Origin of the sequence: Streptomyces sp. NPDC093591 (genome assembly GCF_044764885.1) — a bacterium.
Lineage (GTDB): Bacteria > Actinomycetota > Actinomycetes > Streptomycetales > Streptomycetaceae > Streptomyces.
In genome coordinates, this window is sequence record NZ_JBIWIY010000026.1 from 91,362 (window position 1) to 132,774 (window position 41,413).

A 41,413-nucleotide genomic window follows, 5' to 3' on the forward strand; every position below is an offset into this window, starting at 1 on the left:
CGCACTTCCGGCCAAGCCCAAGCTCCCGGCCAAGCCCGCACTCCCCGCCAAGCCGGCCCTCCCGGCCAAGCCCGCCCTCCCCGCCAAGCCCAAGCTCCCGGCCAAGCCCGCACTCCCCGCCAAGCCGGCCCTCCCGGCCAAGCCCGCACTCCCCGCCAAGCCCGCAATCCCGGCCAAGCCCAAGCTCCCGGCCAAGCCCGCCTACCCCGACAAGCCCAAGCTCCCGGCCAAGCCTCACTACCCCTCCCACCCCAAGAAGCCCGACCACCCCAAGCACTCGAAGCCCGAGCACTCGAAGCCCGAGCACTCGAAGCACTCCGAGCACTCCGAGCACTCGAACGAGCAGCAGAGGTGACAAGGACAGGGAGAAGCTGAGCTCAGGGGCAGTCACGATGCCGGGCCCGGGAGTATCCGGGCCCGGCACGTCTGCGTGTCAGCCGTGGAACGCCCGGTGGAGGGCTCGCGGCAGGCCAGGTGGCTCCGGCTGAGGCGTGAGCAGCCTGGGATGGGCGAGCAGCTCCATCCACCGCGTGGATGGGGCGGATACGGGATTCGGATCGCCCGGAGGATGGCGGCGGGGACCCCGACCGCTCATAGTCGTCCTACCCGCACGCCGCTGTCCGGACCAGCCGCCACGTGCGGCCCTCCCCAGCATGCCGTGCACCGTAGGCGCCCGTGACTGGCATGCCCGCTCCCCTGTCCTCCACCCCTGCCTGGAGTCGCCATGCCCGGTTCCGCCCCGCCTCCCACCACGGCCGACGTCGAGGACGCCGCCGCGTCGCCCGTGTCCGTCTCCGGCCCCGCGCATCTGTTGCGGGTGACCCTGCTGATGGCGGGCAGCTGTCTGCCGATCCTGGGGGCGGTACTGATCGCCCCCGTGCTGCCGAAGATGCAGGACCACTTCGCCTCGACCCCGGGCGCCAAGGCGCTCGTGCCGCTCGCGCTGACCGTTCCGGCGCTGTCGCTGGCGCTGCTGGCGCCGTTCGCCGGGGTGATCGTGGACCGGCTGGGCCGCAAGCGCCTGCTGATCGTCACGACCGTGCTGTACGCCGTGTTCGGCACGGCACCGCTCTGGCTGGACTCGCTGGGCGCCATCATCGCGAGCCGCGCCCTGGTCGGCGTCGCCGAGGCCGCGATCATGACCTGCTGCACCACCCTGATCGGCGACTACTACTCCGGCCACCGGCGGGTGAAGTATCTCGCCCTGCAGACCATGTGCGCCTCGGCCTCGGCCACCGTCTTCTTCGTGCTCGGCGGTGCCGTGGGCGCGGCGGGCTGGAAGGTGCCTTTCTGGATCTACGCCGTGAGTCTGCTCCTCGCCCCACTGATGGCGTCCGCCCTGCCCAGCCCGGCCGTCCGCACGACCACTGACGCGGCCCCGGCCGAGGCCTCGGGCCCCGGGGCCCACCGGTCCTTCCCCTGGCGGCGGTTGGCGGGCATCTGCGCCCTCACCTTCTTCGGCGCGATGGTGTTCTACACCGTCCCGGTGGAGATGGCGTACCTGCTCGACGACCTCGGCGTGGAGAGCTCCGGCGTGATCGGCCTGGCCACCGCGATCGCGAGTGCCGCGACCGTGGGCGGTGCGATCGCGTTCGCCCGGCTGAAGCGGGCCCCCGACCCCATGCTGCCCGCCGTCTTCGCGGTCTGCGCCGCCGGTTTCGGGGTGATGTTCCTGGCGGATGACGCGCCGCTGCTGGTCGTCGGAGCGGTGATCAACTGCCTGGGTACGGGGATGCTGCTGCCGGCCCTCCTCACCAGTGCCATGTCCCGGCTGTCCTTCGAGGACCGCGGCCGCGGCACGGGACTGTGGATGGCGGCCTTCTTCGGCGGCGAGTTCGTCTGCCCGCTGGTGCTGCTCGCCGGGGAGTCGGCGGTGGGGAGCCTCGCGGGGGCGGTGGGGGTGCTGGGGGTGGCCGCTGCGCTGGTGGCGGTGGTGTTGTGGGCGGCCGCGAGGCGTAGGGCGGGGGCCGTTGATCCCCGGCCCTTGCCGGAACAACTGGTCTGACGGCCCGGCAACGCCCTGGGGGCGCGGGCGGCGTCGATCTGCGGCTCCGCCCCGTGGGCGCGACCAGCCACGCCGCAGCCGCAGCCGCGGCCTGAGGACGGCTGGTCGCGGCACTCCCGCAACAGGTCACTTCAGCCACCCTCCGCCAACGACGCCCCCACCTCCGCCGCCTTCTGCCGCAGCCAGATATGCGCCGCGTCCTGCGCGTGCAGCGGATGCCACCACAGTGCCACCTGCACCGGCACGGCCTCGAAGGGACAGGGCAGCACCCGCACCCCCGCCGAACGCACCGCCCGGCGGGCCAGCCGCTCCTGGATCATCGCGACCCGGCGGGTGCCCTCGATCATGTGAGGCAGCAGCTGGAAGGTCTGGACGGAGACCTCCACATGAGGGCTGATGCCGAGCATGCTCAGCTGACGGGCGGCCGGGGCGTCGTAGGGCCGCTGGTAGACGGCCCAGGGCAGGCGGGCCAGGTGATCGAGGGTGAGTGCGTCGCCCACCTCGGGGTGGTCATCGGCGATCATGCACAGCCAGCGGTCCTGGTAGAGGTCGACGGCGGGGAAGCCGTCGATGACGCCGTGCGGCATCAGCAGTCCGTCGACGGTGCTCAGCAGGGCCCCGGTGTTCTCCTGGACGGAGGGCGCCGGGTGTTGGAAGGTGAGCCGGATGCCGGGCGCCTCGTGGTGCACGGCGCGGGCGAGCGCGGCGCCGAACACGGCCGCGCCGTAGTCCGAGGCGAGCAGCGTGAACTCGCGGGCCTCGGCGGTCGGGTCGAACTCGGCCTGGCTGGCGAAGACGCGCTCCAGCAGGTCGCACGCGGTGGCGCTGCGGTCCCGCAACGCGACGCCGAGCGGCGTCAGTTCGTAGGAGTTCCCGGTCCGGGCGAGCAATTCGTCGTCGAAATGGCGGCGCAGCCGCGACAGCGCCGCGCTCATCGCCGGCTGGCTCAGTCCGATGCGCTCGCCGGCTCTGGTGACGTTGCGCTCCTCCAGTAGCGCGCGCAGGGCGACGACCAGGTTGAGGTCGAGTCGGGAGAGGTTCACCGGGCACCACCTAGCAAGCGAAAGCCATCCATGTCGTGGATTCGGCGTATCCAAAAGATTGATTTCCGTGATTCGTCGATCGAGGTCAGAGTAGACCGCAACCCAGCAGGAGGAAATCTGATGGCAACGCTCGCGCTACCTGCCGGCCCGTTCGCGCTCGGCACGTTCTCCACCCCGGACGGGGTGCCGTTCCCCGGTCTCCTGGCCCAGGGCCGGGTGCTCGACCTGAGCGGCGCCCTGGACTCGGCACCCGCCGATGTGCGTGCCGTACTGGAACGGTGGGAGGAGACGCTCCCCCTGCTGCGCGCCCTGGCGGACGACGATGCGCGGGAGTGGCAGGCGCTGGAGGGGCTGCGGGTGCACGCCCCCGTCGAGCCCCGGCAGATCTTCCAGTCCGGCGCCAACTACCGGCAGCACGTGATCGACCTGGAGGTCGCTCACCGCTCCCCCGACGACCCGCGCACGGTCGAGGAGGCGCGGGCCGAGATCGCCGCGGTCATGGACCGGCGGGCCGCCGAGGACCTGCCGTACGTGTTCATCGGGCTGCCCACCACCGTCGCGGGGCCCTACGACGACGTCGTGCTCCCTTCATGGGCCGAACAGCCGGACTGGGAGCTGGAGTTGGCGGCCGTCATCGCCAAGCCCGCCCACCGGGTCCGCGTCGAGGAGGCCATGGAGTACGTCGCCGGGTACACGATCGCCAACGACCTGACCGATCGCGCCACCGTCTTCCGCCGGGACATGAAGGCCATCGGCACCGACTGGCTGCGCTGCAAGAACGCGCCGGGCTTCACTCCGCTCGGGCCGTGGCTGGTGCCGGCCGAGTCGATCGCCGATCCCGGTGATCTGCGGGTCACCCTGAGGCTCAACGGCGACACCATGCAGGACGAGTCCACCAAGGACATGCTCTTCGGCATCGCGCGGCTGGTGTCGTACATCTCGCAGACCGCCCGACTCCTGCCCGGCGACCTGGTGTTGACGGGCAGCCCGGCCGGCAACGGCATCCACTGGGGACGGCTGCTGCGCGACGGCGACGTCATGGAGGGCTCGATCACCGGCCTGGGCGTGCAGCGCACGCGGTGCGTGGAGGAGACGTCATGAGCCTGGACCGGCACGACCCCGAGGGCGCGATCGCCGAGGCCGCCAAGGCGTACTCCAACTGGGGCCGCTGGGGCGAGGACGACGTGCTCGGCACCCTCAACTTCCTCGACGAGGCCAAGCGCCGGGAGGGCGCCGCCCTCGTACGGCGGGGCGTGAGCTTCTCGCTGTCGCAGCGGTTCGACATGAACGGGCCGCAGAAGGGCTGGCGCCGGCGCACCAACCCCGTGCACACGATGCTCGACACCGGCACCGACGCGGCCCTCGGCAACCAGGGCTTCCCGCACGGCATCGGCGGCGCCGACGACGTGATCGCGATGCCGCTGCAGTGCTCCACGCAGTGGGACGGGCTCGGGCACATCTTCGACCACGGCAACGCCTGGAACGGGCGGCCGGCCGAGAAGGTGGTCACCTCCGACGGCGACCTCGTCACCGGCATCGAGCACATGGCGCCGTACGTCGCCGGGCGTGGCGTGCTGCTGGACGTGGGCCGGGCGGCCGGGGAGGGCGGCGAGCTGCCCGACGGGTTCGCGATCAGCGAGGAGCACCTCGCCGCGACCGCCGAAGCCCACGGTGTGACCGTCGGACGCGGTGACATCGTCGTCGTACGGACCGGGCAGCTGGCCCGGGTGCGCCGTGACGGGTGGGGCGAGTACGCGGGTGGGCCCGCGCCGGGGCTGTCGTTCACCACGGCCGGCTGGCTGCACCGCACCGAGATCGCCGCGATCGCCACCGACACCTGGGGTTTCGAGGTGCGGCCCAACGAATTCGAGAACGCCTTCCAGCCGCTGCACCAGGTCGTCATCCCCAACATGGGGCTGCTGATCGGCGAGATGTGGGACCTGGAGGCGCTCGCCGAGGACTGCGCGGCGGACGGCGTGTACGAGTTCTGGCTGACCGCCGCGCCGCTGCCCATCACCGGAGCCGTCGGCTCCCCCGTCAACCCCGTAGCCGTCAAGTAGCCACTGGGCCGCCGGACGCGCCGGTCTCCCCGGACAGCAGCGGCGCATCCGGCCCGCACCCCCGTCCCCACCCCTGGCCCGCACTCCAGCGGGCGAGCCGCACCCCCGCCGCCCGAAGCCGCGCGGCCCGATATCGGGAGGTATCCCCGACATGGCTGACCGCCCCACCAGATCCGTCCTCGTCATCGGCGGGGGCGCCGCCGGCAACGCCGTCACCATCCTGCTGCGCCGCTCCGGCATCACCGTCGACCTGATCGAGGCCAGGCCCGACTGGAACGCCACCACCGGCTCCGGCATCACCCTCCAGGGCAACGCGCTGCGGGTGCTGCGCGAACTGGGCCTGTGGGAACAGGCGGAGGCCTGCGGATACTCCTTCGGCACGCTCGGTATCACCGCCCCCGACGGCACGGTGCTGCACATCGCCGAGGACATCAGGACCGGCGGCGAGGATCTGCCCGCCACTTTGGGCATGCAGCGCCCCCAGCTCCAGCGGATCCTCATCGACGCGGTCCGCGCCTCCGGCGCCACGGTGCGCCTGGGGACCACCGCCGAGTCCCTGGAACAGGACGCCGACGGCGTCCGCGTCCGCTTCAGCGACGGCACTGAGGGCCGCTACGACCTGGTCGTCGCCGCCGACGGCCTCAACTCCGCCACCCGCGCCGCGATCGGCATCACCGACAGGCCGGAACCGACCGGCATGGGCATCTGGCGCATCGCCGCTCCGCGGCCAAAGAGCGTGACGCGCTCCGACCTCGCCTACGGCGGGCCCGCCTACATCGCGGGCTACACCCCCACCGGCGAGGACACCCTCTACGCGTTCCTCGTCGAAGGGTGCCGTGACCGCGCTTCCGTCGACACGGCCGACCATGCCGACGAGATGCGCCGCCTGGCGCAGTCGTACGGCGGGGCCTGGCCGGAGATCACCCGGCACATCACCGACCCGAAGCAGGTCAACTACACCTGGTTCACCCGGATGCTGGTCGAGGGCGCCTGGCACCGCGGCCGGGTCGTCCTCGTGGGCGACGCCGCCCACTGCTGCCCGCCCACGCTCGCCCAGGGCGCGGCCATGTCCCTGGAGGACGCGCTCGTGCTCGCCGAGCTGCTCACGAGCGGACGGGACTGGGACGACGAGCTGTTCCAGGCCTACTACGAGCGCCGCATCCCCCGCGTCCGGGCCGTCGTCGAGGCGTCCGTGCAGCTCGGCCAGTGGCAGCTGGACTGCGTGCGCGACGCCGATGTCCCCGGGCTGATGGGCCGCACCATGAACCTCCTCAAGGAGACGCCGTGACGGCACCCACCGTCGACGTGCACGCGCACGTCCTGCTGCCCGAGGTCGAGGAGGCCGTCGCCGGTCACCCCGCCCTCGCCAAGGCCCGCGCCCTCGACGCCCGGCGCAACGGGCCGGCCGCCCTCGCGGTGAACGGGCCCATGGTGGGCGCCCGGGTACCGAAGCTGACGGACGTCGACGTGCGCCTGGCGGCGATGGACGAGGCCGGCGTGGACGTGCAGCTGGTGAGCCCCTCGCCGGGTCACTACCACTACTGGGCCGACGGCCGACTGGCCGACCGGATCTGCCGGTCGGCCAACGAGGGCACCGCCGCGCACTGCGCCAAGGCCCCCGACCGGCTGCACGGGCTCGGCATGGTCCCGCTCCAGCACCCCGACCTCGCCGTCACGCTGCTCGACCACGCGCTGGACCAGGGACTGAGGGGCGTGGAGATCTCCTCGCACGCCCCGGGACCGGGCGGCGCACGGGAAGTGGAGCTGTCCGACCCGCGGCTCGCGCCCTTGTGGGCACGCGCGGAGGAGACCGGCGCCGTCGTCTTCCTGCACCCGTTCGGCTGCACACTCGACGAGCGCCTGGACCAGTGGTACCTGTCCAACACGGTCGGCCAGCCCACCGAGAACGCCGTCGCCCTCTCCCACCTGATCTTCTCCGGCGTCCTGGACCGCCATCCCGACCTGAAGCTGCTGGCCGCGCACGGGGGCGGCTACCTCCCCACCCACCTCGGCCGCTCCGACCACGCCTGGCGGGTGCGCCCCGACGCCCGGGCCTGCTCCCGGCAGCCGAGCAGCTATCTCAAGCGGCTGTACTTCGACTCCCTCGTCCACGACCCGCACGTCCTGCGGGAGTTGATCCGCGCCGTCGGCGCCGACCGTGTCCTGCTCGGCTCCGACTTCCCCTTCGACATGGGCACCGACGACCCACTGGACGCCCTGCGCGCGGCCGGCCTGCCCGACCACGACTTCCACGCGGTGCGGGGCGGCAACGCCGCCGCTCTGCTCGACCTCACCTGAGGAGGATCCCCCCATGGCCCCCCTGAGCAACCGCCTGCTCACCCACCTGCGCCACGTAGACCTCGCCGTACCCGACTACGACAAACAACTCGACTTCTACGCCGGCGTCTGGGGCCTGACCAAGGTCGCCGAGGACTCCGGCATCTCCTTCCTGGCCGCCGAGGGCAGCCCCGAGCAGTACGTCGTACGGCTGCGCAAGGCCGACGAGAAGCGCCTCGACCTCGTCTCCTACGGGGCGGGCAGCCCGGCCGACGTCGACACCCTCGCCGAGCAACTGCTCGCGGGCGGCGTGCAGTTGGTCTCCCAGCCGGGCAAGGTCGACACCCCCGGAGGCGGTTACGGCTTCCGTTTCTTCGACGTGGACGGGCGCACCATCGAGGTCTCGGCCGACGTCGAGGTGCGGCAGCACCGCAAGATCGAGGAGAAGGAGTCGATCCCGGTCAAGCTGTCGCACGTCGTGCTCAACTCGCCGGACCTCGACAAGACCCGCGAGTGGTACGAGACCCACCTCGGCTTCCGTCTCTCGGACACCCTGAGCTCGCCGCACATGGGCGAGGTCATGCACTTCATGCGGATCAGCAACCAGCACCATTCCATGGCCCTGGCGAAGGGCCCGCACACCTCCCTGCACCACGTCTCCTTCGAGATGCGCGGCCTCGACGAGTACATGCGCGGCTCCGGCCGGGTGATGCGGGCCGGCTTCAAGAAGGTCTGGGGTCCGGGCCGGCACATGGCGGGCGACAACACCTTCACGTACTTCCTCGACCCGCACGGCAACACCGTGGAGTACACCACCGAGCTGGAGGAACTGGACGAGGACACCTGGCACCCCCACGTCTACGACTTCTCCCAGCCCGAGGTCACCGACCAGTGGGGCACGGCGAACCCGATGAACGAACTGATCGCCAAGGAGTCGTTCAACGACGTCGACCGCGGCGTCTTCGTCGCCCCGCCGGTCTGATCCCTCCGCGCCCGTTCCGGCGCGACCGATCCCCACAGCCCCGGGGGCGCGGCGACTCCCTGTCACTGCCCTGACTGCCCGCCGCGCTCCCGGCCCCGCCGTACCCGCCCATCCGCCGACAGGACCGGACCCCTCCCATGCGCTTCGCCACGTACGAGTACCGCGACCGAACCCAGGTGGCCGTCGTCGACGAGGACGGCACGCTCCGCCCGCTGCCCGCGGTCCGCTCCCTGACCGGCCTGCTGGCCGAGGGCGGTGGTCTGCCCGCCCTGCTCGAAGCGGGCGCCACGGCGCTCGACGTGCCGGCCGGTCCGCATGTCTCCGACGTACGGCTGCTGCCGCCGCTCCAACCGCCCACCGTGCGGGACTTCGTCACCTTCGAGGAGCACGTGGAGGGCGTACGACGCTCGGTGGACGGGGCCGCCGGAGTGCCGGAGCGGTGGTACTCGGCCCCGACGTTCTACTTCACCAACCCCTACGCGGTGTACGGCCCGCACGACGACATCCCCGTGCCGCCGGGGTCGGCCGTGCTCGACTTCGAGCTCGAGGTGGCCTGCGTGATCGGCCGCGAGGGCCGCGACCTCACCCCCGAGCAGGCCCGCGACCACATCGTCGGCTACACGGTCTTCAACGACTGGTCCGCCCGTGACCTGCAGTCGGCGGAGATGAAGGTGGGCCTGGGCCCCTGCAAGGGCAAGGACACCGCCACCACCCTCGGGCCGTACCTCGTCACCGCCGACGAGCTGGAGCCGTACCGGGACGCCGGCGGTTTCCTGCGTCTGGCGCTCACCGCCGCGGTGAACGGCGAGGCGGTCGGCAAGGACCTGCTGTCCAACATGAGCTGGACCTTCGAGGAGATGGTCGCCTACGCCTCGCGCGGGACGTGGGTGCGTCCCGGGGACGTGCTCGGCTCCGGCACCTGCGGCAACGGCGGCTGTCTGGCCGAGCTGTGGGGCGTGCGCGGCCGGCAGGATCCGCCGCCGCTGAAGCCCGGTGACACGGTGACGCTCACTGTGGAGGGCATCGGTTCCGTGTCCAACACCGTGGTGGGCGGCCCCGATCCGGTGCCGGTGCCGACCGCTCGGCGTCGGCCCCGGGAGCGGCCGTGAGCGACCTGCACGCCAAGAGGCTCCTGGGCAAGGTCGTCGTGGTGACGGGAGCCGCCCGCGGCCAGGGCGCCGCCGAGGCCGAGGCACTGACCCGCGAGGGCGCCCGGGTGATCGCCACCGACGTGACGGATACCCCCGGCTGCCGCCGTCTCGACGTCACCAGCGACCAGGAGTGGGCCGAACTCGCCGCCGGACTAAGGGAGTCGTACGGCTGTGTCCACGGGCTGGTCAACAACGCGGGCATCACCTGGCGCGCCCGCCTCGGCGATGTCACCCCGGAGGACTTCGACCGTGTCCACGCCGTCAACGTCACCGGCCCGCTGCTCGGGATCCAGCACCTCGCCCCGCTGATGCGGCCGGGCTCGTCCATCGTCAACGTCGGCTCGACGGCCGCGCTCACCGGCCACTACCCGGTCGCCTACACGGCCAGCAAGTGGGCCCTGCGGGGCCTGTCGAAGGCGGCGGCGACCGAGCTCGGCCCGCGCGGTATCCGCGTCAACACCATCCACCCCGGTTACATCGAGACCGAGATGACCGCCTCCGCGGCCCCCGCCTTCCGCGAGGCGAACATCCGCGAGACACCGCTCGGCCGCACCGGCACCGTGGACGAGATCACCCCGCTCGTGGTGTTCCTGCTCTCCGACGAGGCGTCCTTCATCACCGGCGCCGAGATCCCCGTGGACGGAGGGCTCACCGCACACGGCGGCGTCAAGTCCCTCTCGGACGCGCTGCGTTCATGAGCCTCACCTCAGAAAGGTCCCTGTGTGAACAAGGTCTGTGAGAGCGCCGCCGACGCGGTCGCCGACATCCCCGACGGCGCGTCGCTGGCCGTCGGCGGCTTCGGACTCAGCGGCATCCCGGCGGTCCTCGTCGAGGCCTTGCACGCACAGGGCGCGAGCGGCCTGAAGGTCGTGTCGAACAACTGCGGCGTGGACGGGCGGGGTCTGGGCGTGCTGCTCGCGGCCGGCCGGATCGCCCGGGTCACCGGCTCCTACGTGGGCGAGAACAAGGAGTTCGCCCGCCAGTACCTGTCCGGGGAACTGGAGGTGGAACTCGTGCCGCAGGGCACGCTGGCCGAGCGGCTGCGCGCGGGCGGCGCGGGCATCCCCGCGTTCTTCACGCCGGCCGGGGTCGGCACGCAGGTCGCGCACGGGGGCCTGCCGTGGCGGTACGCGCCCGACGGTTCGGTGGCGGTGGCGTCCCCGGCCAAGGAGATCCGCGCCTTCGACGGCCGCCCGCACGTCCTGGAGCACGCCATCACCGCCGACTTCGCACTCGTCCGCGCCTGGCGCGGCGACCGGCACGGCAACCTGGTCTTCCGCCGGGCCGCCGCCAACTTCAACCCGCTCGCGGCGATGGCCGGACGCGTCACCGTCGCCGAGGTGGAGGAGCTGGTGGAGCCGGGCGAACTCGGCCCCGACGAGGTCCATCTGCCGGGGATCTTCGTCCAGCGCGTGGTGCGGCTGACGCGCGAAGAAGCAGCCGACAAGCACATCGAGAGCCTGCGCATTGCCGCGTCTCCGACACGAGGAACGGTACGTCCCTGATGGCCTGGACCCGCGACCAGATGGCCGCCCGCGCCGCCGCCGAACTCACCGACGGCTCCTACGTCAACCTCGGCATCGGCCTGCCCACCCTCATCCCGGACCACCTCCCGCCCGGCGTGCACGTCGTCCTGCACTCCGAGAACGGCATCCTCGGCACCGGCCCCTACCCCACCGCCGACCAGGTCGACCCGGACCTCATCAACGCCGGCAAGGAGACCGTCACCGTCCTGCCGGGGGCCTCCTTCTTCGACTCGGCGCTGTCCTTCGGCATGATCCGCGGCGGGCACATCGACACCGCCGTGCTCGGCGCCATGCAGGTGTCGGCACGCGGTGACCTGGCCAACTGGATGATCCCCGGGAAGATGGTCAAGGGCATGGGCGGGGCGATGGACCTGGTGCACGGCGCCCGTCGCGTCATCGTGCTGATGGAGCACACCGCCAAGGACGGCTCACCCAAGCTGGTCGAGGAGTGCGCCCTGCCCCTCACCGGCGAGCGCTGCGTGCACCGCGTCATCACCGACCTCGGTGTCCTCGACGTCACGCCCGACGGTCTGGCGCTGGCCGAGACGGCTCCCGGGGTCACGGTGGACGAGATCGCGGCACGTACGGGGGCTCCGCTCCTGCTGAACCAGAATTAGCTCCTTTGACATAGGTATCTCCGCATACCTATATTGAGGACATGCCCGAGCACAGCGCGTCCGCCCAGGACATCGACCACGTGGCGGCCGCGCTCGTGGCATGCCTGCCCGCGCTGCACCGGGCCCTCGACCGGCAGGCCGGCCAGGAGTTCCCGCACCCCAAGCCCCCCGAGGCCCAGCTCGCGCTGCTGCGGTACGTGGACGCCCATGACGGGGTCACCGTGCGGGACGCGGCCGAGGCGCTGCGGATGAAGCCGAACAACGTCAGCGCGCTGGTCACTCAGATGACCGAGCAGGGGATGCTGGAACGCCGGCAGGACTCCGCCGACAAGCGGATCGCGCATCTGCACCTCACCCCGGTCGCCCGGCAGCGCCACGCCGAGGTCTCGGAACTGATGGGCGCCCATCTCGCGCAGGCGCTGCGTGCCCTGACCGAGGGCGAACTTGACGCCCTCGGCTCCGCGTTGGGCGCGCTCGGATCGCTCACCGAGCAGCTTCACCGCCCCGCTCGCTGAGCCGCCCGCCCGGCATCCGAGACGTTCCGACAAGACAGGCACCGTCATGTCCTCCGCGACCACCAACTCCCCTTCCCTGCCCGCCTCTTCCCCACCCGCCGACCGGCCGCGCGGCCCGCGGGCCAACCCCTGGCTGACGCTGATCGCCGTCGCCTTCGGCCTGTTCATGGTCGGTCTCGACGGCTCGGTCGTCTCGATCGCCAACCCCGAGATCGGCCGGGACCTGAACGCCTCCACGGCCGACCTCCAGTGGGTGACCAACTCCTATCTGCTGGCCCTCGCCGCCGCCCTGATCCTCGGCGGCAAGCTCGGCGACCGGTTCGGGCGCCGTACCTTCTACCTGGTCGGCGTCGCGGGCTTCACCGCCGCGTCCATCGCCATCGGGCTGTCCGGCTCCATCACGGGCGTGATCGTCTTCCGCGCGCTCCAGGGCTTCTTCGGTGCCCTGCTGATGCCCAACACGCTCGGCATGCTGCGTGCCGTGTTCCCGCCGCGGAAGTTCGGCATGGCGGTCGGCATCTGGGCCATGGTCTCCTCGGTGTCCACCGCCCTCGGCCCCATCGTCGGCGGCCTGCTGGTGCAGCACGTCAACTGGGAGTCCGTCTTCTACATCAACGCCCCCATCGGTGTCCTGGCGCTCGTCTTCAGCGCGGCCGTCCTGCCGCAGAGCAGGAACACCGGCGCCGCGAACGAGAAGTTCGACCTCGTCGGCGTCGTCCTGCTGGCGCTGGGTCTGCTCGCCGTCGTGTTCGGCGTCGTCAAGGGCGAGACGTGGGGCTGGACGTCGGGCGGCACGCTGGGCGCGATGGCGGCGGGCGTGCTGATCCTGCTGCTCTTCGGCCTCCACGAGACGCGGATCGCCGCGCCCCTGCTGCCCATGCGGCTGTTCCGCAACCCGGCGCTGACCATCGGCACGGTCATCACCGCGCTGAACTTCTTCGTGCTGCTCGGCGTGATCTTCTTCGTCATGCTGTATCTGCAGAACGTGCGCGGCTTCAGCCCCGTCGAGGCCGGTGTGCGCACCCTGCCGCTGAGCCTCGCCTCGGTCGTGGCCTCTCCGCTGGGCGCGGCGCTCACGGACCGGTTCGGGCCGCGCCTCACCATGCCGCTGGGCATGGCACTCCAGGCCGTCGCCTGCTTCACGATGCTCAGTTGGAGCGCGGACTCGTCGTACGCCACCATGTGGCCGCCGTTCATCGCGCTCGGCCTGGGTGTCGGCATGGTGATGTCGTCCTCGTCCGACGCGATCGTCGGCAACGCGCCGGTGCAGGACGGCGGTGTGGCGGGCGGCCTGCAGGCGACCGCGCTGCAGATCGGCGGCGCGCTCGGCACCTCCGTGCTGGTGTCCCTCATCAGCGGCCGGGTCGGCTCCACCCTGACCGGCGAACTGACCTCCGCCGGGGTGCCCGCCCAGACGGCACAGGGCCTGAGCGAGGCGAAGGACGCGGTGGCGATGGGCGTCGCCCCGGTCTCCGGTGAGATGCCCGCGCAGCTCGAGGCAGCCGTGATCGAGGGCAGCCACGAGGCTTTCATGAACGGCGTCCACACCTCGGTCCTGGTGGCCGGCGTGCTGTGCGTGACCGGCGCACTGGTGGCGGCGGCAGGCGTACGACGCACCGGGGCGGCCCGTCACTGACGCACCTGGGCACAGCCGACCTGAAGGGGCGCCGGGCTGCCCAACCCCCGAGCTCAGGCGATCTCCTGCTCCGCCCAGATGATCTTCCCGTCGGCCGTGTAGCGGGCGCCCCACCGATGGGAAACCTGGGCCACCAGGAACAGCCCACGCCCACCCTCATCCATGCTCCGAGCGTGCCGCAATCGCGGAGCGGTATGGCTCGCGTCGAAGACCTCGCAGGTCAGGCGCGAGTCACGGAGCAGCCGTAGGCGAATGGGCGGTTCGGCGTAGCGGATCGCGTTGGTGACCAGCTCGCTCACGATCAGCTCCGTCGTCATGGCCAGTTCCTCGAAGCCCCACGCCTCCACCTGCCGGGTCGCCCGGGCCCGGATGTCGGCGACGGCGGCCGGGTCCACGGGCACGTCCCAGGAGACGACGTGCTCGGCACCCAGGGCGTGGGTGCGTGCCAGGAGCAGGGCGATGTCGTCGGGTTGCGGCCCTGGCACGATCCCGCGCACCGCGGACGAGCACAGGGTGCCGAGGTCGAGGTCGCGCCGGGACAGCAGGTCGCCGAGCCGGGACATGCCCCGCTCCATGTCGCGGTCGGCCGCCTGGACGAGGCCGTCGGTGTAGAGGCCGAGGAGGCTGTTCTCGGCGAGCTCGATCTCGCAGGACTCGAACGCGATGCCGCCCAGCCCGAGCGGCGGCCCGGCAGGGGGTTCGGGGAAGGTGACCTGACCGTCGGGGGCGACGACGACCGGGGGCGGATGCCCGGCGCGGGCCATCGTGCAGCGTCGGTTGACCGGGTCGTAGACGGCGTACAGACAGGTCGCGCCGAGGAAGGCGGTCGTACTCCGCTGGGCCGCCTCGGCCGCACCGGCCGTCTCGGCGGTACCCCCGTCGGGGTGCTCCTCGCTCAGGCGCAGCACGAGGTCGTCGAGGTGGGCCAGCAGTTCGTCGGGCGGCATCTCCATGTCGGCGAGGGTCTGTACGGCGGTGCGCAGCCGGCCCATGGTCGCGGCCGCGGTGATGCCGTGGCCGACGACGTCGCCGACGACGAGGCCCACCCGGGCGCCGGACAGCGGGATCACGTCGAACCAGTCGCCGCCGACTCCGCCCGACGGGTCCGCCGGGAGATAGGAGGAGGCCACCTCCAGCGCCGTGCCGCCCGTCAGGACCTGTGGCAGCAGACTGCGTTGCAGGGTGACCGCCGCCGTGTGTTCCCGGGTGTAGCGGCGGGCGTTGTCGACGCACAGCGCCGCCCGGGCCACCAGCTCCCGGGCGACCAGGACATCGTCGGGCTGGAAGGAGACGGGATTGAGCGACCGTATGAACGTGGTGAGACCGAGGGCGGTGTTCCGCGCCCGCATCGGCACGGAGATGAGGGAGTGCAGACCGAACTCGCGCATGCCGGCCGCCCGCTCGGGCTGTTCGGTGGTCCACAACTCGTCGGACGGGTCGAGGACCGGGATGAGGATCGGATCGCCGTCGACGAGCAGACGCGCGTCGTGCGGCGGGGGCACGAAGTCGACCCGGTCCCCGATCTGCGCCACCGCCTCGGGGCAGCCCTCGCGCACCGACTGCATCCCGGCCCGCCGCATCACCGGCTTGGCGGGTGCCGGTCCCGCGTCGGTCAGCCAGGCTCCGTGCCCCTCGGAGCTGAACACGGGCTCCAGCAGGTCGACGACGACGAAGTCCGCGAACCGGGGAACGGCGAAGTCGGCGAGTTCCTGAGCCGTCCGCAGCACGTCCAACGTCGTACCGATGCACGTGCCGGCCTCGTTCACCAGCGCCAGCAGCTGGCGGGCGGCCCACCGCTCGGTGACGTCCGAGACCATGTAGCAGACCCCGGTGACCGAGTCGTCGGCGTCCACGAGGGGGAAGAAGGACGTCGAGTAGGCGCGCCGGCGGTGCGGATCGGCCCAACTCCAGCCCACGTACTCGTAGTCAGTGACCGGGACGCCGGTGTCGAGGACCTTGCGCATCAGGCCCTCGATGGTCTCCGCCTGCAGCCCGGGCAGCAGGTCGCTCAGCCGGCGGCCGAGCCGTTGCTCACGGGGCACACCGCCGAAGCGTTCCAGGGTGTCGTTCAGCCAGACGTAGCGCAGCTGCGTGTCCATCACGGCCATGCCGACCGGCGAGCGGGTCAGGAATCCGTCGAGGACGGACTGGCCCACCTCCCACTGCTGCCGCCGCTCCCGCGCCGAGAGCAGGAAGCACTCGTCCGCGCCGATCCGGAAGGACGCGGAGACCCGCAGGTCCACGTCGATCCGGCGGCCGTCACGGTGCCGTACCCGGATGAGTCCGCTCCATCCCATGCCGGCCCGGCAGCGCTCCACGACACCGGCCACCCGCGCCGGATCGCCGGGCATCGCCAGCAGCCGTGCGGCGGGGCCGCCGACGATCTTCGCCGCCGGGTGGCCGAGGAGTTCCTCGGCGGCCCGGGTCCAGCCGAGCACCACACCGCGTCCGGACACCACCGCCGCCGCGTCGGAGGACGCGTCGAGGAGGGCGCGCGCTCCCGTGGGCGTGCGCGCGTCGGGCTCTTCACGCGGAGCATCCATGGGTCCTCACGCCGCGTCCATGGGTCCCGTCCTCACACGACCATGTTCCTGCTTGTCCGCCGGATGCGCACGGGCCGACGGCACCGGGCCCGGCCCATGGGGCCTGTCCGGCGGATCGTGCCCGGGGTTGCGGGGCCTGAGGCGCGCTCCCTCGCGCTCGAACCGGCCTCGCCCGATCCGCCCGACCGGCCCCGGAGCCGGCCGGCGCGCCCGGACTGGGCAAGGCTCGCGGGGTGGAGGGAGCATGGAGGTGCCGGTCGTCTCAGCCGTGGTACCCGGCGGGGACGGAGGCCGGCAGTCTCTGCCGGCCGGTGGCCGAGGAGCTGGGATGAGAGGCGAATCCTTCGAGTCCGACGGTGGCGGGTACGGCCCCGAGCCACCCCGGCCGACCGGCCTGCTGGACGTCCTGAGCGTGGCCGCCGTGGTGGTCGACGCCGAGGGGCGCATCGTGTTCTGGACCCCGCAGGCCGAGGATCTCTTCGGCTACACCTCCGAGGAGGCTCTCGGCACGCACGCGGCGCGGCTGTTCATCCACCCCGAGCACCTGCCGGCCGTCGCGAAGCTGTTCGCCGAGGTGCTGGAGACCGGCCGGAGCTGGGCCGGCGCCTTCCCCGTGCGGCACAAGGACGGCAGCACCGTCCTCACCGAGTTCCGCAACATGCGGCTGCTGGACGACCTCGGGGACGTGTACGCGCTGGGCATAGCGGCCGACCACTCGCTGCTCCAGCGCGTCGAGACCGACCTGGCGCTGTGCGAGCGGCTGATCAACCAGTCGCCGATCGGCATCGCCCTCCTCGACCCCGGCCTGCGCTATCTGCTGGTCAACCCGGCACTGGAGCGCATCGACGCCACACCGGCCGAGGACCACATCGGCCGGCGGCTGCGGGAGACCCTGCCGCTGCCCGACATCGACACCATCGAGTCCGCCCTGCGTCAGGTGCTCACCACGGGCACCCCGCTGCTCGACCAGTACCACGTGGGCCGGCCGCCGGCCGACCCCGACCACGAGCACGCCTGGTCCCTGTCCTTCTACCGGCTGGACGACTCCGGCGGGCGGGTGCTGGGCGCGGCCATCTCGTTCGTCGACGTCACCGAGCGGCACCGCGCGGCCGCCGAGGCCGACCGGGCCCGGCGGCGCCTGGCACTGGTCGCCGACGCCTCCACCCGGGTCGGCACCACGCTGGAGGTCGAGCAGACCGCCCGCGAGCTGGCCGACATCGCCGCCCCCGAGCTGGCCGACGTGGTCGCCGTGGACGTCCTGGACTCCGCCCTGGCCTGCCGCCGGATGCGCAAACCGGACAACGGCCCCGAGCTGTTCCGCGCCCTCGCGCTGAAGGCGGCCTACCCCAGCGTGGCCCTGCGTGCCGCCGACCCGCCCGGTGACCTCGCCGCCTACGACGGCGACCGCCTCGTCACCCTGTGCGTCCACACCGCTCGCCCAGTGCTGGTGCGCCATGTCGGCGAGCACGATCTGCGGCGCATCGCCCGGGACGAGGAGGCCACCTCCCTGCTGGCCCGCGCCGGTGTGCACTCCTATCTCGCCGTGCCGTTGATCGCCCACGGCGAGGTGCTGGGCGCCCTCGACCTCAAACGCACCCGCAATCCGGTGCCGTTCGACGAGGACGACGTCGTCCTCGCCGGTGAGCTGGCCAGCCGTGCCGCCGTGGCCATCGACAACGCCCGCTGGTTCCAGAGCGTGCGCAACACCGCCCTCACCCTCCAGCGCAGCCTGCTGCCCGACCACCCGCCGCACCACCCCGGTCTGGAGCTGGCCTCCCGCTACCAGCCCGCCCAGGCCACCAGCGAGGTCGGCGGGGACTGGTACGACGTCCTGCCGCTGACCGGGGACAGGACCGCCCTGGTCGTCGGCGACGTCATGGGCAACGGCATCGACGCCGCCGCCACCATGGGCCGGCTGCGCACCGCCACCGTCGCCTACGCGGACCTCGACCTCGATCCCGGCGCCGTGCTCCAGCACCTGGACAAGATCACCTGCGATCTGGAGCACTACATCGTGACCTGCCTGTACGCGGTGTACGACCCCGGCACGAGGCAGTGCCACATCGCCAACGCCGGGCACATGCCGCCCGCGCTGACCCGCCCCGGCCACACCCCCGAACTGCTCGACCTGCCCCCGGGCGCCCCGCTCGGCGTCGGCGGCATCCCCTTCGGCACCACCACGGTCGACCTCGGCCCCGGCGATCTGCTGGTCCTGTACACCGACGGCCTCGTCGAGACCCGGCTCCACCCCATCGACGAGCGCCTGGACGTCCTGCTCGGCTTCCTCGACGAACCTCACCGGCCCCTCGAGGAGACCTGCGATCTCTTGCTGTACGGCCTGCGCCATCCCGACGACCACGACGACGTGGCCCTGCTGGTCGCGCGGGTACTGTAGGCCCCGGCACCCCGGCGCCCCGTCCCTGCGGTCACGCCCGCCTTGCCCGCCCGGTGCGCCCGGCGCACGCTGTTCGTATGGGTGCTCGTGACGGCCCGACGCTGATCAACTCCGTCCAGCGCGCCTTCCGCCTGCTGGAGGCGGTCAGCGCGCACGAGAACGGCGCGCCGGCGAAGCAGCTGGCACGCGAGACGGGCCTGCCCCTGGCCACCGCGTACCACCTGCTGCGGACCCTGGTCCACGACGGATACGTGCGCAAGCTCGACGACGGCGGGTTCATCCTGGGCGAGCGGCTCCAGACGCTGCACACGACGGGCCGGGCGCAGGCGCTGCTCAGCCGGATCCGCCCCACGCTCGCCGCGCTGCGGGACGAGTTGTCGACCGCCGCCTACCTCACCTTCTACGAGGACGGGGAGATCCGGGTCGCCGAGATCGTCGACGGTCCGCGCACTCCTCGCGTCGATCTGTGGGTGGGGTTCGAGGACGCCGGGCACGCCACGGCGCTGGGCAAGTCCGTACTGCGCGAGCTGGACGACGAGTCACGCAAGGACTACCTGTCCCGGCACACGCTCGCCGACCTCACCCCCCGGACGATCACGGACACCCCGGAACTGCTGCGGCGGCTCGACTCCTCGCCCATGGCCCCGGCCGTGACGGACCTGGAGGAGTACGCCCTCGGCACGGTCTGCGTCGCGGTGCCCGTGTACAGCGGGAACACCCTCGGCTCGCTCGGCGTCTCGCTGCGGGCCGACCGGCGCTCCCGTCTGGAGGAGATCACGCAGCGGCTGCTCCCGGCCGCGAGCCGGGTGACGAGAGGGCTCTCGCTCACTATCTGAAAATGCTGTCCTTGTCCCGCCCGCGTCGAACCTATTTCCTAGACGAAAGGGACATTTCATGGGCGTATGCCTCCGCACCCGGGGGCAGGCCCGCGCACACAGGTGAGGACAGCCGACAAGACATGAGCCAGGCCCCACACCACGGTCGTGACCACTGGCCGAGGCGATTGGTCGCCGCTACGCCCGTACTGCCCATCGTGATCGTCTTCGCCATCGTCCTCGTCGAGTTCATCTGCGGGTCGGGGATGACCTGGGTGCCGCTGCTCGCAGTGGGCCCCGCGCTCGCGGCGACCACGAACGGGCCGCGCGGAGTCCTCTGGGTGGGGCTGCTCGCCGCCGCCCTGGGCGCGACCCTCGGGATCCGTGACGGCGGGCAGGGCCGCGAGCTGGCGGTCGTGCTGGCCGCCCTGATGGCCGTCACCCTGGCGAGCGGCCTGGCCAGTGCGCTGCGCGGGCGGCGCGAGCGGGTGCTGGCCGCCGTCCGCTCCGTCGCCGAGGCCGCCCAGCACGCGCTGCTGCAGCCCGTACCGGCGCGGGTGGGACCGTTCCAGGTGGCCGTCCGCTACAGCGCCGCCGCGGCGGAGGCCCGGATCGGCGGTGACCTGTACGCGCTGGTGTCCACGCCCCACGGGGTCAGGCTGATCGTCGGCGATGTGCGCGGCAAGGGGCTGCCGGCCGTGGGGACGGCCGCTCTGGTGCTCGGTGTCTTCCGCGAGGCCGCCTACGACGAGCCCGATCTCCTCGCCGTCGTCGCGCGGATCGAGCGGAGCCTGGCCCGCAACCTGGGAAGCGACGACTTCGTCACCGCCGTGGTCGCCGGGTACCCGCGGCCCGGGCAGTTGGAGGTGGTCAACTGCGGTCACGCGCCGCCGCTGCTGGTCCGCGACCGCGTCGTCGTACCGATCGAGCCGGACCTGCCGGCACCGCCCCTCGGGCTGCGCACCCTCTCCGGCGAGACCCCCGCACTGCAGGTGCTGCCCTTCGCCGACGGGGACCAACTGCTGCTCTACACCGACGGCGTCACCGAGGCCCGCAACCACGCCCGTGAGTTCTACCCGCTCGCCGATGGCCTGGCGCGGCACACGGCCGAGGACCCGGCCGACACGGTCACCGCCCTCCACGACGAACTGCTGTCCCACGTGGGCGGCCGCCTCCACGACGACGCGGCCCTCCTCCTGCTCCGCAAACCGGCCGGCACCGTAGCGCCCCAAAGGGGCGCGAGGAACTACGCGACCAGCCACAACAAGCCCGCAGGCAACCGACGGCCTGTCGCGGCACCCCCTCAGGGCTCTGCCGGCGGAGCGCCCCCGTGCTAGAAAAGAGGCATGGCCGGATTCCTCGGCCGTCTGCGCTCCCTGTTGAGCGCGCGCACCGTCGCCCGGCAGGTCTTCGTGCTGCAGGCGGCGATCGTGCTGCTCCTCGTCGCCGCCGCGGTGACCGCCCTGGTGCTGCAGGTCCGCAACGACAGCGAGCGGGAGGCCCGCAACCGGTCCCTCGCCGTGGCCGAGGCCTTCGCGAACGCGCCGGGCGTCGTCGAGGCCCTGGCCGCCCCGGACCCGACGGCGCTGCTCCAGCCGCGTGCCGAGGCGGCGCGCGTGGCGACGGACGTGGACTTCGTCGTCGTGATGACCAGGGACGGCATCCGCTACACGCACCCGAACCCCGACCGGATCGGCGAGCACTTCGTCGGCACCATCGCCCCGGCCGCGGCGGGCGGGGTCGTACGGGAGACATACACCGGAACCCTGGGCCCGTCCGTACGGGCCGTGGTCCCGGTGACCGACGACGACGGCAAGGTCGTCGGTCTGGTGGCCGCCGGGGTGACGCTGGCCAGCGTCGGCGGGATCGTGGACCACCAGCTGCCGGTGCTGCTCGTCTCGGCGGCGGCCGCGTTCGCCCTCGCCACCGGCGGAACCGCGCTGGTCAGCCGGCGGCTGCTGCGCCAGACGCACGGGCTGGGGCCGAGCGAGATGACGCGGATGTACGAGCATCACGACGCCGTCCTGCACGCCGTACGGGAAGGTGTGCTGATCCTGGACGGCCGGCGGCGGCTGGCGCTGGCGAACGACGAGGCGCGGCGGCTGCTCGGGCTGGCCGCGGACGCGGAGGGGCGGCCCTGCCGCGACCTCGGTCTCGGGCGCGACCTGGCCGGGCTGTTCGCGTCCGGGCGGGACGCCACCGACGAGGTGCACCTGGCGCGGGGCCGGCTGCTGGCCGTCAGCCAGCGTTCGACCGACCGGGCCGGCGGGCCGCCGGGCAGCGTGGCCACGCTGCGGGACACCACCGAGCTGCGGACGATGACCGGCAGGGCGGACGTGGCGCAGGAGCGGCTGAAGCTGCTGTACGACGCGGGGCTGGAGATCGGCACCACCCTCGATGTCACGCGCACCTCGCAGGAGCTGGCCGACTTCGCGGTGCCGCGGTTCGCCGACTTCGTGAGCATCGACCTGGCGGATCCGGTGCTGCGCGGCGGGGAGCCGAAGCTGGGCCGCACCGACATGCGCCGGGTCGCGTTCCGGGGCGTGCGGGACGGCGCCCCGCTGTACCCGATCGGCAAGCTGATCCACTTCGCCCCGAGCACCCCGCAGGCCTTCGGCTTCGGCACGGGCCAGACCGTGCTGGAGGCGGACATGCCCGCCTTCTCCGGCTGGCAGGAGCAGGACCCCGAGAACGCCCGCAGGCTCGTCGACTTCGGGATCCACACGATGCTCACGGTCCCGCTGCGCGCCCGCGGCGTGATCATGGGCATGGCCACCTTCTGGCGCGCCGACCGGCCCGAGCCGTTCGAGCGGGACGACGTCTCGCTGGCCGAGGAGCTGGTGGCCCGCGCCGCCGTCAGCATCGACAACGCCCGCCGCTACACCCGCGAGCACACCCTGTCGGTCACGCTCCAGCGCAGCCTGCTGCCCCGGGCCCTGCCCGCGCAGAGCGGCCTCGACGTCGCCTACCGCTATCTGCCCGCGCACGCGGCGCAGGGCGGGGTCGGCGGGGACTGGTTCGACGTCATCCCGCTGCCGGGCGCGCGGGTGGCGCTGGTCGTCGGGGACGTCGTGGGGCACGGGCTGCACGCGGCGGCCACGATGGGACGGCTGCGCACCGCGGTCCACAACTTCTCCACCCTGGACCTGCCGCCCGACGAACTCCTCGGCCATCTCGACGAGCTGGTGGTCCGTATCGACCAGGACGAGGGCGACGGCGAGGCCGCGCCGGTCACCGGGGCCACCTGCCTGTACGCCGTGTACGACCCGTCCTCCGGGCTGTGCACCCTCGCCCGCGCCGGCCACCTCGAACCGGCCCTCGTCCACCCCGACGGCCGCGTCGAGTTCCCCGCCGTCCCCGGCGGCCCCCCGCTGGGCCTGGGCGGCAGCCTGCCCTTCGAGGCGACCGAGCTGCGGCTGCCCGAGGGCAGCGGTCTCGTGCTGTACACGGACGGGCTGGTGGAGCAGCAGGGGCGGGACATCGACGAGGGCCTTGAGCTGCTGCGCGGGGCGCTCGCCGCGTCTCCTCCGACGCACGGCCGCACGCCGGAGGAGACGTGCAAGGCGGTACTGGAGACCCTGCTGCCCGAGCGTCCGCGCGACGACGTCGCCCTCGTCGTCGCCCGGACCCGGATGCTCCCCGCCGACCGCACGGCGGCCTGGGACGTCCCGGCCGACCCCTCGGCCGTGGCCCGGGTCCGGGCGGCGGCCACCAGGACGCTGGACGAGTGGGGGCTGGCGGAGGAGGCGTTCACGACCGAGCTGATCCTCAGTGAACTGGTCACGAACGCCCTGCGCCACGCCACCGGCCCCATCCACGTCCGCCTGATCCGCGACCGCGCCCTGATCTGCGAGGTCTCCGACGCCAGCAGCACCGCCCCGCATCTGCGCAGCGCGGCCACGACGGACGAGGGCGGGCGGGGCCTGTTCCTCGTGGCGCAGTTCGCCGAGCGGTGGGGGACCCGCTACACGCCTCACGGCAAGGTCATCTGGACGGAACAGGCCCTGGCGCAGAGCGACTGAGCGGTACGGCGTCTCAGTCGCCGTGCGCCTCCAGCGCCGCCCTCACCCCCGATTCGAGGGCCCCCTCGATCCACGACGGCTTGACCGAGGTGTGGTCCCCGGCGAAGTACAGCGGGCCTTCGGGGGTGCGGATGGCTTCCAGCAGCTCCGTGTGCTGACCGGGGAGGAGCACGGACGCCTCGCCGTACGCGTACGGGTCGCGCAGCCAGCTCTGCGTCCGTCCGGCGCCGGTGTAGAAGACCTCGACGCGCTGGCCGTAGACCTGCTGCAGCCCCCGTAGCGCGTGCGGGTAGCGGGCGTCCTCGTCGAGGGAGTCCCAGCGGGAGGCGTCGTCGGCCCAGCTGTAGGAGGCGAGGACGACGCCGCCCTTGCTGCCCTCGACCGGGTGGGAGGGGTTGATCATGAAGCGGTTGGAGTTGTCGGAGACCGAGCCACCGCCGATGATGTGCGCCGCCTCGGGCTGATCGCGGGTGCCCCAGCGGTTGGCGGCGTAGTGGGCGCGCTGCGCGTCGCTGATGTGGCCGTCCGGGACGGAGGGGTGGGCGCCGAGGAGGCTGCCGTCGGCGGGGGCCTTGCCCTTGCGGTAGTCGTCGTAGAGCCCGGGCCGTACGGCGTCCAGTTCCCGCTTCCAGTCGGCCTCGGTGAACTCCCACCAGCGCAGGCCGAATTCGAGCAGCACCTTGGTCGCGCTGTCGTAGTGCAGCTCGGCCACCGCGCGCCGCTTCTTGTACGACATCAGCGGGCTGACCTGCACCTGCCGCAGCCCCGAGAAGGGCACGGTGACGATCGCGAGGTCACCGGTGAACTGCTCGCGCACGACCTTGCCGTCGCGGCCCTCGGAGACCGTGTCGATCCAGACGTGCGGACCCTTGGCGCCGACGTGGGAGGTGTCGTCGGCGCCGGGCCGGCCGGGGGCCCAGTACTCGATGTGGGTGGCTCGGCGGTCCAGGCGCAGGACGTCGGCGACCTCCTTCAGCAGCGCGTCCGGCAGGGTCGCCGTGCCGCCGACCAGCTCCCAGAACGCGGTGTCGGGGCTGATCAGGGACTGACTGATGAAGCTGTGAATGAAGGAGAGCGGCAGCCGTGAGGTGAGGTTCTCCAGGGTGCCGATCAGGTCGATGGTCCGCTCGTCGAAGCCCGCCTCCTCGGTGAGGAACCGGTACATCGACCAGTCGCCGTACTTCTGCACGACCCGCGCCCAGCCCTTGACCCGCTCCGGCATCGGCTTGTCGACGCGCTTGCCGTCCGCCCCGACAGTGCTGAACTCGTCGCGTACCGGGTCCAGGGCGCGGCGCAGGATGGTCGAGGAGGGCGTGTCCCAGTACTCCCGCGGGACGCCGAAGGAGCGGTTGATCCGGCGGGGCGCCTTCGCGTACTCGGAGCGGCGCACGCGGACGCCGTTGACGTGCAGCCAGGCGTTGTTGACGGGTTTGCCCTCGCCGTCGACGTCGACGAGGTGGAACCGGCGGCGTTCGACGCCGAGTCGGTCGATGAGGCTCATCACCAGGGGATGGCTGCCGGGGATGCGCATGGCGCCGGCCTCAGCGTACTGGGCCGGGTCGGCGAAGGCCTGCGCCGCCTGCTCGTGGCCGCCGGTGCGGAAGGTCTTGATCCGGCCGCCGACGCGGTTGCCGTTGGCCTCGATGAGCGTGACGCGGTGCCCGGCCCGCTTCAGCAGCCAGGCGGCGAGCAGGCCGGCGGGTCCGGCGCCGACGACGAGGACTCTCTTCGCGGTCTTCGTCTTCGCACGCGGCAGCCCGGAGTCGAGGATCTTCCGGTACGCCGGCACGAGCGGCCGGTCGTGCTCGTCGACCACCAGCAGGGCGCGGGCGACCGCCAGGCAGGTGTCCCAGTCGGCGGTGGAGCGAGGTCGTCGGGGGGCCTGTCGGGGAGCGGCGGGTGCGGCCGCCGATGCGGGAGTCATCGCGGCCAGGGCGGCCGTCGTGGCGGATACGGTCGTGAACTGCCGCCGGGAGAAGGAAGTGGGGCCGACAGGAGCGCGGTGATTGTCCATGTGCCCTGGATACGGGGGCAGTTGGGAGTCCGGTGGCGCATCGGGCGGTTCATCACCTGAACGGGCAAGCGCATCATCACGCACCCGCGCCGGGCGTGCGTCCGCACGCGGGTTTGTAAAGCACGTATGACGAAACCGTTGACGGGGGCATGTCCCACTTTTATCTTCTGTCCCACATCACGATCGGAATCACGAACTCCGTTCGAAATTACGGACAGGGACGGTCTCGTATGCCCCGGATGTCTCACCCACCGCTGAGGAAGCGCCGCAGATCACTGATCCTCTGCGTACTCGCGGCCCTCCTCGCCCTGGTGGCGACCACGCAACCGGCGTCCGCGGCGGACGGCCGCCCGTACACGAACCCGCTGAAGTCGTTCAAGGGCGCCGACCCCTGGCTGCAGTACCACGACGGCAACTACTACCTGATCACCACGACGTTCACCGGCATCCTCGGCATCCGCAAGTCGCCGACCCTCGCGGGCCTGGCCACCGCGCCCAACGTGCAGGTGTACGCGGACACCACGTCGACCCGCAACACCAACTTCTGGGCGCCGGAGATGCACTTCCTGGGCGGCAAGTGGTACGTGTACTACTCGGCCGGCCAGAGCGGTGTCGCCTGCTGCGACTCGCAGCGGACCCATGTCCTGGAGAGCGCCGGCACCGACCCCATGGGGCCGTACACCTACAAGGGCTCGCTCACCGGCTCCAACCTCACACCGGGCGGCTGGCTGATCGACGCCAGTGTGCTGCAGGCCAACAACAAGCTGTACCTGCTGGGCAGCGGGTTCATCAACGGCAGTACACAGAGCCTGGTCATCGCGCCGATGAGCAATCCCTACACCCTCGCCAGCAACACCTTCACGATCATCTCCAGCCCGACGCTGGACTGGGAACGCTCCGGCAGCCCGGTCAACGAAGGCCCCGAGCCGCTCTACCGCAACGGCCGCACCTTCCTCACCTACTCCGCGAGCTCCTGCCAGACCGCCGACTACAAGCTCGGGCAGCTGGAGTTGACCGGCTCCGACCCGCTGAACCCGGCGTCCTGGACCAAGAAGCAGACGCCGGTCTTCCAGCGCAGTGACGCGGGCGGCGTCTACGGCCCCGGCCACAACGGCTTCTTCACCTCGCCCGACGGCACCGAGAACTGGATCGTCTACCACGCCAACTCCGCCTCCAACGGCGGCTGCGGCAACGGACGCACCACCCGCGCCCAGGAGTTCACCTGGAACGCCGACGGCACCCCGAACTTCGGCACCCCCGTCGCCCTCGGCACCACGCTGCCCGGCCCGTCCGGCGAGACGGCGGCGACGCCGACGTCGTACACCCTCGTCAACCGCAACAGCGGCAAGTGCCTCGACGTGAACGGCGGGAACACCGCCGACGGCACCAACATCTTCCAGTGGACCTGCACCGGCGGCGCCAACCAGAAGTGGAAGCTGGAGGACCTGGGCGACGACACCAACCGGCTGGTCAACGTGGCGACCGGCAAGGTGATGGACACCGCCGAGTGCTCCGCGACCGACGGCGCCGACATCCGGCAGTGGTCCTGGCTGAACAACAAGTGCCAGCGCTACCGCCTCGTCCTCACCGCGACCGGCGACTACGTCCGCATCGTCAACGAGTCCACCGGCAAGGTCGCCGACGTCGCCGACTGCGGCACCGCGAACGGCACCGACGTACGGCAGTGGACGTGGCTGAACAACAACTGCCAGCAGTGGAAGCTCGTCCCCACCACGTGATCCGCCCCCGCTGATCACCCGCTCCGATCACCCTCGGACACCCCCTCTGATCACCCTTTCCGATCCGGAGAACTCCCTTGAGACGCATAGCCGTACGGCTGCTCATGGCCGTCCTGGTCGCCCTCGCGGCCTGCCTCGTCGGCCCGTCCCCCGCCGCCCAGGCCGCCGTGCCCGCCTCCCCCGCCGTGACCTACACCAACCCGATCGCCGAGAAGCGGGCCGACCCCCACATCTTCAAACACACCGACGGCTACTACTACTTCACCGCGACCGTCCCCGAGTACGACCGCATCGTGCTGCGCCGGGCGACCACCATCCAGGGCCTGTCCACGGCCCAGGAGGTCACCATCTGGACCAAGCACACCAGCGGCGTGATGGGCGCGCACATCTGGGCGCCCGAGATCCACTTCATCGACGGCAAGTGGTACGTCTACTTCGCCGCCGGCGCCACCAACGACATATGGGCGATCCGCATGTACGTCCTGGAGGGCACCGGCGCCAACCCGCTGACCGCCACCTGGACGGAGAAGGGGCAGATCAAGACCCAGTGGGAGAGCTTCTCGCTGGACGCCACCACCTTCGTCGTGAACGGCGTGCGCTACCTGTCCTGGGCGCAGCGCGACCCGTCCGTGAACAACAACACGGACATCTACCTCGCGAAGATGGCCAACCCCTGGACCATCACCGGCACTCCGGTGATGCTGTCGCGGCCCACCTACTCCTGGGAGACGGTCGGCTACAAGGTCAACGAGGGGCCGGCGGTGATCCAGCGCGGCGGCAAGGTGTTCATGTCGTACTCGGCGAGCGCCACCGACAGCAACTACTGCCTGGGACTGCTGTCCGCCTCCGCGAGCGCCGACCTGCTCAACGCGGCGAACTGGACCAAGAGTGCCACGCCGGTGTTCACCAGCAACGCCGCCACCGGCCAGTACGGTCCGGGCCACAACTCCTTCACCGTCTCCGAGGACGGCAAGAGCGACATCCTCGTCTACCACGACCGCAGCTACAAGGACATCAGCGGCGACCCGCTCAACGACCCCAACCGCCGCACCCGCGTCCAGAAGCTGTACTGGAAGGCTGACGGCACCCCCGACTTCGGCATCCCGGTGGCCGACGGAGTCACGCCGCAGCGCTTCTCGTCGTACAACTTCCCGGACCGGTTCATGCGCCACTGGGAGTACCGCGCCCGCATCGAGGCCAACGTCTCCCCGCTCGCCGACTCGCAGTTCCGCGTGGTCACCGGCCTGGCGGGCAGCGGCACGGTCTCCCTGGAGTCCACCAACTTCCCCGGCTACTACCTCCGGCACAAGAACTTCGAGGTGTGGGTGGAGAAGAACGACGGGACGGCGACGTTCGCGTCCGACGCGAGCTTCTACAAGCGAGCCGGGCTGTCCGACTCGGCAGGCGTCTCGTACGAGTCGTACAACTACGCCGGGCGCTACATCCGGCACTTCGAGTACCTGTTGCAGGTGCAGGCACTGAGCACGGCGACGGACAGGGCGGACGCCACGTTCTACGCCCAGTGAGGCGCAGCCGGTACGGGGAGCGGTGGATCACCGCCGGTCCCCGTACCGGCCGGCGCCGCCACCCCGCCGCCACCCCGCAGCCACAGCCCGATTCCCTAAGATCGCTCCGTGGTCACCTTCCTCCTCGAACGCACGGTTCCGCTCTCCCTCGACGAGGCGTGGCGCCGTCTGACGGAGTGGCCCCGGCACGGCGAGGTGGTCCCACTGACCCGTGTCACGGTCACCACTCCCCCGCCGACCCACGTGGGCTCCCGTTTCGTGGCCCGCTCGGGAGTCGGCCCGCTCTCGTTCGGCGACCCGATGGAGGTCACGGTGTGGGAGCCGCCGGGTGAGGAGACTCCTGGTCTGTGCCGGCTGGAGAAGCGGGGCAGGGTGGTGACGGGCTGGGCCGAGATCGAGGTGCGGCCGGGACCGGGCGGGCGGGCGCGCGTGGTGTGGCGCGAGGAGCTGGGGGTACGCCCGCTGCCGGCGCTGTTCGACGGCGTACTGGAGCGGACGGCGCGGTATGTGTTCGGGCGCGCGGTGAACCGGCTGCTGAGGCAGCCATGACGCGGGTCGCGCGGGCGCGCTGGGAGGACCACTTCGCCCGGGGACGGGGCTTTCGGAGCGTCAGGGAGCGGGAACTGCGGCTGCTGGGCCAGGCGGTACGGCCACGCGCCGGCGCCCGGGCCCTGGACATCGGCTGCGGACTCGGCACGTACGCCGCCGCACTCGCGGGGCTCGGCTACGACACGCTCGCCGTCGACTGGGCGGACGCTGCGGTGGCGGCGGCCCGCGACCGGTACGCGGATCTGGAGCCTCGCCTGCGCGTACGCCGCCTGGACTTCGAGGACGCCACCGAGGTCGCGGCGCGCCTGCCCCGGGCCGGCTTCGACCTCGTGACGATGCGGCTGGTCCTCGCCTTCATGACGGACAAGGGGGCGGTCGCGGAACGGGTGCGGGGGCTGCTGGCGCCGGGCGGGGCGTGGGTGGTGACGACGCCGCTGGCGGAGCGGTTGCCCGAGGAGCGGCGGTACATCGGGGTGACGGCCGAGGACGTGGCGGCCGTGACGGAGGGGTGGGGGCGTGGGGAGTCCTACGACCTCGACGGGGGCGGGGTGCGGTGCTTCGTGCTGCGGGTCTGAGTCCCGGGCGGCGAGCGTGACAGAGTGGCGCCATGATCGAGACAGGGGCAACGAGCTTGGCGCCGGACGAAGTCGAGGCCTTGGCGGTGGACGGTCTGCGGTGGCTGCTGTCCGTCGCACGTGACAGCGGGGGCGACGGCCTCGTATGGCCGAAGAGGCCCTCCGACGACGAGCCCGATCCCCTGCTCTACGGCGGTACGGCGGGCGTCGTCCCGGTCCTCCTGGAAGCATGGCGGCACTTCGGCGACGACTCCTACGCGGACGCCGCCCGTCGAGCGGCCCGCGGTCTGGCGGACTCCGTCGAGAGCTACGACCACGACTCCCTCTACTTCGGCCGCACCGGAATGGCCCTCGCACTGCGGGCCGTCCACGACGCCCTGGGTGACACCGCCGCCGGCGCCGCCGCCGACCGGGCTCTGGAGTTGGTGCGGTCACGCTTCGACGGGACACGGTGGGGCGAGCTGTTCGAGCTGATGGGCGGCAACGCGGGCATCGGCCTCGGTGCGCTCCTCACCGGCCAGGAGGACCTGGCCGTCCAGGCAATGGAGCCCTATGCCCGCACAGCCGAACGGACCCCGGCCGGGGTCCAGTGGCAGCATCGGCCCGGCGCGCCCGCGCGCATGCACCACATCTCGCACGGCACGCTCGGCATCGTGTACGGGCTGGCCACGGTGGGCCACGTGACCGGCCGAAAGGACTTGGTCGAACTCGCCCTGGCCGGTGCCGCGGACGTCGTGTCGCGCAACGAGGACGGGCCCGACGGCTTCCTCGTCCCCCACTCCGACCCGCACCACCGCCCCGACGTGGTCGAGCGGTACAACTACGGCTGGTGCCATGGCCCGACCGGTGACGCCCAGGTCTTCCGCCTGCTGCGGGACATCACCGCCGACCCCGCCTGGGCTGCCCTGGCCGACCGCTGCTGGCACACCGTCACGCACTGCGGCCTGCCGCGCCGGGAGCACCCCGGCTTCTGGGACAACCACGGCCGCTGCTGCGGCACGGCGGGCGTGCTGGCGCTGGCCTGCGACCGGATCGCCGAGCAGGGCGACGGCCACGATTTCGCCCAGATCCTCGTCGTCGACCTCGCCGCCCACGCCACCCGCGACGCCGACGGCGCCCGCTGGTCCAACGTCGAGCACCGGGCCACCCCGAGCGACCTGGAAGCGGAGACAGGGTGGGCCATGGGCAACGCGGGCATCGTCCGCGAGCTCCTTCGTCACGTCAGGATCGGCCGGGGCGGCGACCCGGCCTACGCCTTCGCCTGGCCCGACCAGCCGGTACCCCGGGCTCAGGCCACCGACCCGATACGCCCCGCCGGCGACGACACCGCGTCGTGATGGATCGGCGTGTGCGCTCCCGTCAGTGAGGCCCCGCTCCCGCCACGCCGGTCGGCGACGATCTCCGCGGCGATCGACAGGGCCGTCTCCTCGGGCGTACGGGCGCCGAGGTCCAGCCCGATCGGAGACCGCAGCCTTGCCAACTCCAGGTCGGTGACGCCGACTTCGCGCAGTCTCTCGTTGCGGTCCAGGTGGGTGCGGCGGGAGCCCATCGCGCCCACGTACGCCACCGGCAGGCGCAGTGCCAGCCGCAGCAGCGGTACGTCGAACTTGGCGTCGTGGGTGAGGACGCACAGGACGGTACGGGCGTCCACGGAGGTCCGTTCCAGGTACTGGTGCGGCCACTCCACGACGATCTCGTCGGCCTCCGGGAAGCGGGCCCTCGTCGCGAAGACGGGGCGGGCGTCGCACACCGTCACGTGGTAGTTCAGGAACTTGCCGATCCTTACCAGCGCCGACGCGAAGTCGATGGCGCCGAAGACGATCATCCGGGGCGGCGGGACCGAGGACTCGACCAGCACCGTGAGCGGGGCGCCGCAACGCGAGCCCTGCTCGCCGATCTCCAGGGTGCCGGTGCGGCCCGCGTCGAGGAACGCGCCCGCCTCCGCCGCGACCGTGCGGTCCAGCTCGGGGTGGGCGCCGAAGCCGCCCTCGCGGGAGCCGTCGGGCCGGATCAGCAGCGCCCGGCCCATCAGCTCGCCCGGCCCCGACACGATCCGTGCCACCGCCGCCGCCTCCCCGCCCGCGGCCGCCCGCAGCGCGGCCGCGAGCACCGGGCGGGCCGGATCCTGGGCCCGTACCGGCGTGACGAGGATGTCGATGACGCCCCCGCACGTCAGGCCGACGGCGAAGGCGTCCTCGTCGCTGTAGCCGAAGCGCTCCAGGACCGTCTCGCCGTCCTGCAGCGCCTGTTGGCACAGCTCGTACACCGCGCCCTCCACACAGCCGCCGGAGACCGAGCCGATGGCCGTACCGTCGGCGTCCACCGCGAGCGCGGCGCCGGGCTGGCGGGGTGCGCTGCCGCCGACCGCCACCACGGTGGCCACGGCGAAGTCGCGTCCCTGCTCGACCCACCGGTGCAGCTCTTCGGCGATGTCCAACATCTCTCGGTCTCCTTGACAGCGGTTGTGCGGAGGGCGGTTCACTGACCTGCTAGTGCACGCCCATCCAGCTCTCAATGGGATTGAGGGCGAAATAGACCAGGAAGATGCCTGTCAGGGCCCACATGAACGCCCCGATCTCCCGTGCCTTGCCCTGCGCGCCCTTGATGGCGACGTACGAGATGACACCGGCGGCGACACCGGCCGTGATCGAGTACGTGAACGGCATGATCACGACGGTGAGGAACACCGGGATCGCCGTGGCCCGGTCGGACCAGTCCACGTGCCGCGCGTTCATCATCATCATGGCGCCGATGACCACCAGGGCCGCCGCCGCGACCTCGCCCGGCACGATGGCCGTCAGCGGGGTGAAGAAGAGGCAGGCCGCGAAGAACAGGCCGGTGACGACCGAGGACAGGCCCGTACGGGCGCCCTCGCCCACGCCGGTCGCCGACTCGACGAACACCGTCTGGCCGGATGCGCCGGACACGCCGCCGATAGCACCGCCAGCGCCGTCGATGAACAGCGCCTTGGACAGGCCCGGCATCCGGCCCTTGTCGTCGGCGAGCTTGGCCTCGGTGCCGACGCCGATGATCGTCGCCATCGCGTCGAAGAACCCGGCGAGCACCAGGGTGAAGACGATCATGCCGACCGTCATCGCGCCGACCTCGCCCCAGCCGCCGAACTCGACGTTGCCGAAGATCGAGAAGTCCGGCATGGAGACGGCGCTGCCGTGCAGTTCGGGTGCGCCGCTGGCCCACTGCTTGGGATCGATGACGTTCAGCGCGTTGAGGACGACCGCGAGGACGGTGCCGCCGACGATGCCGATCAGGATCGCGCCGGGGATGCCCCGCGCCTGGAGCATGAAGATCGCGAGCAGCGTGACGGCGAAGAGCAGGACGGGCCAGCCGGCCAGTTCGCCGGCGGGGCCGAGGGTGACCGGGGTGGCCTCGCCCTGGTGCACGAAGCCGGCCTTGAAGAAGCCGATCAGGGCGACGAACAGGCCGATGCCCATGGTGATCGCGTGCTTCAGCGCGAGCGGGATCGCGTTCATGATCATCTCGCGCAGGCCGGTGACGACCAGGAGCATGATGACCACGCCGTACATCACACACATGCCCATGGCCTGCGGCCAGGTCATCTGCGGGGCGACCTGCGAAGCGAGGACGCCGGAGACGGAGAGGCCGGCGGCGAGGGCGAGCGGCACCTTGCCGAAGAAGCCCATCAGCAGCGTGGTGAGGGCCGCCGCGAACGCGGTCGCGGTGATCAGGGCCTTCTGGGCGAGGGTGTCCCCCGCCGCGTCCTTGCCGGACAGGATCAGAGGGTTGAGCAGGAGGATGTACGCCATCGCCATGAAGGTGGTGATGCCGCCGCGCACCTCGCGCGCGATCGTGGACTCTCTCTTGGATATGTGGAAGTACCGGTCGAGCCAGGACCTGCCGGCCGGGACGCGGGTGCCTTCTCCCGCGTCTTCGGCTGTGGTCCTGGGCTCCATTGACTGCTGGGTCATGTGGGCCTACTCCCAAGGTTCACAGGGGCCCCCGTCAACCGCCTTTGCGGCCACGGGATTTGGGAAGGTGCTTCGGCCGCACGACCCGGGGGACGGCCCGAGACGAACGATCTGAGTACTCCGGGCGGCGCGGCGAAGTGTGACGTTCCCGGCGCCGCCCGGAGAGTTTCTGGGGGGTTCCTTACGCCGTGCCGGTGAGGTGCTCCGGCCGTACCGGCGTCCGGTCCAGCTCCAGCCCGGTCGCGTTCCGGATCGCCGCGAGGACGGCCGGGGTCGACGACAGGGTGGGGGCCTCGCCGATGCCGCGCAGCCCGTACGGGGCGTGCTCGTCGGCGAGTTCGAGCACGTCGACCGGGATGATCGGCGTGTCGAGGATGGTCGGGAGCAGGTAGTCCGTGAAGGACGGGTTCCTGACCTTCGCGGTCTTGGGATCGACGACGATCTCCTCCATCACCGCGATGCCCATGCCCTGGAGGGTGCCGCCCTGGATCTGGCCGAGGACGGACAGCGGGTTGAGGGCCTTGCCGACGTCCTGGGCGCAGGCCAGCTCGATGACCTTGACCAGGCCGAGCTCGGTGTCGACCTCGACGACGGCGCGGTGCGCGGCGAAGGAGTACTGGACGTGGCCGTTGCCCTGGCCGGTGCGCAGGTCGAAGGCCTCGGTGGGGCGGTGCCGCCACTCGGCCTCGACCTCGACGGCCTCGCCCTCCAGGACGTCCACCAGGTCGGCGAGGACCTCGCCGCCGTCGGTGACGACCTTGCCGCCCTCCAGCAGCAGCTCCGCCGTCGCCCAGGCCGGGTGGTAGGAGCCGAACTTGCGGCGCCCGATCTCCAGGACCTTCTCGCGGACGAGCTCGCAGGAGTTCTTCACGGCGCCGCCCGTGACGTACGTCTGCCGCGAGGCCGACGTCGAACCGGCGCTGCCCACCTGCGTGTCCGCCGGGTGGATCGTCACCTGGGTGACGCCCAGCTCGGTGCGGGCGATCTGCGCGTGGACGGTGACGCCGCCCTGGCCAACCTCCGCCATGGCGGTGTGCACGGTCGCGACGGGCTCGCCGCCGATGACCTCCATGCGCACCTTGGCGGTGGAGTAGTCGTCGAAGCCCTCGGAGAAGCCGACGTTCTTGATACCGACCGCGTAACCGACACCGCGTACGACGCCTTCACCGTGCGTGGTGTTGGACAGGCCGCCCGGCAGCTGCCGTACGTCCGCGCCCTCGCTGCTCTCCCACTGGCGCTCCGGCGGCATCGGCATCGTCTTGACGCGGCGCAGGAGTTCGGCGACCGGGGCCGGGGAGTCGACCGGCTGCCCGGTCGGCATGATCGTCCCCTGCTCCATCGCGTTCAGCTGCCGGAACTCCACCGGGTCCATGCCCAGCTTCTTCGCCACCTTGTCCATCTGCGCCTCGTAAGCGAAGCACGCCTGGACCGCGCCGAAGCCGCGCATGGCGCCGCAGGGCGGGTTGTTGGTGTAGAGGGCGATGGCCTCGATGTCGACGTCGTCGACCACGTACGGGCCGATGCTGAGCGAGGAGGCGTTACCGACGACCGCGGGCGACGCGGAGGCGTACGCGCCGCCGTCGAGCACGATCCGGCACTTCACATGGGTGAGCTTGCCGTCCTTCGTGGCGCCGTGCTCGTAGTAGAGCTTGGCGGGGTGACGGTGGACGTGCCCGAAGAAGGACTCGAACCGGTTGTAGACGATCTTTACGGGCTTTCCGGTCCGCAGCGCCAGCAGACAGGCGTGGATCTGCATCGACAGGTCCTCGCGACCGCCGAAGGCGCCGCCGACGCCGGCCAGCGTCATCCGCACCTTCTTCTCGGGCAGGCCGAGCACGGGCGCGATCTGGCGCAGGTCGGAGTGCAGCCACTGGGTGGCGATGTAGAGGTGGACGCCGCCGTCCTCGTCCGGCACGGCGAGGCCGGACTCCGGGCCGAGGAAGGCCTGGTCCTGCATGCCGAAGGTGTACTCGCCCTTGACGATCACGTCCGCCTTCTTGGCGGCCTCCTCGGCGTTGCCGCGGAGGATCGGCTGGCGGTGGACGATGTTCGGGTGCGGGACGTGGCCGCTGTGGTGGTCGTCGCGGTTCTCGTGGATGAGGATCGCGTCCGGGGCGGTCGCGGAGGCCTCGTCGGTGATGACGGGCAGCTCGCGGTACTCGACCTTGATCTTCGCGGCGGCCCGGCGCGCGGTCTCCGGGTGGTCGGCGGCGACGATCGCGACCGGCTCACCGTGGTGGCGTACCCTGCCGTGCGCGAGGACCGGGGTGTCCTGGATCTCCAGGCCGTAGTTCTTCACCTCGGTCGGCAGGTCGTCGTACGTCATGACGGCGTAGACACCCGCCATGGCCAGCGCCTCGCTCGTGTCGATGGACACGATCTCGGCATGCGCGACGGTCGACCGCAGGATCTGACCCCAGAGCATGTCCTCGTGCCACATGTCGGACGAGTACGCGAACTCGCCGGTGACCTTGAGGGTGCCGTCCGGGCGGAGCGTCGACTCACCGATGCCGCCCTTGGTCTGGGAGCCCTGCGTGATCTTCGTGGGAGCGCCGTTGGTGGGCATGCTCAGACCGCCTCTCCCTGCCGGGCGGCCGCCAGGCGGACCGCGTCCATGATCTTCTCGTAGCCCGTGCAGCGGCACAGGTTGCCCGACAGGGCCTCGCGGATGTCCGCGTCGGTCGGGTTCGGGTTGCGCTCCAGCATCTCGTCGGCGGCGACCAGCAGACCCGGCGTGCAGAAGCCGCACTGGACGGCGCCGGCGTCGATGAACGCCTGCTGGATCGGGGAGAGTTCGGTGCCCTCGCCGGTCTGCGAGTCCTGCCCCTTGGCCGCCCACTGCTGGGCGTCCTGCAGCGAGGTCCCCGCTTTCCCGTCCGTACCGCAGGCACCGGTCGCACATCCACCGTGCTCGGCACGCTGCTTGGCGAACTCGGCGAGCCCCTCGACGGTGACGACCTCACGGCCCTCGACCTGCCCGGCGGCGACCAGGCACGAACACACCGGCACACCGTCCAGCCGGACGGTGCAGGAACCGCACTCGCCCTGCTCACAGGCGTTCTTCGACCCCGGCAGACCGAGCCGCTCGCGCAGCACGTACAGAAGGCTCTCGCCCTCCCAGACGTCGTCGGCTTCCTGCGGACGTCCATTGACAGTGAAGTTGACGCGCATCAGGCGACACTCCCCTTCTGATTGGTACGGCCGTCAGTGCCGCGGTACGACTCCCAGGTCCAGGTCAGCGTGCGGCGGGCCATGATGCCGACCGCGTGGCGGCGGTAGCTCGCCGTGCCCCGGACGTCGTCGATCGGGTTGCAGGCGCCGGAGCACAGCTCCGCGAACTGCTTGGCGACCGACGGGGTGATGATCTTGCCGTTGTCCCAGAAGCCGCCCTCTTCGAGCGCCGCGTTCAGGAACTCCTCGGCGGCCTTGGCCCGCACCGGCGTAGGGGCGGCCGAGCCGATCCCCGTACGCACGGTCCGCGTCTCGGGATGCAGGGCCAGCCCGAAGGCACACACGGCGATGACCATGGCGTTCCTGGTCCCCACCTTGGAGTACTGCTGCGGCCCGTCGGCCTTCTTGATGTGCACGGCCCGGATGAGCTCATCCGCTGCCAGCGCGTTGCGCTTCACGCCGGTGTAGAACTCGTCGATCGGGATACGGCGGCTGCCGCGCACCGACTCGACCTCGACCTCGGCGCCTGCCGCCAGGAGGGCGGGGTGGGCGTCGCCGGCCGGGGAGGCGGTGCCGAGGTTGCCGCCGACGCCGCCGCGGTTGCGGATCTGCGGGGAGGCGACCGTGTGCGAGGCGAGGGCCAGGCCCGGCAGCTCGGCGCGCAGGCTCTCCATGATCTGGCTGTACGGGACGGAGGCACCGAGCCGCACGCTGTCCTCGCCGACCTCCCACTCGTAGAGGTCGCCGATGCGGTTCAGGTCGAGGAGGTACTCGGGCCGGCGGTGGTCGAAGTTGATCTCGACCATCACATCGGTGCCACCCGCAATCGGCACAGCGGTGGGGTGCTCGGCCTTCGCGGCGAGCGCCTCCTCCCAGCTGGCGGGGCGAAGGAAGTCCATGACCGGCTCTCTTCTTCGTCTCGTGGGTCGTACGGTTTGAGCCAGATCAGGTGCGGCAGGCCCGGCTCGTTCATGTGCTGTTAACGCGCATTGACGTCAGTACACAGCGCCGTGCTCCACCGGGGTCAGTCACGGAAACCATGAAGGAGTTGGCTGGCCAGGGAGGTCATCTTGTAGATTCGTATGAACAGAGGTCACCAGTAACCTCCCCGTTTTTCCGTGGAAACGTGAGACACACCCCGTGTGACCAGGCACACAGCCGGGACACAGCTCGGGAGACGGCAGTCACCCTGGACCGGCCCGCCGGACGGGCCGCTCACGACACACCCTCCTGGATCCATCGTAGATTTCGAGACAAAGAACGGCGGCGACGAGAATGCGGCTGCGCGCACTGCTGGACACCGACGCGCTGGGCCTCAAGCTGCTCGGCGGCGAGGAAGAGCTGGACCGCACCGTGCGGGGTGTGATGACCACCGACCTCAGGGACCCCAGCCGCTATCTCTCGGGCGGCGAGCTGGTGCTCACCGGGCTGGCCTGGCGCAGGAACGCCGCGGACTCCGAGCCTTTCGTGCGCATCCTGGTGCAGGCCGGTGTGGCCGCGCTGGCGGCCGGCGAGGCCGAGCTGGGTGACATCCCCGACGACCTGGTGCTGGCCTGCACCCGGCACCGCCTGCCGCTCTTCGCGGTGCACGAGTCGGTGGCCTTCGCGACGATCACCGAGCATGTCGTACGGCAGGTCAGCGGCGAGCGGGCCGGGGACCTGGCGGCCGTCGTCGACCGCCATCGCCGGATGATGACGTCGGGCCCTGCGGGCGGCGGCCCGGACGTCGTCCTCGACCTGCTGGGCTCGGACCTGGACCTGCGGGCTTGGGTGCTGGCGCCGACCGGGCGGCTCATCGCGGGCTCGAAGGAGGGGGGCCCGGCACTCCCCGCGGAGATGTGCGCGAAGCTGGCGGCGGAACACCTCTCGGCCGCCCGCACAGCCCGTCGCGGCCCGCACCGCACGACCATCGGCAGCACTGCCTACTCGCTCTTCCCGATCCGCAGCGGCGCCCGCTCCCCGCGGGCGGCGCGGGACGTGCGCGAGACGGTGCTGTCGGACTGGCTGCTGGCCGTGGAGGCGGACGCGAGCGACTGGCCCGAGGAGCGGCTCGACCTGCTCCAGGGCGTCACCCAGCTGATCGCGGTGGAACGCGACCGGCGCGACGCAGCCCGCACGGTCCGCCGCCGCCTCGCACAGGAGGTCCTCGAACTGGTCCAGACGGGCGCGGCCCCCGCCGAGATCGCCGCGCGCCTGCGGGTGGCGGCACCGGTCCTCCTGCCCGGCCTGGGCGCGGCCCCGCACTGGCAGGTGGTGGTGGCCCGCGTCGAGTGGGAGGGCCAGGACACCGAACCCGGCCCGATCGCCCAGTCCCTCCTGGAGGAGATCCTGGTCGACCCGCTCGCGACCGGCCCCGAACCCTCCGACCGCATAGCCGTGGCCCACACCGGCGACGAGGCCATCGCCCTCGTCCCCCTCCCCGCGGTCTCCTCGGAGCACGACGGCTCCGAAGCGGGCATCCACGCGGACACGCTCCTCGACTCGATCCGGGACGCGCTGTCGGCGGGCCTGGACGGCGACGGCCGGGTCACGCTCGGCGTGAGCGCGGCGGTGCACTCGGCGGAGGGCCTGCGCGGCGCTCTGGAGGAGGCCCGGCACGCCCGCCGCGTCGCGGCAGCGCGCACGGGCCGGGTCTGCGCGGCGGGCCACCAGGAGCTGGCCTCCCACGTCCTCCTGCTCCCCTTCGTCCCGGACGACGTCCGCCGGGCCTTCACGGCCCGCCTCCTGGACCCGCTGCGTGACTACGACCGCCGGCACCGCGCCGAACTGATCCCCACCCTGGAGGCGTTCCTCGACTGCGACGGCTCCTGGACCCGTTGCGCGACCCGCCTCCACCTGCACGTCAACACGCTGCGCTACCGGGTGGGGCGAATCGAGCAGTTGACGAGCCGGGACCTGTCCCGCCTGGAGGACAAGCTGGATTTCTTCTTGGCATTGCGGATGAGTTGAGCCCGCGCGACACCTCGCACGAGCGGCAACGGACGGCACCAAGTGCCGCCGCTGTCCCACGACTTTGTGAAATCCTTCACCCACCCTCTTGGCCGAACCCGGCGATCCATGCTGAGATGCCGCCACCACTCAACAGCTCGATGGCGTGCTCGGGGAGGGCGAGGTGGCGTATACCGCCATGTCTGGTAACGGAACGACCGCCGGTGACGATCCACTCCAGACCGCGGTATGGCGGCTGCGCTCACGCGCTTGCTGGTCGGACGCGGCGGCCCTGCTACAGCCGGTGACCCCGCAGACCGCGCTGCAGCGGGCGTCGCTGCTGGTGGAGCGCTGTCTCTACACCGAGCAGGGCTGGGAGGAGGCCGAGGACGCGCTGCGCACGGCCGAGGCGCTCGCGCACGGTGACGACGAGCGGGGCGCGGCCGCTTGTGAACGCGGGCAACTTGCGTACGCGTCGACACTGCACGGAGTGCGCGACCGGGCCGACGAGGCGCGGGCCGCGCTGGGGCGGGCGGCGGCGCTGATCCCTCCGGGGGCGGCGGGCAGGGCCCTGCTCGACTTCCGCCGGGGGCTCCTGGCGGAGAACCTGGCGCGCTCCCCGCAGGCGGCCCGCGCGGCATACCGCCGGGCCCACGCGGGCGCGACGGCCCACGCCGACCCGCTCCTCCTCTCCTTCACCTGGCGCCATCTGGCCGGACTCGCCCTGCGGGACGGCGAGTTGGCGGAGGCCCGGCACGGCTTCGCCGAATCCCTCCGGATCCGCGAGGAGTTGGGCTACCTGGTGGGCACGGCCCCCGCGCTGGCGTCCCTCGCCGACGCGGAGACCGAACCGGAGGCCTCCCGGCTGCGCGACGAGGCCCGCCGCCTGTTCCGCCTCCTGGGCGGCGTACCCACCTGGCTGGCCCGCCAACTGTCCCCCACCCCACCGGCCCCGGAAACAGCCACGGCGTAACGCCGGACCGGGTCCCTCGCCCCCGCCGCCCCTACCCGTCCCATCCCCAGGGGCTGCCGCCCCTCCAACCCCCTGGGGACCTGCGGCCCCCAGACCCCCGCATCGGCCCTGAACGGGCCTCGTCCTCAAACGCCGGACGGGCTGAAGTGCCTGGACCGGCGCCGAGAGGTGAAGCCCCCTACGGGTGGGTGGGATGGTGTGGTCTCGTCTTCGAACACCGGGCAGGCTGAAATGCACGGGCCGGCGCCGCAAGGCGCCGGACGAGGTCGAACGCGTAGCCCCGCGGGCCCGCAGTCGCGCGCGGCGGGAAGGGGACGTGCCGGGGGGTGTCCGCCCGCAGAGTCCGGTGTCAAGAAACGGCACCTCCTGGCAGTACGCCCACCACCGGACCGAGGACGGACACC

Annotated in this window: 31 protein-coding genes and 1 pseudogene; 24 read left to right on the forward strand and 8 right to left on the reverse strand. The window is 71.8% G+C overall.

The annotated features are described in order from the left end of the window. Together ACIREI_RS41540 and ACIREI_RS41545 are read left to right on the forward strand one after the other, a co-directional pair. Positions 1–355: pseudogene (locus ACIREI_RS41540) on the forward strand (hypothetical protein); the annotation flags it as partial. A 369-nt stretch (positions 356–724) separates the two neighbouring features. Continuing rightward, a complete protein-coding gene (locus tag ACIREI_RS41545; RefSeq protein ID WP_403344908.1) occupies positions 725–2,005 on the forward strand; it encodes an MFS transporter in 1,281 nt (426 codons plus the stop codon). Positions 2,006–2,136: 131 nt separating this feature from the next. On the opposite strand, the gene ACIREI_RS41550 is transcribed toward ACIREI_RS41545, so the two are convergent. Then, positions 2,137–3,048 carry a LysR family transcriptional regulator gene (locus ACIREI_RS41550; protein WP_403344909.1) on the reverse strand — a complete coding sequence of 304 codons (912 nt, stop codon included), beginning with the start codon at positions 3,046–3,048 and terminating at the stop codon, positions 2,137–2,139. Positions 3,049–3,168: 120 nt separating this feature from the next. On the opposite strand from ACIREI_RS41550, the gene ACIREI_RS41555 reads away from it, so the two are divergent. The 11 genes from ACIREI_RS41555 (at position 3,169) to ACIREI_RS41605 (ending at position 13,812) form a co-directional block, all read left to right on the forward strand. Further along, positions 3,169–4,149 (forward strand): fumarylacetoacetate hydrolase family protein, encoded by a 981-nt coding sequence (locus ACIREI_RS41555; RefSeq protein ID WP_403344911.1) that lies wholly within the window; start codon positions 3,169–3,171, stop codon positions 4,147–4,149. Then, a complete protein-coding gene (locus ACIREI_RS41560) occupies positions 4,146–5,108 on the forward strand; it encodes a cyclase family protein (RefSeq protein ID WP_403344912.1) in 963 nt (320 codons plus the stop codon). Before ACIREI_RS41555 ends, ACIREI_RS41560 begins: the two co-directional genes overlap by 4 nt. A gap of 151 nt (positions 5,109–5,259) precedes the next feature. After that, complete coding sequence (locus tag ACIREI_RS41565; RefSeq protein ID WP_403344914.1) at positions 5,260–6,396, forward strand: FAD-dependent oxidoreductase; 1,137 nt, start codon at positions 5,260–5,262, stop codon at positions 6,394–6,396. Beyond that, on the forward strand, positions 6,393–7,406 hold the full coding sequence (locus tag ACIREI_RS41570; protein ID WP_403344916.1) for an amidohydrolase family protein: 1,014 nt from the start codon (positions 6,393–6,395) through the stop codon (positions 7,404–7,406). The genes ACIREI_RS41565 and ACIREI_RS41570 overlap by 4 nt, the downstream gene beginning before the upstream one ends. A 13-nt stretch (positions 7,407–7,419) precedes the next feature. Beyond that, positions 7,420–8,367, forward strand: coding sequence for a VOC family protein (locus tag ACIREI_RS41575; protein WP_403344918.1), 948 nt, complete (start codon positions 7,420–7,422; stop codon positions 8,365–8,367). A gap of 137 nt (positions 8,368–8,504) precedes the next feature. Next, positions 8,505–9,476, forward strand: a complete 972-nt coding sequence (locus ACIREI_RS41580) for a fumarylacetoacetate hydrolase family protein (protein WP_403344920.1) — start codon at positions 8,505–8,507, stop codon at positions 9,474–9,476. Continuing rightward, entirely contained in the window at positions 9,473–10,216 is a 744-nt protein-coding gene (locus tag ACIREI_RS41585; RefSeq protein WP_403344922.1) for an SDR family NAD(P)-dependent oxidoreductase, read from the forward strand. The genes ACIREI_RS41580 and ACIREI_RS41585 overlap by 4 nt, the downstream gene beginning before the upstream one ends. A 24-nt stretch (positions 10,217–10,240) precedes the next feature. After that, positions 10,241–11,023 carry a CoA transferase subunit A gene (locus ACIREI_RS41590; protein WP_403344924.1) on the forward strand — a complete coding sequence of 261 codons (783 nt, stop codon included), beginning with the start codon at positions 10,241–10,243 and terminating at the stop codon, positions 11,021–11,023. After that, positions 11,023–11,661, forward strand: a complete 639-nt coding sequence (locus tag ACIREI_RS41595; protein ID WP_403344926.1) for a CoA transferase subunit B — start codon at positions 11,023–11,025, stop codon at positions 11,659–11,661. Before ACIREI_RS41590 ends, ACIREI_RS41595 begins: the two co-directional genes overlap by 1 nt. Before the next feature lie 41 nt (positions 11,662–11,702). Beyond that, positions 11,703–12,176, forward strand: a complete 474-nt coding sequence (locus tag ACIREI_RS41600) for a MarR family winged helix-turn-helix transcriptional regulator (protein WP_403344928.1) — start codon at positions 11,703–11,705, stop codon at positions 12,174–12,176. Positions 12,177–12,222: 46 nt separating this feature from the next. Continuing rightward, complete coding sequence (locus ACIREI_RS41605) at positions 12,223–13,812, forward strand: MFS transporter (protein ID WP_403344930.1); 1,590 nt, start codon at positions 12,223–12,225, stop codon at positions 13,810–13,812. Positions 13,813–13,865: 53 nt separating this feature from the next. Here the strand turns inward: ACIREI_RS41605 and ACIREI_RS41610 are convergent, their stop codons facing one another. Beyond that, positions 13,866–16,355 carry a SpoIIE family protein phosphatase gene (locus tag ACIREI_RS41610; protein ID WP_403344932.1) on the reverse strand — a complete coding sequence of 830 codons (2,490 nt, stop codon included), beginning with the start codon at positions 16,353–16,355 and terminating at the stop codon, positions 13,866–13,868. A 328-nt stretch (positions 16,356–16,683) separates the two neighbouring features. On the opposite strand from ACIREI_RS41610, the gene ACIREI_RS41615 reads away from it, so the two are divergent. The 4 genes from ACIREI_RS41615 to ACIREI_RS41630 all read left to right on the forward strand — a co-directional run bounded on the left by ACIREI_RS41615 (position 16,684) and on the right by ACIREI_RS41630 (position 23,587). Then, positions 16,684–18,750 carry a SpoIIE family protein phosphatase gene (locus tag ACIREI_RS41615; protein ID WP_403344934.1) on the forward strand — a complete coding sequence of 689 codons (2,067 nt, stop codon included), beginning with the start codon at positions 16,684–16,686 and terminating at the stop codon, positions 18,748–18,750. A gap of 77 nt (positions 18,751–18,827) precedes the next feature. Beyond that, entirely contained in the window at positions 18,828–19,586 is a 759-nt protein-coding gene (locus ACIREI_RS41620) for an IclR family transcriptional regulator (protein WP_403344936.1), read from the forward strand. 122 nt (positions 19,587–19,708) lie between these two features. Next, complete coding sequence (locus ACIREI_RS41625; protein WP_403344938.1) at positions 19,709–20,902, forward strand: PP2C family protein-serine/threonine phosphatase; 1,194 nt, start codon at positions 19,709–19,711, stop codon at positions 20,900–20,902. A gap of 9 nt (positions 20,903–20,911) precedes the next feature. Then, positions 20,912–23,587 (forward strand): SpoIIE family protein phosphatase, encoded by a 2,676-nt coding sequence (locus ACIREI_RS41630; RefSeq protein ID WP_403344940.1) that lies wholly within the window; start codon positions 20,912–20,914, stop codon positions 23,585–23,587. Between the two features lie 13 nt (positions 23,588–23,600). Here ACIREI_RS41630 and ACIREI_RS41635 read toward each other — a convergent pair whose 3' ends face one another. Continuing rightward, positions 23,601–25,601 (reverse strand): flavin monoamine oxidase family protein, encoded by a 2,001-nt coding sequence (locus ACIREI_RS41635; protein ID WP_403344942.1) that lies wholly within the window; start codon positions 25,599–25,601, stop codon positions 23,601–23,603. Between the two features lie 239 nt (positions 25,602–25,840). On the opposite strand from ACIREI_RS41635, the gene ACIREI_RS41640 reads away from it, so the two are divergent. The 5 genes from ACIREI_RS41640 to ACIREI_RS41660 all read left to right on the forward strand — a co-directional run bounded on the left by ACIREI_RS41640 (position 25,841) and on the right by ACIREI_RS41660 (position 31,327). Next, positions 25,841–27,340 carry a family 43 glycosylhydrolase gene (locus ACIREI_RS41640; RefSeq protein WP_403344944.1) on the forward strand — a complete coding sequence of 500 codons (1,500 nt, stop codon included), beginning with the start codon at positions 25,841–25,843 and terminating at the stop codon, positions 27,338–27,340. Positions 27,341–27,444: 104 nt separating this feature from the next. Further along, positions 27,445–28,866 carry a family 43 glycosylhydrolase gene (locus ACIREI_RS41645; RefSeq protein WP_403344977.1) on the forward strand — a complete coding sequence of 474 codons (1,422 nt, stop codon included), beginning with the start codon at positions 27,445–27,447 and terminating at the stop codon, positions 28,864–28,866. A gap of 108 nt (positions 28,867–28,974) precedes the next feature. After that, positions 28,975–29,415: an SRPBCC family protein gene (locus ACIREI_RS41650; RefSeq protein ID WP_403344946.1), complete on the forward strand. Its 441-nt coding sequence runs from the start codon at positions 28,975–28,977 to the stop codon at positions 29,413–29,415. Next, on the forward strand, positions 29,412–29,990 hold the full coding sequence (locus ACIREI_RS41655; protein WP_403344948.1) for a class I SAM-dependent methyltransferase: 579 nt from the start codon (positions 29,412–29,414) through the stop codon (positions 29,988–29,990). The genes ACIREI_RS41650 and ACIREI_RS41655 overlap by 4 nt, the downstream gene beginning before the upstream one ends. Before the next feature lie 32 nt (positions 29,991–30,022). Beyond that, positions 30,023–31,327, forward strand: coding sequence for a lanthionine synthetase LanC family protein (locus ACIREI_RS41660; RefSeq protein ID WP_403344949.1), 1,305 nt, complete (start codon positions 30,023–30,025; stop codon positions 31,325–31,327). On the opposite strand, the gene ACIREI_RS41665 is transcribed toward ACIREI_RS41660, so the two are convergent. The 5 genes from ACIREI_RS41665 to ACIREI_RS41685 all read right to left on the reverse strand — a co-directional run bounded on the left by ACIREI_RS41665 (position 31,279) and on the right by ACIREI_RS41685 (position 38,007). Beyond that, positions 31,279–32,430, reverse strand: a complete 1,152-nt coding sequence (locus ACIREI_RS41665; RefSeq protein WP_403344951.1) for an XdhC family protein — start codon at positions 32,428–32,430, stop codon at positions 31,279–31,281. The two genes, ACIREI_RS41660 and ACIREI_RS41665, sit on opposite strands and share 49 nt — an antisense overlap. Positions 32,431–32,479: 49 nt before the next feature. Continuing rightward, entirely contained in the window at positions 32,480–33,937 is a 1,458-nt protein-coding gene (locus tag ACIREI_RS41670; RefSeq protein ID WP_403344953.1) for an NCS2 family permease, read from the reverse strand. A gap of 181 nt (positions 33,938–34,118) precedes the next feature. Continuing rightward, positions 34,119–36,503 (reverse strand): xanthine dehydrogenase family protein molybdopterin-binding subunit, encoded by a 2,385-nt coding sequence (locus tag ACIREI_RS41675; RefSeq protein WP_403344954.1) that lies wholly within the window; start codon positions 36,501–36,503, stop codon positions 34,119–34,121. Positions 36,504–36,505: 2 nt separating this feature from the next. Beyond that, positions 36,506–37,108 carry a (2Fe-2S)-binding protein gene (locus tag ACIREI_RS41680; RefSeq protein WP_403344956.1) on the reverse strand — a complete coding sequence of 201 codons (603 nt, stop codon included), beginning with the start codon at positions 37,106–37,108 and terminating at the stop codon, positions 36,506–36,508. Next, complete coding sequence (locus tag ACIREI_RS41685; RefSeq protein WP_403344957.1) at positions 37,108–38,007, reverse strand: FAD binding domain-containing protein; 900 nt, start codon at positions 38,005–38,007, stop codon at positions 37,108–37,110. The genes ACIREI_RS41680 and ACIREI_RS41685 overlap by 1 nt, the downstream gene beginning before the upstream one ends. A gap of 376 nt (positions 38,008–38,383) precedes the next feature. Between ACIREI_RS41685 and ACIREI_RS41690 the strand changes: the two genes are divergently transcribed. Then, positions 38,384–40,057 carry a PucR family transcriptional regulator gene (locus ACIREI_RS41690; protein ID WP_403344959.1) on the forward strand — a complete coding sequence of 558 codons (1,674 nt, stop codon included), beginning with the start codon at positions 38,384–38,386 and terminating at the stop codon, positions 40,055–40,057. A gap of 163 nt (positions 40,058–40,220) precedes the next feature. After that, the gene (locus tag ACIREI_RS41695; protein WP_403344961.1) at positions 40,221–41,009 is read left to right on the forward strand and encodes a hypothetical protein; all 789 of its coding nucleotides are present in this window, start codon (positions 40,221–40,223) and stop codon (positions 41,007–41,009) included. The last annotated feature ends 404 nt before the right edge of the window (positions 41,010–41,413 follow it).

Excerpts from the sequence above, each read along its gene's own strand:
- ACIREI_RS41610 (WP_403344932.1), bottom strand. The coding sequence starts at position 16,355 with ATGGATGCTCCGCGTGAAGAGCCCGACGCGCGCACGCCCACGGGAGCG.
- ACIREI_RS41655 (WP_403344948.1), top strand. The coding sequence starts at position 29,412 with ATGACGCGGGTCGCGCGGGCGCGCTGGGAGGACCACTTCGCCCGGGGA.
- ACIREI_RS41605 (WP_403344930.1), top strand. The coding sequence starts at position 12,223 with ATGTCCTCCGCGACCACCAACTCCCCTTCCCTGCCCGCCTCTTCCCCA.
- ACIREI_RS41685 (WP_403344957.1), bottom strand. The coding sequence starts at position 38,007 with ATGGACTTCCTTCGCCCCGCCAGCTGGGAGGAGGCGCTCGCCGCGAAG.
- ACIREI_RS41555 (WP_403344911.1), top strand. The coding sequence starts at position 3,169 with ATGGCAACGCTCGCGCTACCTGCCGGCCCGTTCGCGCTCGGCACGTTC.
- ACIREI_RS41545 (WP_403344908.1), top strand. The coding sequence starts at position 725 with ATGCCCGGTTCCGCCCCGCCTCCCACCACGGCCGACGTCGAGGACGCC.
- ACIREI_RS41615 (WP_403344934.1), top strand. The coding sequence starts at position 16,684 with ATGAGAGGCGAATCCTTCGAGTCCGACGGTGGCGGGTACGGCCCCGAG.
- ACIREI_RS41575 (WP_403344918.1), top strand. The coding sequence starts at position 7,420 with ATGGCCCCCCTGAGCAACCGCCTGCTCACCCACCTGCGCCACGTAGAC.
- ACIREI_RS41670 (WP_403344953.1), bottom strand. The coding sequence starts at position 33,937 with ATGACCCAGCAGTCAATGGAGCCCAGGACCACAGCCGAAGACGCGGGA.
- ACIREI_RS41630 (WP_403344940.1), top strand. The coding sequence starts at position 20,912 with ATGGCCGGATTCCTCGGCCGTCTGCGCTCCCTGTTGAGCGCGCGCACC.
- ACIREI_RS41690 (WP_403344959.1), top strand. The coding sequence starts at position 38,384 with ATGCGGCTGCGCGCACTGCTGGACACCGACGCGCTGGGCCTCAAGCTG.
- ACIREI_RS41645 (WP_403344977.1), top strand. The coding sequence starts at position 27,445 with ATGGCCGTCCTGGTCGCCCTCGCGGCCTGCCTCGTCGGCCCGTCCCCC.
- ACIREI_RS41640 (WP_403344944.1), top strand. The coding sequence starts at position 25,841 with ATGTCTCACCCACCGCTGAGGAAGCGCCGCAGATCACTGATCCTCTGC.
- ACIREI_RS41560 (WP_403344912.1), top strand. The coding sequence starts at position 4,146 with ATGAGCCTGGACCGGCACGACCCCGAGGGCGCGATCGCCGAGGCCGCC.
- ACIREI_RS41625 (WP_403344938.1), top strand. The coding sequence starts at position 19,709 with ATGAGCCAGGCCCCACACCACGGTCGTGACCACTGGCCGAGGCGATTG.
- ACIREI_RS41580 (WP_403344920.1), top strand. The coding sequence starts at position 8,505 with ATGCGCTTCGCCACGTACGAGTACCGCGACCGAACCCAGGTGGCCGTC.
- ACIREI_RS41680 (WP_403344956.1), bottom strand. The coding sequence starts at position 37,108 with ATGCGCGTCAACTTCACTGTCAATGGACGTCCGCAGGAAGCCGACGAC.
- ACIREI_RS41635 (WP_403344942.1), bottom strand. The coding sequence starts at position 25,601 with ATGGACAATCACCGCGCTCCTGTCGGCCCCACTTCCTTCTCCCGGCGG.
- ACIREI_RS41595 (WP_403344926.1), top strand. The coding sequence starts at position 11,023 with ATGGCCTGGACCCGCGACCAGATGGCCGCCCGCGCCGCCGCCGAACTC.
- ACIREI_RS41665 (WP_403344951.1), bottom strand. The coding sequence starts at position 32,430 with ATGTTGGACATCGCCGAAGAGCTGCACCGGTGGGTCGAGCAGGGACGC.
- ACIREI_RS41660 (WP_403344949.1), top strand. The coding sequence starts at position 30,023 with ATGATCGAGACAGGGGCAACGAGCTTGGCGCCGGACGAAGTCGAGGCC.
- ACIREI_RS41565 (WP_403344914.1), top strand. The coding sequence starts at position 5,260 with ATGGCTGACCGCCCCACCAGATCCGTCCTCGTCATCGGCGGGGGCGCC.
- ACIREI_RS41600 (WP_403344928.1), top strand. The coding sequence starts at position 11,703 with ATGCCCGAGCACAGCGCGTCCGCCCAGGACATCGACCACGTGGCGGCC.
- ACIREI_RS41675 (WP_403344954.1), bottom strand. The coding sequence starts at position 36,503 with ATGCCCACCAACGGCGCTCCCACGAAGATCACGCAGGGCTCCCAGACC.
- ACIREI_RS41620 (WP_403344936.1), top strand. The coding sequence starts at position 18,828 with ATGGGTGCTCGTGACGGCCCGACGCTGATCAACTCCGTCCAGCGCGCC.